Annotated in this window: 54 protein-coding genes (2 of these 54 cut by a window edge); 32 read left to right on the forward strand and 22 right to left on the reverse strand. The window is 73.4% G+C overall.

All coding sequences use genetic code 11. The features are described from left to right. The 4 genes from ACGH7X_RS36085 to ACGH7X_RS36100 all read right to left on the reverse strand — a co-directional run. Nucleotides 1–399: the start of an NHLP bacteriocin export ABC transporter permease/ATPase subunit gene (locus ACGH7X_RS36085; RefSeq protein ID WP_399893783.1), read on the reverse strand. It extends 2424 nt beyond the left edge of the window; the window shows 399 of its 2823 coding nt (coding positions 1–399); the start codon lies at nucleotides 397–399; the stop codon falls past the left edge of the window. Between the two features lies 1 nt (nucleotide 400). After that, complete coding sequence (locus ACGH7X_RS36090; RefSeq protein WP_399893786.1) at nucleotides 401–2623, reverse strand: NHLP family bacteriocin export ABC transporter peptidase/permease/ATPase subunit; 2223 nt, start codon at nucleotides 2621–2623, stop codon at nucleotides 401–403. Further along, nucleotides 2620–3426 carry an HlyD family efflux transporter periplasmic adaptor subunit gene (locus tag ACGH7X_RS36095; RefSeq protein ID WP_399893789.1) on the reverse strand — a complete coding sequence of 269 codons (807 nt, stop codon included), beginning with the start codon at nucleotides 3424–3426 and terminating at the stop codon, nucleotides 2620–2622. Before ACGH7X_RS36095 ends, ACGH7X_RS36090 begins: the two co-directional genes overlap by 4 nt. Nucleotides 3427–3511: 85 nt before the next feature. After that, on the reverse strand, nucleotides 3512–3727 hold the full coding sequence (locus ACGH7X_RS36100) for a hypothetical protein (RefSeq protein WP_003978108.1): 216 nt from the start codon (nucleotides 3725–3727) through the stop codon (nucleotides 3512–3514). Between the two features lie 581 nt (nucleotides 3728–4308). On the opposite strand from ACGH7X_RS36100, the gene ACGH7X_RS36105 reads away from it, so the two are divergent. From ACGH7X_RS36105 to rfbB, 4 genes are all read left to right on the forward strand, one after another. Then, nucleotides 4309–5643: a S1 family peptidase gene (locus tag ACGH7X_RS36105; protein WP_399893792.1), complete on the forward strand. Its 1335-nt coding sequence runs from the start codon at nucleotides 4309–4311 to the stop codon at nucleotides 5641–5643. Nucleotides 5644–6056: 413 nt separating this feature from the next. Then, a complete protein-coding gene (locus ACGH7X_RS36110; RefSeq protein ID WP_399893794.1) occupies nucleotides 6057–8555 on the forward strand; it encodes a SpoIIE family protein phosphatase in 2499 nt (832 codons plus the stop codon). A gap of 105 nt (nucleotides 8556–8660) precedes the next feature. Continuing rightward, a complete protein-coding gene (locus ACGH7X_RS36115) occupies nucleotides 8661–8840 on the forward strand; it encodes a hypothetical protein (protein WP_399893797.1) in 180 nt (59 codons plus the stop codon). Nucleotides 8841–8995: 155 nt separating this feature from the next. Beyond that, nucleotides 8996–9970: a dTDP-glucose 4,6-dehydratase gene (rfbB, locus tag ACGH7X_RS36120; RefSeq protein ID WP_399893800.1), complete on the forward strand. Its 975-nt coding sequence runs from the start codon at nucleotides 8996–8998 to the stop codon at nucleotides 9968–9970. Nucleotides 9971–9994: 24 nt separating this feature from the next. On the opposite strand, the gene ACGH7X_RS36125 is transcribed toward rfbB, so the two are convergent. Further along, nucleotides 9995–10579: a hydrolase gene (locus ACGH7X_RS36125; protein WP_399893803.1), complete on the reverse strand. Its 585-nt coding sequence runs from the start codon at nucleotides 10577–10579 to the stop codon at nucleotides 9995–9997. Nucleotides 10580–10747: 168 nt separating this feature from the next. Between ACGH7X_RS36125 and ACGH7X_RS36130 the strand changes: the two genes are divergently transcribed. Further along, nucleotides 10748–11248: a metallophosphoesterase family protein gene (locus tag ACGH7X_RS36130; RefSeq protein ID WP_399893806.1), complete on the forward strand. Its 501-nt coding sequence runs from the start codon at nucleotides 10748–10750 to the stop codon at nucleotides 11246–11248. 411 nt (nucleotides 11249–11659) lie between these two features. On the opposite strand, the gene ACGH7X_RS36135 is transcribed toward ACGH7X_RS36130, so the two are convergent. Continuing rightward, a complete protein-coding gene (locus ACGH7X_RS36135) occupies nucleotides 11660–12025 on the reverse strand; it encodes a nuclear transport factor 2 family protein (protein WP_399893809.1) in 366 nt (121 codons plus the stop codon). A 174-nt stretch (nucleotides 12026–12199) separates the two neighbouring features. Here ACGH7X_RS36135 and ACGH7X_RS36140 point away from each other — a divergent pair, with 174 nt between their 5' ends. After that, nucleotides 12200–12484, forward strand: coding sequence for a hypothetical protein (locus ACGH7X_RS36140; protein ID WP_399893812.1), 285 nt, complete (start codon nucleotides 12200–12202; stop codon nucleotides 12482–12484). Nucleotides 12485–12492: 8 nt separating this feature from the next. On the opposite strand, the gene ACGH7X_RS36145 is transcribed toward ACGH7X_RS36140, so the two are convergent. Next, nucleotides 12493–14247 (reverse strand): ABC transporter ATP-binding protein, encoded by a 1755-nt coding sequence (locus tag ACGH7X_RS36145; RefSeq protein WP_399893815.1) that lies wholly within the window; start codon nucleotides 14245–14247, stop codon nucleotides 12493–12495. A 188-nt stretch (nucleotides 14248–14435) separates the two neighbouring features. Between ACGH7X_RS36145 and ACGH7X_RS36150 the strand changes: the two genes are divergently transcribed. The 3 genes from ACGH7X_RS36150 to ACGH7X_RS36160 all read left to right on the forward strand — a co-directional run bounded on the left by ACGH7X_RS36150 (nucleotide 14436) and on the right by ACGH7X_RS36160 (nucleotide 17209). Further along, nucleotides 14436–15524, forward strand: a complete 1089-nt coding sequence (locus ACGH7X_RS36150; RefSeq protein WP_399893818.1) for an S-(hydroxymethyl)mycothiol dehydrogenase — start codon at nucleotides 14436–14438, stop codon at nucleotides 15522–15524. Beyond that, nucleotides 15524–16153, forward strand: a complete 630-nt coding sequence (locus ACGH7X_RS36155) for an MBL fold metallo-hydrolase (protein ID WP_399893821.1) — start codon at nucleotides 15524–15526, stop codon at nucleotides 16151–16153. Before ACGH7X_RS36150 ends, ACGH7X_RS36155 begins: the two co-directional genes overlap by 1 nt. Before the next feature lie 129 nt (nucleotides 16154–16282). Beyond that, nucleotides 16283–17209 (forward strand): SDR family oxidoreductase, encoded by a 927-nt coding sequence (locus tag ACGH7X_RS36160; protein WP_399893824.1) that lies wholly within the window; start codon nucleotides 16283–16285, stop codon nucleotides 17207–17209. Here ACGH7X_RS36160 and ACGH7X_RS36165 read toward each other — a convergent pair. Continuing rightward, complete coding sequence (locus ACGH7X_RS36165) at nucleotides 17193–17732, reverse strand: hypothetical protein (RefSeq protein ID WP_399893827.1); 540 nt, start codon at nucleotides 17730–17732, stop codon at nucleotides 17193–17195. The two genes, ACGH7X_RS36160 and ACGH7X_RS36165, sit on opposite strands and share 17 nt — an antisense overlap. A gap of 51 nt (nucleotides 17733–17783) precedes the next feature. Here ACGH7X_RS36165 and ACGH7X_RS36170 point away from each other — a divergent pair, with 51 nt between their 5' ends. After that, nucleotides 17784–18584, forward strand: coding sequence for an SDR family NAD(P)-dependent oxidoreductase (locus ACGH7X_RS36170; RefSeq protein WP_399893829.1), 801 nt, complete (start codon nucleotides 17784–17786; stop codon nucleotides 18582–18584). A gap of 156 nt (nucleotides 18585–18740) precedes the next feature. Next, entirely contained in the window at nucleotides 18741–19436 is a 696-nt protein-coding gene (locus ACGH7X_RS36175; RefSeq protein WP_399893832.1) for a L,D-transpeptidase family protein, read from the forward strand. Nucleotides 19437–19467: 31 nt separating this feature from the next. On the opposite strand, the gene ACGH7X_RS36180 is transcribed toward ACGH7X_RS36175, so the two are convergent. Genes ACGH7X_RS36180 through ACGH7X_RS36195 form a run of 4 tightly spaced genes read right to left on the reverse strand, consistent with a single transcriptional unit; the run spans nucleotide 19468 to nucleotide 23947 of the window. Beyond that, nucleotides 19468–20670, reverse strand: coding sequence for a Gfo/Idh/MocA family protein (locus tag ACGH7X_RS36180; protein WP_399893835.1), 1203 nt, complete (start codon nucleotides 20668–20670; stop codon nucleotides 19468–19470). Between the two features lie 50 nt (nucleotides 20671–20720). Next, a complete protein-coding gene (locus ACGH7X_RS36185; RefSeq protein ID WP_399893838.1) occupies nucleotides 20721–22061 on the reverse strand; it encodes an ABC transporter substrate-binding protein in 1341 nt (446 codons plus the stop codon). Between the two features lie 10 nt (nucleotides 22062–22071). Beyond that, nucleotides 22072–23034: a carbohydrate ABC transporter permease gene (locus tag ACGH7X_RS36190; protein ID WP_399893841.1), complete on the reverse strand. Its 963-nt coding sequence runs from the start codon at nucleotides 23032–23034 to the stop codon at nucleotides 22072–22074. Between the two features lie 16 nt (nucleotides 23035–23050). Beyond that, entirely contained in the window at nucleotides 23051–23947 is an 897-nt protein-coding gene (locus ACGH7X_RS36195) for a carbohydrate ABC transporter permease (protein WP_399893844.1), read from the reverse strand. Between the two features lie 170 nt (nucleotides 23948–24117). Here ACGH7X_RS36195 and ACGH7X_RS36200 point away from each other — a divergent pair, with 170 nt between their 5' ends. The 3 genes from ACGH7X_RS36200 to ACGH7X_RS36210 all read left to right on the forward strand — a co-directional run bounded on the left by ACGH7X_RS36200 (nucleotide 24118) and on the right by ACGH7X_RS36210 (nucleotide 26528). Continuing rightward, entirely contained in the window at nucleotides 24118–25281 is a 1164-nt protein-coding gene (locus tag ACGH7X_RS36200; RefSeq protein ID WP_399893846.1) for an ROK family protein, read from the forward strand. Between the two features lie 180 nt (nucleotides 25282–25461). After that, nucleotides 25462–25647, forward strand: coding sequence for a hypothetical protein (locus ACGH7X_RS36205; protein ID WP_399893849.1), 186 nt, complete (start codon nucleotides 25462–25464; stop codon nucleotides 25645–25647). A 56-nt stretch (nucleotides 25648–25703) separates the two neighbouring features. Then, complete coding sequence (locus ACGH7X_RS36210) at nucleotides 25704–26528, forward strand: EamA family transporter (protein ID WP_399893852.1); 825 nt, start codon at nucleotides 25704–25706, stop codon at nucleotides 26526–26528. A 39-nt stretch (nucleotides 26529–26567) separates the two neighbouring features. On the opposite strand, the gene ACGH7X_RS36215 is transcribed toward ACGH7X_RS36210, so the two are convergent. Beyond that, nucleotides 26568–27941: a S1 family peptidase gene (locus tag ACGH7X_RS36215; protein ID WP_399893855.1), complete on the reverse strand. Its 1374-nt coding sequence runs from the start codon at nucleotides 27939–27941 to the stop codon at nucleotides 26568–26570. 151 nt (nucleotides 27942–28092) lie between these two features. Here ACGH7X_RS36215 and ACGH7X_RS36220 point away from each other — a divergent pair, with 151 nt between their 5' ends. Beyond that, nucleotides 28093–29271 carry a MalY/PatB family protein gene (locus tag ACGH7X_RS36220; protein WP_399893858.1) on the forward strand — a complete coding sequence of 393 codons (1179 nt, stop codon included), beginning with the start codon at nucleotides 28093–28095 and terminating at the stop codon, nucleotides 29269–29271. A 50-nt stretch (nucleotides 29272–29321) separates the two neighbouring features. Then, entirely contained in the window at nucleotides 29322–29726 is a 405-nt protein-coding gene (locus ACGH7X_RS36225; protein ID WP_399893861.1) for a PPOX class F420-dependent oxidoreductase, read from the forward strand. Between the two features lie 7 nt (nucleotides 29727–29733). On the opposite strand, the gene ACGH7X_RS36230 is transcribed toward ACGH7X_RS36225, so the two are convergent. Together ACGH7X_RS36230 and ACGH7X_RS36235 are read right to left on the reverse strand one after the other, a co-directional pair. Further along, entirely contained in the window at nucleotides 29734–30156 is a 423-nt protein-coding gene (locus ACGH7X_RS36230; protein ID WP_399893864.1) for a Zn-ribbon domain-containing OB-fold protein, read from the reverse strand. Nucleotides 30157–30330: 174 nt separating this feature from the next. Then, the gene (locus ACGH7X_RS36235; protein ID WP_399893867.1) at nucleotides 30331–31065 is read right to left on the reverse strand and encodes a TetR family transcriptional regulator; all 735 of its coding nucleotides are present in this window, start codon (nucleotides 31063–31065) and stop codon (nucleotides 30331–30333) included. Between the two features lie 130 nt (nucleotides 31066–31195). Between ACGH7X_RS36235 and ACGH7X_RS36240 the strand changes: the two genes are divergently transcribed. Continuing rightward, entirely contained in the window at nucleotides 31196–32029 is an 834-nt protein-coding gene (locus ACGH7X_RS36240) for a hypothetical protein (RefSeq protein WP_399893870.1), read from the forward strand. A 30-nt stretch (nucleotides 32030–32059) separates the two neighbouring features. Continuing rightward, nucleotides 32060–32548 (forward strand): flavin reductase family protein, encoded by a 489-nt coding sequence (locus ACGH7X_RS36245; RefSeq protein WP_399893873.1) that lies wholly within the window; start codon nucleotides 32060–32062, stop codon nucleotides 32546–32548. A gap of 40 nt (nucleotides 32549–32588) precedes the next feature. Here ACGH7X_RS36245 and ACGH7X_RS36250 read toward each other — a convergent pair whose 3' ends face one another. Beyond that, nucleotides 32589–32972, reverse strand: a complete 384-nt coding sequence (locus ACGH7X_RS36250; RefSeq protein WP_399893876.1) for a hypothetical protein — start codon at nucleotides 32970–32972, stop codon at nucleotides 32589–32591. Nucleotides 32973–33292: 320 nt separating this feature from the next. Beyond that, entirely contained in the window at nucleotides 33293–34210 is a 918-nt protein-coding gene (locus ACGH7X_RS36255) for a MurR/RpiR family transcriptional regulator (protein ID WP_399893879.1), read from the reverse strand. A gap of 218 nt (nucleotides 34211–34428) precedes the next feature. On the opposite strand from ACGH7X_RS36255, the gene ACGH7X_RS36260 reads away from it, so the two are divergent. Beyond that, nucleotides 34429–34590, forward strand: a complete 162-nt coding sequence (locus tag ACGH7X_RS36260; protein ID WP_399893882.1) for a hypothetical protein — start codon at nucleotides 34429–34431, stop codon at nucleotides 34588–34590. On the opposite strand, the gene ACGH7X_RS36265 is transcribed toward ACGH7X_RS36260, so the two are convergent. Continuing rightward, nucleotides 34575–35246 (reverse strand): nucleoside/nucleotide kinase family protein, encoded by a 672-nt coding sequence (locus ACGH7X_RS36265; protein ID WP_399893885.1) that lies wholly within the window; start codon nucleotides 35244–35246, stop codon nucleotides 34575–34577. The genes ACGH7X_RS36260 and ACGH7X_RS36265 overlap by 16 nt on opposite strands. Before the next feature lie 53 nt (nucleotides 35247–35299). Between ACGH7X_RS36265 and ACGH7X_RS36270 the strand changes: the two genes are divergently transcribed. The 4 genes from ACGH7X_RS36270 to ACGH7X_RS36285 all read left to right on the forward strand — a co-directional run bounded on the left by ACGH7X_RS36270 (nucleotide 35300) and on the right by ACGH7X_RS36285 (nucleotide 40635). Then, complete coding sequence (locus tag ACGH7X_RS36270) at nucleotides 35300–36040, forward strand: beta-phosphoglucomutase family hydrolase (RefSeq protein ID WP_399893887.1); 741 nt, start codon at nucleotides 35300–35302, stop codon at nucleotides 36038–36040. Continuing rightward, on the forward strand, nucleotides 36037–38412 hold the full coding sequence (locus ACGH7X_RS36275) for a glycoside hydrolase family 65 protein (RefSeq protein ID WP_399893890.1): 2376 nt from the start codon (nucleotides 36037–36039) through the stop codon (nucleotides 38410–38412). Before ACGH7X_RS36270 ends, ACGH7X_RS36275 begins: the two co-directional genes overlap by 4 nt. A 153-nt stretch (nucleotides 38413–38565) precedes the next feature. Further along, entirely contained in the window at nucleotides 38566–40044 is a 1479-nt protein-coding gene (locus tag ACGH7X_RS36280) for a hypothetical protein (RefSeq protein ID WP_399893893.1), read from the forward strand. Nucleotides 40045–40116: 72 nt separating this feature from the next. Further along, nucleotides 40117–40635, forward strand: a complete 519-nt coding sequence (locus tag ACGH7X_RS36285) for a DUF5709 domain-containing protein (RefSeq protein WP_399893896.1) — start codon at nucleotides 40117–40119, stop codon at nucleotides 40633–40635. A gap of 36 nt (nucleotides 40636–40671) precedes the next feature. Here the strand turns inward: ACGH7X_RS36285 and ACGH7X_RS36290 are convergent, their stop codons facing one another. The 3 genes from ACGH7X_RS36290 to ACGH7X_RS36300 form a co-directional block, all read right to left on the reverse strand. Then, entirely contained in the window at nucleotides 40672–40893 is a 222-nt protein-coding gene (locus ACGH7X_RS36290) for a hypothetical protein (RefSeq protein WP_399893899.1), read from the reverse strand. Between the two features lie 127 nt (nucleotides 40894–41020). Continuing rightward, complete coding sequence (locus tag ACGH7X_RS36295) at nucleotides 41021–42130, reverse strand: PP2C family protein-serine/threonine phosphatase (RefSeq protein WP_399893902.1); 1110 nt, start codon at nucleotides 42128–42130, stop codon at nucleotides 41021–41023. A 79-nt stretch (nucleotides 42131–42209) separates the two neighbouring features. Beyond that, nucleotides 42210–43424, reverse strand: coding sequence for a beta-1,3-glucanase family protein (locus tag ACGH7X_RS36300; protein ID WP_399893905.1), 1215 nt, complete (start codon nucleotides 43422–43424; stop codon nucleotides 42210–42212). A 220-nt stretch (nucleotides 43425–43644) separates the two neighbouring features. Here ACGH7X_RS36300 and ACGH7X_RS36305 point away from each other — a divergent pair, with 220 nt between their 5' ends. After that, the gene (locus ACGH7X_RS36305; RefSeq protein ID WP_399893908.1) at nucleotides 43645–44004 is read left to right on the forward strand and encodes a hypothetical protein; all 360 of its coding nucleotides are present in this window, start codon (nucleotides 43645–43647) and stop codon (nucleotides 44002–44004) included. A gap of 6 nt (nucleotides 44005–44010) precedes the next feature. On the opposite strand, the gene ACGH7X_RS36310 is transcribed toward ACGH7X_RS36305, so the two are convergent. After that, the gene (locus ACGH7X_RS36310; RefSeq protein ID WP_399893910.1) at nucleotides 44011–44898 is read right to left on the reverse strand and encodes a Gfo/Idh/MocA family protein; all 888 of its coding nucleotides are present in this window, start codon (nucleotides 44896–44898) and stop codon (nucleotides 44011–44013) included. 325 nt (nucleotides 44899–45223) lie between these two features. Here ACGH7X_RS36310 and ACGH7X_RS36315 point away from each other — a divergent pair, with 325 nt between their 5' ends. The 8 genes from ACGH7X_RS36315 to ACGH7X_RS36350 all read left to right on the forward strand — a co-directional run. Then, on the forward strand, nucleotides 45224–46156 hold the full coding sequence (locus tag ACGH7X_RS36315) for an alpha/beta hydrolase family protein (RefSeq protein ID WP_399893913.1): 933 nt from the start codon (nucleotides 45224–45226) through the stop codon (nucleotides 46154–46156). 219 nt (nucleotides 46157–46375) lie between these two features. Then, on the forward strand, nucleotides 46376–49699 hold the full coding sequence (locus tag ACGH7X_RS36320) for a LuxR C-terminal-related transcriptional regulator (RefSeq protein ID WP_399893916.1): 3324 nt from the start codon (nucleotides 46376–46378) through the stop codon (nucleotides 49697–49699). Between the two features lie 121 nt (nucleotides 49700–49820). After that, entirely contained in the window at nucleotides 49821–51104 is a 1284-nt protein-coding gene (locus ACGH7X_RS36325) for a PucR family transcriptional regulator (protein WP_399893919.1), read from the forward strand. Between the two features lie 912 nt (nucleotides 51105–52016). Beyond that, a complete protein-coding gene (locus ACGH7X_RS36330; protein ID WP_399893922.1) occupies nucleotides 52017–52808 on the forward strand; it encodes an ABC transporter ATP-binding protein in 792 nt (263 codons plus the stop codon). Beyond that, nucleotides 52805–53623, forward strand: a complete 819-nt coding sequence (locus ACGH7X_RS36335; protein WP_399893924.1) for an ABC transporter ATP-binding protein — start codon at nucleotides 52805–52807, stop codon at nucleotides 53621–53623. Before ACGH7X_RS36330 ends, ACGH7X_RS36335 begins: the two co-directional genes overlap by 4 nt. Beyond that, nucleotides 53620–54516 (forward strand): branched-chain amino acid ABC transporter permease, encoded by an 897-nt coding sequence (locus tag ACGH7X_RS36340; protein WP_399893927.1) that lies wholly within the window; start codon nucleotides 53620–53622, stop codon nucleotides 54514–54516. Before ACGH7X_RS36335 ends, ACGH7X_RS36340 begins: the two co-directional genes overlap by 4 nt. Then, nucleotides 54509–55666 carry a branched-chain amino acid ABC transporter permease gene (locus tag ACGH7X_RS36345; RefSeq protein WP_399893930.1) on the forward strand — a complete coding sequence of 386 codons (1158 nt, stop codon included), beginning with the start codon at nucleotides 54509–54511 and terminating at the stop codon, nucleotides 55664–55666. Before ACGH7X_RS36340 ends, ACGH7X_RS36345 begins: the two co-directional genes overlap by 8 nt. Beyond that, on the forward strand, nucleotides 55663–55706 hold the 5' portion of the coding sequence (locus ACGH7X_RS36350; protein WP_399893933.1) for an ABC transporter substrate-binding protein. It continues 1246 nt past the right edge of the window; 44 of the gene's 1290 nt are visible here — the first part of the coding sequence; the start codon lies at nucleotides 55663–55665; its stop codon lies off the right edge, out of view. Before ACGH7X_RS36345 ends, ACGH7X_RS36350 begins: the two co-directional genes overlap by 4 nt.

Here is a 55706-nt window from a genome sequence, read left to right on the forward strand (position 1 = left end):
GGCCAGGGCGTACTCCAGCGGGCTCGTCGTCGGCGGCACGTACTGCGGGTTGCCGTACGCGTCGTACGACCACGTCTGGGTGCTCGCCGGCTGGTACAGCTCGCGCAGGGCGATGCGGTGCACCACGCAGTCCCTGAGCGGGCGCGCGACCAGCGTGTGCCGGGGCCCGGAGACCGGCCCGAGCAGCACCGAGCCCGCCTCGAGGCGGCCCAGGTGATGCCAGTGGCCCTGCTCCCCGGCGTCGACGGCGAACAGGTCCACCGCGCCGGACGCCACCAGCCACAGCACCTGCGGCCCCTCCAGGTCGAGCCGGCCGAACCCGGCGCAGTCGACGCGGGTGCCCAGCGAGCCGAGCGCCCCGAGGACGAGGTCGCCCTGTCCTTCGTGCACTGCCGTCATCTCACCGCTCCCTGACCAGAGCCGCGTACGCGCCACCGCGTGCCACCAGCTCCCCGTGCCGTCCGCGCTCCACGACCGTGCCGTGCTCCAGGACGACGATCTCGTCGCTGTCCCGCACGGTGCTGAGCCGGTGCGCGATCACCACGCAGGCGCAGCCGCGCCGGCGCAGGTTGTCCATCACCACCTGCTCGGTCTCCGCGTCCAGGGCGCTGGTCACCTCGTCCAGGACGAGGATGCTGGGCCGGCGCACCAGGGCCCGTGCGATCTCCAGCCGCTGGCGCTGCCCGCCGGAGAAGTTGCGGCCGTCCTGCTCGACCGGGCTGTGGATGCCGCCGGGCCTGCGCGTCACCACGTCGTACAGCGCGGCGTCCTTGAGTGCGTCCACCACGGCGTCGTCGGGAATCGACGGGTCCCACAGCGCCACGTTGTCGCGCACGGAGCCCTCGAAGAGGAACACGTCCTGGTCGACGAAGGAGACGGAGGACGCCAGCGCCCCGCGCGGGATGTCGTCCAGCCGCTGCCCGTCGATGCGGATCACACCGTCCCAGGGGGCGTACAGACCGGAGATCAGCCTGGACACCGTGGACTTGCCGCTGCCCGAGCCGCCCACCAGGGCCACCTGCTGCCCCGGCCCGACCGTGAGGTCGAAACCGGTGAGCAGCGGCTTGTCCAGCGGGTTGTAGCCGAAGGAGATGTTCTGCAGCTCGACGTGGCCGCGCAGCCGGCGGGTCGAGTCGGTGCCGCCCGGACGGTCGTAGAGCGGGTCCGCCCGGAAGTTCTCCACGTCCTTGAGGCGGGCCACGTCGGCAGCGAAGTCCTGGATGCGGCCCGCGACGCCGTTCAGCCGGGTCAGCGGAGCCGTGAAGCGGACCACCAGCGCCTGGAAGGCGACCAGCAGGCCGACCGAGATGTGCCCCTCCACCGCGCGCATACCGCCGATCCACAGGATCAGCCCGCTGTTGAGCGTCGCGAGGGTCGGCGCGACCACGCCCAGCCAGGCGCTCGGCACCCCGAGCCGCTGCTGCTCCTCCAGCGTGGTGGCGTGCTGGCCGGCCCACTTGCGGAAGTAGCCGTCCTCGCCGCCGGTCGCCTTCATCGTCTCGATCAGCTGGAGACCGGTGTACGCGGTGTTGGTCAGCCGGGCCGTGTCCGCCCGCAGCTTCGCCGTACGGGTCGCGCGCAGTCGGATGACGACCCGCATCGCGAGGATGTTGAGCAGCGCCACGCCGACGCCGACGAAGGTGAGCTGGGGGTCGTACGTGTACAGCAGCACGGCGTACAGGACGACGACGATCGCGTCCACGCCCGCGGCGGAGAGGTCGCGGGCCAGCGTCTCGGCGACGGCGTCGTTGGACTGCAGCCGCTGCACCAGGTCGGCCGGGCTGCGCTGGGAGAAGAAGGTCACCGGCAGCCGCAGCAGGTGCCGCAGGAAGCGGGCGCTGGAGAGGGTGGAGGAGATGATGCGGCCGTGCAGGAGGTTGGCCTGCTGGAGCCAGGTCAGCACCACCGTCAGCAGCACACAGGCTCCCATCGACGCGAAGAGCACGCCGAGCAGCGAGGTCTGTCCGCCGATCAGGAACATGTCGATGTAGGTGCGGCTGAGCGCGGGCACCGCCGCGCCGACCGCCACCAGCAGCAGGCTCGCCAGCACGGCGGCGGGCAGCGTCCCGGCGGTGCCGCGCAGCCGGGCCGGCATCGCGCCCAGCACGCCCGGTTTGCGGCCGCCCCGGGTGAAGTCCTCACCGGGCTCCATGGTCAGCACGACCCCGGTGAAGGACCCGTCGAAGTCCTCGAGGGACACGAAACGCCGGCCCTTGCCGGGGTCGTTGATGAACACCCCGCGCCGTCCGAACCGGCGCCCGATGCCGTCGTAGACGACGTAGTGGTTGAACTCCCAGAACAGGATGGCCGGTGCCGTCACCTCGGCGAGCGCGGCCAGGTCCATCTGCATGCCCTTGGCGGTGAACCCGTAGCTGCGCGCCGCCTTGAGCAGATTGCTGGCGCGCGACCCGTCGCGGGAGACGCCGCAGGCGATGCGCAGCTCCTCCAGCGGGACATGGCGGCCGTAGTGACCGAGGACCATCGCGAGGGAGGCTGCCCCGCACTCCACCGCCTCCATCTGGAGCACGGTGGGCGTACGGACCGTCTTCGCGCGGCTCTTGGGCACGCTGCGCTTCGGCGGGGCGGCGCGGCGTCTGCCCCGGGTCTCCTGTGCGGTGCTCACGGCAGCAGCCAATCGACGGGACGCTCGTCGGCCAGCCGGATCGAGCCCGAGGCCAGGGTCATGGAGGTCAGTTCGAACGGCGGTCCGTCCGCGGAGGACCACTCGTAGCCGCTCTCGGTCGACTTCGAGGTGTCCAGCCGGACCGTCACGGCCACCGGCCTGCCCTCCTTGGTGAACTGCTCGCCGAGCTGGCTGTCCCCGAGGAACGCGCCGATCGTCTGCGCCGACTGCGCCGAGCGGTCCACGGACTTCACCTGCCCGTGCAGGACGCCGTACTGCTGCGTCGGCACCGACTGGACACTCAGGTCGACCGAGGCGTGCGCGGGGATGGCGGCGGCCTTCTCGGCGGGAACGTAGACGGTGGCGTAGAGCGGGTCGTCGGCGTGGGCGACCTTCTCGACCGAGGCGACGTTCGCGCCGGTCTGGATGATCTGCCCGACGGTGGCCGCGAGTGCGCTGACCCGTCCGGCGTCGACCGTGCGGACCACGGTCTCGCCCTCGGCGGTGCGGACCTTCAGTACGGGGGCGTCGGCCGCCAGCCGCTGTCCCGGGCGCGCGAGGACCGCGGTCACCTGGCCCGAGACGGGACTCTGCAGCAGGTAACTGCCCTGCCCGTGGGTGAGGATGGCGGGCGCGCCGACCGTGGAGGTCACCGAACCGCCCACCGCCCACACGGACGCGGCGGCCATCGCGACCACGGTCACGGACAGCACCAGCCAGCCCTGCGGGCGGGCGAAACGCACCGGAAGGTCTAGTTCCTCCGGTGACTGGAGTTTTGCGAGGGCCTGTTGGCGGAACTGCACGGCTGACGTATCCCGGGCTTGAGGAGAACGGCCGAAAAGTCCCGGAGCCTGGTTGGCTCCGGGACTCAGCGGTACAAGGGCGCGATCAGAGACCGGCGACCAGGCCCGTGACCGGGGCCGTGTTCAGGCCGGTGACACCCTCGACGGTGCCGACGGCCGTGTTGAGCAGGCCGGAGACCGGGGCAATGCCGTCCACCAGGCCGGTGACGGTGCCGACGGCGTTCACGTTCAGGCCGCCGGAGACGTTGTCGAGGTCGGCGTCGGAGATCTCGACGGTCTCAACCTGGGGGGTGGAGTTCATGATGGAACTTCCCTTCGTATAGCTATTTCACAAGGGGGGAGCGGCCCCCTCTGGGGACAGATGACGGCCGCGACCGCGGGCGCCGGGCGCCCGTTTCCGGAGCCGACCGCGGCCCCCGCGGTGCGATGGATCAAAGCACGCGGCCGGTCCGGGCTTCCAATCAAACATCCCTCCCACCAGGGCACTTGCGACGCCGGGGCGCCCAAGCGTGCAGGACCGCGCACGCCTTCGCGGCCACTTCTTCACACCGTGCGCGACATCGGCTCGTGCCACCCCTTGCACGCACGCGGGCGATTGGGACACTCCCGCCCCAAAGACGTGCGGGGTACCGCGGGGTTGTGCAGATCCCCCAACGAGGGTGACCGGGTTGGGCATTCGATGTGCAGATTTGCTGAAGCAGGGATTCCGCTCCGTGATCGCAACCGTACGTCCCCGGCCGGATGCGGAGGGTGTCGATCCGGCGCGGTCCGACGGCCCGTCTGAACACCCGGCCCGGCCCGTGCGTACCAACAGCCGTCCAGGCGCCCCCAACAGCTGCCGGACCGGCGGGCACGGACCCCGGTCCCAGGAGGTCGAGTAGGTTGAGTCACAAGCGAATCCCGAAGCGCAAGGCCGCGATGGCGGCGGGCGGTGTGGTGGCGCTCGGCGCGGCCGCCATCCTGCTGCCGAACGCCAACGCCTCGCAGGACGGCGGATCCTCGGACGACGCCGCGGCGGCGCCGAGGACCCTCAAGGCGGCGGACGCGTCGGACCTCGCCTCGCGGCTCGCCGGCATGCTCGGCGACGCCTTCGCCGGCTCGTACTACGACTCCGGCGCGCAGCAGCTCGTCGTCAACGTGGTCCCCGGGGACAACAACCAGGTCGTCGTGCAGGCCAAGCAGGCCGGCGCGGAGGTCCGCGAGGTCGACAACAGCATGGCCGAGCTGAGGAGCGGCGCCCAAACCCTGAAGTCCGAGGCGACCATCCCGGGCACCTCGTGGGCGATCGACCCGCGCACCAACAAGATCCTGGTGACCGCCGACAGCACCGTCACCGGCGACCGGTGGGAGCAGCTCGAGTCCACCGTCGAGGGCCTCGGCTCCGGCATGGCGACCGTCAACAAGTCCGCCGGCACCTTCAAGACCTTCGTGTCCGGCGGCGACGCCATCTTCGGCGGCGGCGCGCGCTGCTCACTCGGCTTCAACGTCACCGCGGGCGACGGCTCGCCCGCCTTCCTGACGGCCGGTCACTGCGGAGTCGCGGCCGACCAGTGGTCCGACGCGCAGGACGGGCAGCCGATCGGGACCGTGGACCAGGCGGTCTTCCCCGGCGAGGGTGACTTCGCACTCGTGAAGTACGACGACCCGGCGACCGAGGCCCCGAGCGAGGTCAACCTCGGCGACCAGACCCTCCCGATCGGCCAGGCAGCCGAGGCGACGGTCGGTCAGCAGGTCTTCCGCATGGGCAGTACGACCGGGCTGGCCGACGGTCAGGTCCTCGGCCTGGACGCCACGGTCAACTACCCCGAGGGCACGGTCACGGGCCTCATACAGACCGACGTCTGTGCCGAGCCGGGCGACAGCGGCGGCTCCCTGTTCACGCAGGACGGCCTCGCCATCGGCCTGACCTCCGGCGGCAGCGGGGACTGCACCGTCGGCGGCGAGACGTTCTTCCAGCCGGTCACCACCGCCCTGGAGGCGGTCGGCGCCACCCTCGGCGGCGACGCGGCCGGCGGAGCGGGCGACCAGGCCGGCGGGGACGAGGCCGGCGGGGACGAGGCCGGGGGCGGCGACGCCGTCGGCGGTGGCGACGAGGCGGGCGGTGAGCAGGCCGGCGGCGGGGACGCGGGCGCGGGTGCCGGTGAGGCGGGTGACGCCGGTGACGCGGGCGACGGCACGGGCGCCGGCAGCGGGGACGGCTCAGGACTGACGGGCTGACGGGCTGACGGGCAGAGGGGATGACGGGCCGGCACTGACGCCCCGCACCACTCGCACAGCGCTCTCCGGCAAAAGGAGCTCCGGACCGCCGATCGGCCCCGACGGGACCGGTCGGCGGCCCGGCGGTGTGTGCGGCCGGTCCGGCCCTTCGGCGGGAGGCCCGGACCACCGGACCACCGGACCACCGAAGGCCTCGACCACCGAAGGACCCGACCGCAGCGCGCTCCGGCCGGCCCGCGCGTCGCCGGCCGTGAGGCGCGACCGGCCCCGCCTCCCACCCGCACGTGCCGGCGGCCGGGGAGCTCACGGGCGTACGGCTCGTCGGCACGCGACCACGCGTGTGCGCGGCGCCCCGTCCGCGAGCCCCCTGCGGGCCCTCGAGCGCCGGTACCCCGTCCCTAGGGGCTGCGCGGGTGTCGCATAAGCGCTGTAATGGCGACGTGGTCGGACAGGGCGCTGCGGAACGCGGATCGAGGACGCTGCGTGCCGAGGGTGCCCTGAAAGCGATCGCGGCGGGCCCGGAGCCCGAGGAGCGGCCGCGCCGGATCCTCGAACAGGCGCTGGTCTTCGCGGGCGCCTCCCTCGCCGCCCTGTACACGCCCGGCGACGACCGCGAGCTGCTCTGCCTGGCCGAGTCGGCCGGCGCGCCGCGAACCCTGTACGGAGTACGCGACAGCTACCCGGCGGCGGGCGGCTCCCCGGTGGCCGACGCCCACCGCGCGGGCGAGGCGGTGTGGGTCGGGCCCGAGGAGTTCGCCGGATCGGCCGAGTCGCGGCACGTGCCTTCCAGCGGCTTCTCGCTCGCCACGCTGCCCGTGCGCGGGGACGGCGGCGGCTGCCTCCTCGCTCTGACCGAGCGCCCGGAGGGGTTCGACGCCGAGGACCGCCGGTGCCTGGAACTGATCGCCGAGGCCATGACCTGCCCCGCCCCGGCACAGGCAGTGGCAGCGGCCGCGGCCTCGGCGGAGGCCGGGGAGCTGCAGCCGGGTGCCTTCACCCTGGCCATGGACACCGGCCGGGTGGAGGTGGGCGACGACATCCTGCGCCTGTTCGGCCTCGCCCCCGACGAGTTCGACGGCAAGGTCGAGACACTGCTCGGCCTCGCCGTGCCGGAGGACCTGCCCTCGCTGATGTCGGTGACCGAATCCGACCACATGTCCATCGGCGACCGTGAGCTGGAGTTCCGGGTGGAGCAGCCCACCGGCCCGCCGAGGTGGCTGCGGCTGAGCGGGCGCCTGCTGCCCGGCGGCGACGGCCGGCCGACGCGTCTGGTCGGCACCGTCGCAGACGCCTCCACCCTGCGCCCGGACGTCACCGACGTGGCCCGCGTCCAGCGGCTCGCCGCCGCGCTGGCCACCGCCGGCACCGTCCGGGACGTCAGCCAGGCCGTCGTCGCCGCCCTGCGCAGGCCGCTGCGCGCCGACCGGATCGCGCTCGCCGAGCTGGAGAACGACCGGCTCGTCGTCACCGTCCTCGACCCGCCCGAACCGGAGTCCTGGCCGGAGCTGTGGCGGCTGGAGTGGCGCACCGAGTGGCCGGACGCGCCGGTACGGGCCATGCCCACCCTCGCCGCCGCCCTGCGCGAGGGGCGCGCCCGGATCTGGCCCGCCGGCACCGGCGACCTGGAACCGGCCCTCGCCGACGTCGGCCCGGGCGGCCTGGCCGTGCTGCCGCTGCCCGCCGGGGGCCGCATGGCCGGCGCCTGTCTGATCGGCTGGGACACCCCGCACGACTTCGGACCCGACGAACGCGCCCTGCTCACCGCCTCCGCGGGTCTCGCCGGGCAGGCCCTGATGCGGGCCCACGCCTTCGACGCCGAGCACGAACTGGTCGGCATGCTCCAGCGTCAGCTGCTGCCGCGCCGGCTGCCGAAGCTGCCCGGCGCGGTCGCCGTCGCCCGCTATCTGCCCAGCACGGCCGGCCTCGAGCTGGGCGGCGACTGGTACGACGTGATCCCGCTGCCCGACCACCACGTGGCCCTCGTCATCGGCGACGTCCAGGGCCACAGCGCCGGCGCCGCCACCCTGATGGGCCAGATGCGCACGGCCCTGCGCGCCTACGCCGTCGAGGGCCACCCGCCCGACGTCGTGGTCTCCCACGCCAACCGGCTGCTGACGGGCATGGAGACCGACCTCTTCGCCACCTGCGTCTACGTCGAGCTGGACATGGAGGAGGGCTCCGCCTGGTGCGTGCGGGCCGGGCACCTGCCTCCGGTGCTGCGCCACCCCGACGGCAGTACGGAGATCGCGGAGGTGGAGGGCGGCCCGCCGCTCGGCGTGGTGACGCAGGCGGACTTCCCGATGAGCCCGCTGCGGCTGCGGCCCGGCACGCTGATCGCCCTGACCACCGACGGCCTGGTGGAGACGCCCGACGCCGACATCGACGAGGGCATGGACCGGTTCGCACACGCCTTGGCCGTCTCCGACCCCTCCCACCTCGGGCTCGTCGCCGACGCCCTGCTCGGCAACGCCCGCCGCAACGACGACGTCGCCCTGCTGCTGGTGCGCTACGACGGCATGTCCCTGCGCCCGCTGCGGGAGAGCTGGTCGGTGTGGCGGCTGCCGGAGGCCGTGCGGCACGCCCGCCGCTTCACCCGGCGCACCCTGCGCTCCTGGGGCGTACCGGACGACGACGTCGACGGCGTCCTGCTGATCGTCTCCGAACTGGTCACCAACGCCCTGGTGCACACCGACGGCAAGGTGCGCCTCGACCTCACCCTGATCAGCGGCCGGCTGCGCGTCGCGGTCGCCGACGCCTCACCCCGTACGCCCGTCAAGCCGACCAGTATCGGCTGGGAGGCCACGGGCGGACGCGGCATCCTCCTCGTCGAGGCGATGTCGGCGACCTGGGGGACGCTGCCGGTCAGCGGAGGCAAGCAGGTCTGGAGCGAGGTCCCGGTGGGCGGCCGGTGAGCGCCGCCGCCCGCCTCAGGTGACCGGCGTTTCACGGTGGCCCGACCGGGGACCCGGAGGGGCGACCGCACCGGACGCGGAAAAGAAGAAGGAAGATGATGCCTCGTGACCACGGACACCAGCGGGAAACCCGCTGTCCGTCGGCTGGAGACAGGATGGTCGAAGGCCCGCCGCCTGCGGAGCAGGGGCCTGATGCGCACCTGCGTACCCGCCGTCGAGGACGGCAGCGCTCCCCGCGCACCGCAACCGGGCCAGGAGTCGAACATCGTCCGGGGCGAGGACTGACCGAGCCCCGAGGGTGGTGACACCGCCCAGCGCGCCGGCCTCGCTGCCGGCGCGGTGCGGGTTCCGGGCCGGTCACGGACGACGCGGGGCACGCGGGTAGCGTCAGGGGCGTCCCCCGGCCCCGTCCCCGAGCGCAGCAAGGCACTGAACCGTTCATGAACATCCTGGTCACCGGCGCCGCCGGGTTCATCGGCTCCCGGTACGTCGAAACGCTCCTCGCTTCCGACGTGCCCGGGGCACCGCGCATCACGGTGCTGGACGCGCTCACCTACGCCGGAACCACCGCCAACCTCGAACTCGGCCATCCCCGGCTCGAGTTCGTGCACGGCGACATCCGCGACGCCCCGCTCGTCGACAGGCTGATGGCCGGGGCCGACCAGGTGGTGCACTTCGCCGCCGAGTCCCATGTGGACCGCTCGATCCACGCCGCGGCCGACTTCGTCCTCACCAACGTCGTAGGTACCCAGAACCTGCTGGACGCCGCCCTGCGGCACGGCGTGGGGCCCTTCGTGCACGTTTCCACCGACGAGGTCTACGGCTCCGTCGAGTCCGGCTCGGCGACCGAGGAGCACCCGCTGCGGCCCACTTCCCCGTACTCCGCCTCGAAGGCGTCGGGCGACCTGCTGGCCCTCTCGTACCACCGCACCCACGGCCTGGACGTACGGGTGACCCGGTGCTCCAACAACTACGGCCCGCGCCAGTTCCCCGAGAAGCTCGTGCCGCTGTTCGTCACCCGCCTCCTGGACGGCCGCCGGGTGCCGCTGTACGGGGACGGGCGCAACGTCCGCGACTGGCTGCACGTCGACGACCACTGCCGGGGCGTCGACCTCGTGCGGACCGGGGGCCGGGCCGGCGAGGTGTACAACATCGGCGGCGGCACCGAGTGGAGCAACCGCGACCTCACCGGCCTGCTCCTGGACGCCTGTGGCGCCGACTGGGACCGGGTCGTGCACGTCGAGGACCGCAAGGGCCACGACCTGCGCTACTCGGTCGACTGGAGCAGGGCCCGCGAGGAGCTGGGCTACCGGCCGGGCCGCGACTTCACGGCCGGGCTGGCCGAGACCGTCGCCTGGTACCGGGACAACCGGGCCTGGTGGGAGCCGTTCAAGCAGGACACCGTCGTGGACTGACGCCCCGCGGCGTCCGGCCGCCGGTCAGCAGCGCGTCTTGGCCAGCAGCTCCAGGATCTCTTGCGTCGTGCCCGTCTCGCCGAGACGCGGGAAGATCCGCTCGACGCTGCCCCGGTGCGCCTCGGCGCTCATGTCGCTCATGGCGTCGGTGGCGAGCGTGACGTGGTAGCCGTGCTCGTGGGCGGCGCGGGCCGTGGACTCCACGCCGATGCTGGTGGCTATGCCGCACAGCACGATCTGGGTGACGCCGCGGCGGCGCAACCGGACGTCGAGGCCGGTGCCGTGGAACGCGCCCCAGTTGCGCTTGGTGACGGTGATGTCGTCGGGGTGGCCCGCCAGTTCGTCGACGACGACGTCCCAGCCCTCGGGCAGGGACCGGCCGGCCCCGCCGACCTCCGTGCGACCCGGCACCGCGTCCGCCCCGTCGGCGGCGAAGGAGACCCGGACCAGCACAACGGGCAGGTCGCGGGCCCGGAAGGCATCGGCCAGTTCGGCACTGCGGGCGACGACCTCGGCGCCGCTGTACGGCTGGGTGGGCGCGCCGACGATACCGGCCTGGAGGTCGATCACGACGAGAGCGGTGCGGGGGTCGAGGGCGGTGACTGCCATGAGGGGGTGCCTTTCAGGCGGATTTCTCCGGAGAGGTCGGGACCCGAAGCGTTCGCGTCCATGACGCCACGGTAATTTCGACAGGTAAAACTGTCCAGTGAGACTGAACAGTTTTACCTGCTGATTGCGCGGTGCCGGTGCGCCGCCCCCCGCCATTAGGCTGGCTCCGTGCGTCTGCTGCTCATGTCCGACACCCACCTGCCGAAGCGGGCGAAGGGACTGCCGGCTCCACTGCTGGCGGAGATCCCGCGCGCCGACGTGGTCCTGCACGCGGGGGACTGGGTCGACACGGCCACCCTGGACCTGCTGGAGAGCCGCAGCCGCCGACTCCTCGGGGTGTACGGCAACAACGACGGACCCGCACTGCGCGCCCGGCTGCCCGAGGTGGCGTACGCCGATCTCGGCGGCCTGCGCTTCGGCGTGGTCCACGAGACGGGCGCCGCCCAGGGACGCGAGAGACGCTGCGCCACCCGCTTCCCCGACCTCGACGTCCTCGTCTTCGGGCACAGCCACATCCCGTGGGACACCACCGCGTCCACCGGACTGCGGCTGCTCAATCCCGGATCGCCCACGGACCGTCGCCGTCAGCCGTACCGCACCTACCTGACCGTCATGGTCGCCGACGGCAGGCTGGGGGAGGTCGAACTGCACCGGCTGCCGCCACGGTGAAGGGGCCGGAGGAAGACGAGCCGGACGAGAGACGGGCAGCGCCCGTCAGGACGCCGCCCGGTGCGGACCGGGCCGCTCCGTGTCGCAGGAAGCGGCCCGGACGCTTCTTCTTGAGTGCGCTGTCACGGACCTCCTTCCGGGGGAGTGGTGCCGAGGACATGCATGCCTCATCCGTTGCCGGGCGACTACCCCTGTCGGGCCGCCTCACACATCGGTGCGGCGAAGGCCGGCAGCGCCACGGTCCACGTGCCGTCTCAGCGCTGCCTACCGCGAGTACCACTGGGCGGTCAGCCGCTGTGTGGCGCGACGGCTGGACGGGCGCTCCGGCGAGGTCGAGAAAGTGGTGGCGGGGGTGTTCACGCCCCGGCCTGGAGACCACGTTCACCGAGGACCGTCCGGACCACGCGTCGGCTATTCGTCCCAGACCTGGACGACGGTCTGCTCGGCGATCCTCCCGTCCCGCAGCGACAGCATCGACTCGGCGAGGACCCGCACGCCGTCCGGGTAGGTGCACTCCTCGGTGAACGCGGCCTGGTCGCCCTGGACGACGCAGCGCTCCATGCGGTGGGTCATGTCGCGGCTGTAGACGTCGTCGAGCATCTCGGCGATCTCGTCCCGGCCGTGCAGCACCTTGGGACGGCTGGGCTGGTCGTACCGGTCGACGACGCGGACCTCCGCGTCCCGCGCGTACAGCGACAACAGAGGTGCCGCCGTCTCTCCTTCGATGCCCCGGCGCAGTGCTTCGGTGTCGAAGCCGGGGCCTGCCGTGGTGCTCATGACGACCTCCTTCGAAGGCCGCGGCCCGAAGGGGGGAACGGGCCGCAGTGGCCCTCTCCTTCGAGCTTCCTCCGTCCCCGGGCCCACGGCAACGGCGGCCGTGACACTCGTCCTCACGGGTGAGCCGCACCGCCGGCCCGTGTCCGCCCCCGGCCCACCGGCGTTGCTCAGCACATGATCTCAACACGACGTATCGTCGCCGTTGTCGGGCTCGCCGCCGGTGTCACCGGCCTCGCCGCCCCGATGGCGAGCGCGTCCGGCGGGGGCCCGCTGGGCACGGAGAAGCTCAGCGTGACGAACACCCTCGACTCGCTCGCGGTCAGTGACATGCCCGCCGAGGACCGGGCCCAGCTGCCCCTGCCGTCGCAGCAGCTGAACCGGCTCAACGACCTCGACCAGCTCCAGCAGGTCACCGGCCTGGTCTCGCCCCTCTTCGGCGCCGTCCCCGCCCTGGGCTGACGTCCGCGTCAGCCGCCGGTCGCCAGGAACTGGGTGGCCGCCAGCTCCGCGTACAGCGGATCGGCGGTCACCAGCTCCCGGTGCGTGCCGACCGCGCGGACCCGCCCCGCGTCCATCACCACGATCCGGTCGGCCGTCGTCACCGTGGACAGCCGGTGGGCGACGACCAGCACCGTGGTCGTCCGGGCCACGTCGGCCACGGTGTCGCGCAGCGCCGCCTCGTTGACCGCGTCCAGCTGCGAGGTGGCCTCGTCGAGCAGCAGCAGCCGGGGACGGCGCAGCAGCGCGCGGGCGATGGCGACCCGCTGGCGCTCGCCGCCGGACAGCTTGGTGCCGCGATGACCGACCAGCGTCTCCAGGCCGTTCGGCAACCGCCCGACCAGACCGTCGAGACGGGTCGTCTTCAGCACGCCGGCGACGGTGCCCTCGTCCGCCTCGGGGTTGCCCAGCAGCAGGTTGTCCCGCAGGGAGCCGGACAGCACCGGGGCATCCTGCTCCACGTAGCCGATCGCGGCCCGCAGCGAGGCCAGCTCCCAGTCCGCGAGGCTTTGGCCGTCCAGCGTGATCTCCCCGGAGCCCGGGTCGTAGAACCGCTCGATCAGCGAGAAGACGGTGGTCTTGCCCGCGCCGGACGGGCCGACGAACGCCGTCATCCCCCGGGCCGGCACCTCGAAGCTCACCCCGTGGTGGATGTACGGCAGATCGTCGGCGTAGCGGAAGCGGACGTCGTGGAAGGCCACCGACGCGGGCTGCGCGCCGGGCGAGGGCAGCGGGACCGGCCGGGCGTGCGGCTCCGCGGGCAGCCGCAGCGCGTCCTGGATGCGGCCCAGCGCCGCCCGGCCCGTCTGGTACTGCGTGATCGCGCCGACCACCTGCTGGATCGGCGACATCAGATAGAAGACGAACAGCAGGAACGCGACCAGCGTGCCCACGTCGATCGCCCCCGTCGCCACCCGCCCGCCGCCCACCGCGAGCACCGTGATGAAGGCGATCTGCATCGCGAGCCCGGCCGTGTTGCCCGCGGCGGCCGACCACTTGGCGGCGCGCACGCTCTGCCGCCACGACTCCTCGGCGGCCTCGTGCAGCGCCCGCTCCTCCCGGGGCTCGGCGCCCGACGCCTTCACCGTGCGCAGCGCGCCGAGTATCCGCTCCAGCGCGGCACCCATCACGCCCACCGCGTCCTGCGCCTGCCGGCTCGCGCGGTTGATGCGCGGCACGATCAGCCCGAGCACGGTCCCGGCCCCCAGCACCACCGCCAGCGTGACCCCGAGGAGTACCGGGTCGACCACGCCCATCATCACCAGCGTCGCCACCAGCGTGAGCCCGCCGGTGCCGAGGCCGATGAGGGAGTCGGTGGTGACCTCGCGCAGCAGGGTCGTGTCGGAGGTGATCCGCGCCATCAGGTCGCCGGGCTCGGTGCGGTCCACCGCCGTGATCCGCAGCCGCAGCAGATACGACGACAGGGTGCGCCGCGCCCCGAGCACCACCGACTCCGCGGTGCGCCGCAACACGTACGAACCCAGCGCCCCCAGCGCCGTGTTGGCGACCACGAGCCCCGACATGGCCAGCAGGGCACCGGTGATGGTCCGGTCGTGGGACAGGTCGTCGATCAGCTCCCGCGCCACCAGCGGCAGCAACAGCCCCGTGGCGCCGGTGACCAGGGAGAGCAGCGCGCCCGCGAACAGGGCCCCGCGGTGCGGCCGTACGTAGGACAGGAGCAGCCGCCAGGCTGGCTGAACGGTCTCCGGCTCTGCGGTGGTCACGTTGCTCCTTCGGCACGGTACGGCACGCGGACGAGGCCCTCAGGCTACGTCGGCGCCCGGCGGCACGAACCGCCGGTGCGCGGGCGGCCTCCCGCACCCCGCGAACCGCCCTGTCACCTGCCCCTTCCCGATCACTTGCGCGTAGGGTCTGGGGGGAACACAGAACGGCCGAGGAAGGGGTCAGGACCATGGCGCAGGAAGTACGCGGCGTGATCGCACCGGGCAAGGACGAGCCGGTGCGGATCGAGACGATCGTCGTGCCCGACCCCGGCCCGGGCGAGGCCGTGGTCAAGATCCAGGCCTGCGGGGTGTGCCACACCGACCTGCACTACAAGCAGGGCGGCATCAGTGACGACTACCCCTTCCTGCTCGGCCACGAGGCCGCCGGTGTCGTGGAGTCCGTCGGCGCCGGCGTCACCGACGTCGCCCCCGGGGACTTCGTGATCCTCAACTGGCGCGCCGTGTGCGGCACGTGCCGGGCCTGTCTGCGCGGGCGGCCCTGGTACTGCTTCGACACCCACAACGCCGAGCAGAAGATGACCCTCGCCGCCACCGGCCAGGAGCTCTCCCCGGCCCTCGGCATCGGCGCCTTCGCCGAGAAGACGCTGGTAGCCGCCGGACAGTGCACCAAGGTCGACCCCGCCGTCTCCGCACAGGTGGCCGGCCTGCTGGGCTGCGGGGTGATGGCCGGCATCGGCGCCGCCATCAACACCGGCAACGTCGGCCGCGGCGACACCGTCGCCGTCATCGGCTGCGGCGGCGTCGGCGACGCGGCGATCGCCGGGTCGTACCTGGCGGGCGCCTCGAAGGTCATCGCCGTGGACATCGACGACCGCAAACTGGAGACCGCCCGTTCCATGGGCGCCACCCACACCGTCAACTCCCGCGAGAACGACCCCGTCGAGGCGATCCGCGAACTCACCGGCGGCTTCGGAGCCGACGTCGTCATCGAGGCGGTCGGCCGTCCCGAGACCTACCGGCAGGCCTTCTACGCCCGCGACCTGGCCGGCACCGTCGTCCTCGTCGGCGTACCGACCCCCGAGATGAAGCTGGAACTGCCGCTGCTGGACGTCTTCGGGCGCGGTGGGTCCCTCAAGTCGTCCTGGTACGGCGACTGCCTGCCCTCCCGCGACTTCCCGATGCTCATCGACCTCCACCTCCAGGGCCGCCTGGACCTCGGCAAGTTCGTCACCGAGACCATCCAACTGGACGAGGTGGAGCAGGCCTTCGACCGGATGCACGCCGGCGACGTGCTGCGTTCGGTGGTGGTGCTGTGATGGCCGCCCGCATCGAACGCCTCGTCACCTCCGGACAGTTCAGCCTCGACGGCGGCACCTGGGACGTCGACAACAACGTCTGGCTCGTCGGCGACGACCACGAGGTCGTCGTCATCGACGCCGCCCACGACGCCGACGCGATCGCCGAGGCCGTCGGGGACCGGCGCCTCACCGCCATCGTGTGCACCCACGCCCACAACGACCACGTGGGCGCCGCGCCCGCGCTCGCCGAGCGCACCGGCGCCACCATCTGGCTGCACCGCGACGACCTGCCCCTGTGGCGGCAGACCCACCCCGACCGGGACCCCGACGCCTGGCTGACCGACGACCTCGTCATCGAGGCCGCCGGCGCCGACCTGACCGTCCTGCACACCCCGGGTCACGCACCCGGCGCGGTCTGCCTCTACGACCCGGGCCTGGGCACCGTCTTCACCGGCGACACCCTCTTCCATGGCGGACCCGGCGCCACCGGCCGCTCCTACTCCGACTTCCCGACCATCATCGACTCGATCCGCGACAAGCTGCTCGTCCTGCCGCCGGAGACGGAGGTCCGCACCGGTCACGGCGACTCCACGACCATCGGCGCCGAGGCCCCGCACCTGGAGGAGTGGATCAAGCGCGGGCACTGACCCCGGCCGGGCGCGTTCAGGATCGCCGCGGGACACGCGGTATAGGTGACAGAAGATGTCCGGCTTCCCGGGCACCCTCGAACACGACATCGCTCGTGCGGGACGTGAGGGAGAGGACGGGAGCCGGACATGGCAGGGTCACCGAGAGGTCCGCTGGCAGGCAGGGTCGCACTGGTCGCCGGGGCGACCCGGGGCGCCGGACGGGGCATCGCCGTCGAACTGGGCGCGGCCGGCGCCACCGTCTACGTCACCGGCCGCAGCACCCGCGCCCGGCGCTCGGAGTACGACCGCCCCGAGACCATCGAGGACACCGCCGACCTGGTCACCGAGGCCGGCGGCCACGGCATCGCGGTACCCGCCGACCACCTCGATGCGGCGCAGGTCGCCACGCTCGTCGACCGCGTCGCCCGCGAACAGGCCCGCCTCGACATCCTGGTCAACGACATCTGGGGCGGCGAGACCCTCTACGAGTGGGACAGCCCCGTCTGGGAGCACGACCTCGACAACGGGCTCAGGCTCCTGCGGCTCGCGGTCGAGACCCACGCCATCACCAGCCACCACGCGCTGCCGCTGCTGCTGCGCCGCCCCGGCGGACTGGTCGTCGAGGTCACCGACGGCACCGACGCCTACAACCGCGACCACTACCGCAACTCGTTCTTCTACGACCTCGCCAAGGCGTCCGTCCTGCGCATGGCCTTCTCCCTCGGGCACGAGGTGGGGCCGCGCGGCGCCACGGCCCTCGCGCTGACCCCGGGCTGGCTGCGCTCGGAGATCATGCTCGACCACTTCGGCGTGCGCGAGGACAACTGGCGCGACGCCCTCGACCGCGTCCCGCACTTCGCCATCTCCGAGACGCCCCGCTACATCGGCCGCGCCGTCACCGCCCTCGCCGCCGACCCGGGCGTGGCGCGCTTCAACGGACAGTCCCTCTCCAGCGGCGGACTCGCCCAGGAATACGGCTTCACCGACCTCGACGGCAGCCGTCCGGACGCCTGGCGCTATCTCGTCGAGGTCCAGGACCCGGACAAGCCGGCCGACGTCACCGGCTACCGCTGACGGGCGGCAGCGGCCACCGGGCACCGTGTCCCGGCGGCAGGGCCAGGTCCTGCCGTACGGCCGTGTAGTAGCCCTCGCGGGCGGCGCGCTGCCGTTCCAGCAGGGCCCGCCACGCCTGCGGATCGCGCGTCTGTTCGCGCAGGAAGCGCTCCATCTCCATCACCGCCACCACCCAGATCCGCGCCTTCTCCACCACCTCCCTGCTGCCCAGCAGGATCAGCGCCTCGCCGGCCGGGTCCCTGGCGAGGGCGGCCTCGGCCTGCGGGCGGGCGGCCTCCCGGGGCGTGAGCGGATGCGGGTGGGGGTCGTTGCCGAGGTGGGCGGCGACCCGGTACGTCAGCGTGACGGAGGCCTTCAGCGTGCGCGCGTAGTCGGCGTACACCGCGAGTCGGCGCTCCTCCCAGCGGGCCGCCGTCTCACGCCGGAACCGGGCCCGGTCGCTGCGGACCACGGCGAGATAGGAACCGAGCGCACCGATGACGACGCCTATGAGCGCGGGGAGTTGCTGGAGGAACTCGGACATGGCCGCACGGTATCCGCCCGGGGTGATCGGCGCGGCAGTACGGTCGGGCGCATGACGGACACCAGGCGGTTCACCGATTACGCGGTACTCGTGACGGGCGCGGCCCGGGGCATCGGCGCGGCCACCGCGCGCCGGCTCGCCACGGAGGGGGCGAGGGTGCTGCTGACCGACGTGGACCTCGCCGCGGCGCGGCGGACGGCTGGAGGCATGGCCGAACAGGGCCTCGCCGTCGAGGCGTTCGCCTGCGACGTGGCCGACCGGGCGTCCGTCGAGGCGGCCGTCGCCCACGCCGTGGACACGTTCGGCACCCTCGACGTGCTGGTCAACAACGCCTACGCCTGCGCGCCCGACGCCCCGCTCTTCGAGGACGAGCCGGACGAGGTCTGGGCCCGCGACCTCGACGTCACCCTCACCGGCGCCTACCGCTGCTGCCGGGCCGCCCTGCCCCACCTGGCGGCCTCGGGGCGCGGCGCGATCGTGAGCATCGGCTCGGTCAACGCGGTCCAGGACTTCGGCAACCACGCCTACAGCGCGGCCAAGGCGGGCCTCGCCTCGCTGACCCGCACCCTCGCAGGTCACGCGGCCCCGCGCGGTGTCCGGGTGAACCTCGTGACGCCGGGCACGGTGCGCACCACGGCCTGGGAGGGCCGGGACGAGGAACTGGCGGCGATACGGGGGCTGTACCCGCTGGGCCGGGTCGGCGAGCCCGAGGACGTCGCGGCGGCCGTCGCCTTCCTCGCCTCGCGCGACGCCTCCTGGATCACCGGGACCACGCTGGCGGTCGACGGCGGCCTGACCGCGGTCAACACGGGCTTCCGGCGGGCTCTGCAGGAGCCGGACGGTACGGCCTGAGCGGGCGGGTCCGGGCCGGTGGTGTTTGTCACTGTTTCGTCGCGGCGGCGGGCGGGGCGCAACCAAAGCCCGCACCCGACGGTCTAGCAGGCGGGGATCGCACGAAGGCGACCTTCCGCCCAGCGCACCGCCTCGACGCGAAAGGCATGACCGGCCATGGGGGACATACGCAGACGGGGAGCCGTCGCACTCGGGGTCACCGCACTGGTGGCACCGCTCACACTCGCGCTCACGGCCGCGCCGGCCCAGGCCGCGAGCTGCAACCCGACAGCGGGCCCGTACCAGAAGAAGGTGGAGAAGTTCCTCGGCCGCAAGGCCGACGGCAAGCAGTCCACCGCCGACTGCAAGGCGATCCGCGCCTTCCAGACCAAGCACGGCATCCAGCCCAACGCCGGCTACGCGGGCCCCATCACCTGGGGCGTGATGGACCTGATGACGAAGCAGAAGGCCGTCGGCAAGAACCCGAACAAATCCGGCAAGTGCCCCACCAACAAGGGCCGTATCGCCTGTGTGAACCTGACCCTCCAGCTGAGCTGGATCCAGGACGGCAAGAAGCTCGTGTACGGCCCGGTGCCGGTCCGCACCGGCCGCAACGGCTACGAGACCCGCACCGGCCTGAAGAAGGTCTACTGGCGCAACATCGACCACGTCTCGACCATCTACGACGTGCCGATGCCCTACAGCCAGTTCTTCGACGGCGGCCAGGCCTTCCACTCGGTCGGCGTCAGCATGTGGAGCCCGCCGGGCTCGCACGGCTGCGTCAACATGACGAAGACCGCCGCCAAGAAGTACTGGTCGCTGCTGAAGAAGAACGACGACGTCTACGTGTACGGCCGCAAGCCGGGCACCTGACGCACGGGGGCGCCCGGCTCGCGTGCGGGCGTCACAGCTCGGGCGCGTCCCCGAAGTCCGGGATCTCCAGCCTGACACCGCCCTGCCGCGCGGACTCGTGCGCGACGATGCCCGGCAGGGTGTAGCGGGCCGCCACCCACGCGTTCACGGACGGCAGGGTCCGGGAGTCGACCGCCCGCACGAAGTCGTCCGCGAGGAAGTGGTGGCTGCCCTCGTGCCCGTTGTGCATGTGGTCGAACGCCCGCGGCAGTCGCGCCCGGTCGTGCACCGGCGCCGAACCCGAGGTGAAGGCGGCCCGCAGCTCCGGTGCGACATGCTGGAGCGAGGGGTCGTCGGGGGACGTGGTGGGCTTGGGCTCCAGCAGCTCGCTGATGTCCTGAACCCCGGTCTTGTCCTGCCACATCGCCACCGTGGCCAGCTGCTCCATGCTCGCCTCGGTGCCGAAGAACCGGAAACGGGACTCCCGGATGTGCGAGGGATAACCGACCCGGCGGAACTCGTTCGTACGGAACGACCCGCCGCCCGCCACCTCGAACAGCGCGGTCGCGTTGGAGACGTCGTTGTCGAACTGGCTGACCGACCGGTCGAAGACCCCGTCCCCGCGCCCGTCCACCACCCCGATCGCCGAGACGCTGACCGCGTGCGTCCGCCACGCGCCCAGCACCCCGCCCACCGAGTGGGTCGGGTACAGCAGGGGCGGATAGCTCGCGGTGGCCTTCCACCCCTCGCCGCCGCTGTACCGGTACGCCTCGTAGAAGCCCAGGTCCATGTCGTGGACGTAGTCGCCCTCGGCGTAGAAGAGCCGCCCGAAGGCACCCTCGGCGATCTTGTTGCGGGCGTGCACGGTCGCCGGGTTGTACTGGCTGGTCTCACCCATCATGTACGTCAGCCCGGTCGCCTTGACCGCGTCGATGATGTCCGCGATCTCCTGCGTGCTGATCGCCATGGGGACCGCCGAGTACACGTGCTTGCCGGCGCCCAGCCCCTGGAGCACGAGCGGGCCGTGGGTCCAGCGCTGGGTGAAGATCGCGACGGCGTCGACCGCCTCGGACTCCAGCATCGCCTCGTAGCTGGGGAAGGTGCCGGAGAGGCCTTCGGCGGCGGCGAGTCGCTCGGCCCGCTCCGGCAGCAGGTCGGTGACGAATACGTCGCTCACTCCCGGGTGGGCCAGGAACAGCCTGGCGAACTGCCCGGAGAACTGGCCGGCACCGACGATGCCGAGGGAGAACGTCATGAATGGCGTGCCCTTCACTTGTCGCGTCACTGGTCGTGTCACTCGTCGTGTCACTGGTCGAGGATGAGATTGATCTGTTCGTTGGTCTCGTCGAGGCCGCCGACCGGCTTGCCGCCGCCGTAGATGTCCTGCATGGCGGGGTGCATGAGCGCCAGCACGTCGGCGGCGTAGTCGGTGATCGGGTACGTGAAGGTCGCGAAGGCCTTCTTGTCGTCGACCGGCCGGGTGAAGGCCGAGACGTCGACGCCCTTCTTCTCGTACGCCGCCACGGCCGCCTCGGTGCCGTCGGGGGTTGCCGGGAAGACGATGCCGTAGCCGCCCACCGTGCGCTGGCACTCCTCGGAGGCCAGGTACTTCACCCACTTCAGGGCGCCCGGCTTGTTGTCGGCGTTCTTGGTGACGGAGTCCGCGAGGCCGTTCATCATGGTGGCCCGCTTGCCGGTCGGGCCCGCCGGATTGACGGCGGTGGCGACGTCGAGGCCCTTGAAACCGGCGTACGTCGAGATCATCCACGCCCCGTCGAAGGCGGTGGCCGCCTTGCCCGCGGCCACCTGGGCGTTGGCCTGGTTGGACGGGGAGTAGTCGGTGAACGGGGCCATGAAGCCCTTGTCCGCCAGCCCGAAGTACCACTTGATCACCGACTGGAAGGTGTCGTCGTCGTACCGGTACTCGGTGCCCCACCGCTTCTTGTCGGTGTAGGTCCAGCCCGCCGACGCGGCGAAGTGGCTCCAGGTGGTCTGCCCGTCGCCGTCGCCACCGCCGCCCGTGGCCAGGCCGTAGACCTTGACGTCGTCCTTGTCGAAGCCCGGTTCGTCGCCCCGCCTGCCCTTGGCGTCCACGGTCAGGTGGGCGACCGCCTTCTCGAAGGTGCCGCCGTCCTCGGGGTTCCAGGCGAGCCCGTTCAGCTCCTCGGCGCTCAGCCCGGCGTCCTTGGCCATCTTCGCGTTGTAGAACAGGGCGACGGTGTCCCAGTCCTTGGGGGCGCCGTAGCGGTGACCGTCCTCGCCGAGCCAGCTGGCGGCCAGGCCGGGCTGGTAGGCGGCGTCCTCGATGCCGAGGTCGTCCAGCGGTTCCAGCACCTTGAGGTCGGCGAACTGGCCGAACTTCTGGATGTGGTCGGTGAACACGTCAGGCTCGGTGCCCGCGATGAAGCTCGCGGTGAGCTTGGTCCAGTAGTCGTCCCAGCCCATCTGGGAGATCTTCACGTCCAGCCCCGGGTTGCGCTTCTCGAAGCCCTTCGCGCACGCCTCGTACGCGGGCAGCTGGTTGGCGTCCCAGAGCCAGTACGACACCGTGTTCCGCGACGACCCCGAGCCGTCGCCCTGCGCGCAGCCGCTCACCAGGGACAGTGCCAGCGCCCCGGTCAGTGCCGTGACCGTACGAAATCGCATGCCCGTCCCCTCACTTGATGCCGGTGAAGCTGATGGTGCTGACGATGCGGCGCGCGAAGAGGCCGAAGAGCAGCAGCATGGGCAGTGCCGCGATGAGCGTGGCCGCCATCAGGCCCGACCAGTCCGTGCCGGTCTGCGGGGTCTGCGCGCGGAAGACGGCCAACGCCACGGTCAGCACGCGCGAACTGTCGCTGTAGGAGACCATCAGCGGCCAGAAGTAGTCGTTCCAGGACGTGATGTACGTCAGCACGGCCAGCGTCAGCACGGGCGTCGACGCCATCGGCAGCAGCACCCGGAAGAAGACCCGCACCTTGCCGGCGCCGTCCAGGAGGGCCGCCTCCTCCACCTCCAGCGGGATGTTCATGAAGAACTGCCGCAGGAAGAACACCGCGAACGGGGTCATGAACATCGTCGGCAGGGCGATGCCCAGCAGGGAGTCCACCAGGCCGAGTTCCTTGATGAGCACGAAGTTGGGCAGCAGGGTGAAGATGGCGGGCACCATCAGCCCGGCCAGGAACAGGGTGAAGACCGTGTCCCGGCCCCGCCAGCGCAGCCGGGCGAAGGCGTACGCGGCCATCGCGGAGAAGAGGATCTGGCACACCGTGACCAGGGTCGAGAGGAGCACGGAGTTGAGCAGGTACCGCCAGAATCTGAGCCCGCCGCCGGCACCGCCCTGCGCGATCGCCTCCTCGGCGGACTGCAGGCCCAGTGCCCGCTCGAAGCCGCCCGCGGTGGGGTCCACCGGCAGCGGGTCGGCCGGGTGGCCGGCCAGCCCGGTGTTGGTGGACAGCGCGGTGCGCAGGATCCAGTAGAAGGGCAGCAGCGTGATGAGCACGATCGCGGCCATCACCGCCCAGGCCGCGATCCGCCCGGGGGAGAGGCGGCGTCCGCCGCGCCGTGCCGTCGTCGCGGGGGGCACGCGGTCCGCCACGGTCACGGGCGTGGTGCCGGGCACGGACGTGATGTCGGTCATCCCGTTCTCCTCTCCGTCATCCGAGGTCGGTCCGGCCGGCCCGGGTGAGCCGGTACTGGACGAAGGTGATGGCGCTCAGCACGACGAGCAGCGCGACGGACATCGCCGAGGCGTAGCCGAACTGGAAGCGGCCGAAGGCGGCGCCGTAGATGTAGTACTGGAGCACGTTGGTGGCGTTGGCCGGTCCGCCCGCGGTGGTCACGGCGACGGTGTCGAACACCTGGAAGGACCCGATCACCGTCATGATCAGGACGACCGCGAGGACCGGCCGCAGCAGCGGCATGGTGATCCGCCAGAACATCCGCCACTCGCTCGCGCCGTCCACCTTCGCGGCCTCGTACATGTCGCCCGGGATCGCCTGGAGCCCTGCGAACAGCAGCAGCGCGGTGTAGCCGACGTGCCGCCACACGTTGATGAGCGCGATGGTCGGGACCGCCCAGGTCTCGTCGGCGAGGAACGGGATGCGCTCGAGCCCCAGGCCCGCGACGATCTCGTTGCCGATGCCGAGCTGGGTGTCCAGGATCCACAGCCAGACGATGCCGGCCACGACGTTGGACATCAGGTACGGCGTGAGCACGATGCCGCGCAGTACCGAGGACTGCGTCAGCCGCTGGAGCAGCACGGCGACGGCCAGCGCCGACACCGTCTGCACGCCGATGTTGATGACCACGTAGACGACCGTGACCCGCAGCGAGTCCCAGAAGATGGGGTCGTGGACCATCCGCACGTAGTTGTCCAGGCCCACCCACTTCGCCGGGGTCAGCAGGTTGAAACGGGTGAAACTCAGGTAGACGCCCCGCAGTGTCGGCCAGAGCAGGAAGACCACGAAGCCCAGGAACGCCGGTGCGACGAACAGCGCGGCGAGACGTCCGTCACCCCGGTTCCCGGCTCGGCTGCTGGAGGCGATGGCCATCGGGAGACTCCCCTCGCATGCGGCGGCTTGGACTTCATTTACTTTTGGTGCGGAACAATCATCGCGTCAAGGGGTCGTGCGAACATCGTTCCCAGCCTTTGCCGACGGTCGTGGGGGACATAAAGTGACTTCGTTGTTTCCGGTATGGAAGAAAGTGGAGCGCGATGGTGATGCCCACCAGTGCCGAAAGCTGGCCTCCCCTGAGCCCCGGTGAGCGCTCCGTGGCGATCGAGGTGCTCGTGCACGGCCCGCTGTCCCGCAGCGAGATCGCCCGGCGGCTGGGCCTCTCGCCCGGCAGCCTCACCCGGCTGACCAAGCCGCTGATCGAGTCACGGCTGCTGGTGGAGGTCCCGGAGACGGGCGGGCCCGCCGGGGCGCGGCAGGGCCGCCCGTCCCAGCCGCTCGACGTGGTCGCCGACTCCCGGTACTTCCTCGGTTTCAAGATCACTCAGGACATGGTGTACGGCGTCGTCACCACCCTCAGGAGCGAGATCGTCGCCCGGCACGACCGCGCGCTCGCCACCCACGACCCCGCCGAGGTCGCCGGACTGCTGGCCGAGATGACCGGCGAACTGTCCCGCGGCCGGCCCGGCGTCACCGGGATCGGCGTCGGCGTCGGCGGACTCGTCGAGGACCGGGCCGTGGTCGGCGAGTCCCCTTTCCTCGGCTGGCGGGGGGTGCCGCTGGCCGCGCTCGTCGAGGAGCGCACCGGACTGCCGGTCGTCGTCGAGAACGACACCGCCGCCTTCGTGGAGGCCGAGACCTGGTTCGGGGCGGGGCGCGGCCTGGACCGCTTCGTCGTCCTCACCATCGGCGCCGGCCTCGGGTACGGACTCGTGCTCGGCGGCAGGCGGGTGCCGTACGCGGGGGACGAGGACCGCGGGTTCGGGCGCCACTGGATTCTCGACCCCCACGGTCCGCTCACCCCCGACGGCCGGCGCGGCAGCGCCGTCTCCCTGCTGACCATCCCCAACATCCGCTACCAGGTACGGGCCGCCACCGGCCGGGACCGGAGCTACGAGGAGATCCTCGCTTCCGCCGCCGCCGGGGAGCCCATGCCCGCGCGGGTCGTCACGGAGGCCGGGCGCGCGCTGGGGACCCTGGTGGCGCAGATCGCCAACTTCGTGATGCCGCAGAAGATCCTGCTCGCCGGGGAGGGGGTCGGGCTGATGGACGTGGCCGGCGAGGTGGTGGCGCAGGCCGTCCGCGACAACCGGCATCCGCGGGCCGCACCGGTCGGCCTGGAGACCAGGGTGTCCGACTTCCACGACTGGGCGCGCGGCGCCGCCGTGCTGGCGATCCAGGTGCTGGTGCTGGGAGCCGCGCAGGCGTGAACGGGCGTGAACAGGCGTGAACAGGCGTGAACAGGCGTGCCGTGTGCGGCAGGACACATGTGCGGCGAACGAACTCGCCGGTAGGTCTTGACAGATGGGAAACTCGACGTGATCAGTAACACGGTCTGATATGTCCGTTTAGCTCGCGATTACTCACATCGTCTTCACGCCGGGCGCCGTATGCTTCACAGCATGTCCACCACTGTTGAACCCTCCTCCGAGCGATCGGCTGCCGAGGTCAACGAGGAGATCCGGGCCCTGTGGCTCCGGTCGGGCGGGACACTGAGCGTCGAGCAGCGCGCGGAGTACCAGCGGCTCGTCACGGAGTGGGCCGGCGCGGCCCCCGAGTCCGTGCGGGCGGCCTGACCGGCGCCTGAGACTCCTCGGCGCATCGGAGCCCCCGCCCCGGGCACCCCTGCTGGATGGGTGCTCTGCTCGCACTGGCCTCGGCCGTCTGCTACGGCGTCGTCGACTTCGCCGGCGGCCTGCTCTCCCGACGCGTTCACTTCGCCGCCGTCACCTTTCTCGGACAGGCCGGCGGACTCGCCCTCGCCTGCCTGGCCGCCCTCCTCGTGACCGCGGACGGCGTGCGCCCGACGGACCTGCTCTGGGGCGCCCTGTCCGGTGTCGGCAGCGGCGCCGCCATGCACTTCCTCAACCGGGGCCTGAGCCGCGGCGCGATGAGCGTCGTGGTGCCGGTGAGCGCCGTCACAGGAGTCGCGCTCTCCGTCCTGTGCGGTGTGCTGCTCCTCGGCGACCGTCCCGGCCCGGTCGCCTGGCTGGGGATCGTCGTCACCGTGCCCGCCCTCTGGCTCGTCTCCGGCGGCGGCACGGGTCCGGGCCACGCCGTCACCGACGGCCTGCTGGCCAGCGCGGGCGTCGCGGTCCAGTACCTCGCCCTGGGGCAGGCCGGTCCCGAGAGCGGGCTGTGGCCCGTGGCGGCCGGCCGTGTCGCCGCCGTCCTCCTGCTGCTCCCCGGTGTCGTACGGCACTCCGGGCGCCTGCGGCTGCCGCCGCGCCGGTGTGCCGAGGCGCTGCTGATCGGTGCCGGTGCCGCCCTGGGTCTGATCCTCTATCTCCTCGCCGCCCAACGGCAGTTGCTCTCGGTCGCCGTGGTCCTGGCCTCGCTCTATCCGGCGCTGCCCGTGATCCTGGGCGTCGCGCTTCTCCACGAACGCGTGGATCGCGGACAGGCCGTGGGCCTGATCGGCGCGGCAGCGGCGACGGTGCTGCTGACACTGGGCTGAAGCCCGCCACGGGCCATGGGCCCCGCAGGTGCCCACGGCTCACCCCCACGTCGCCGAGTAGTGCCTCCGGTATGCCTTGCGATCCTGCTCCGCCCGGATCCACCGGGTGGCCACCAGCGCCACCAGACTGCCCGCGACGACCAGCAGACCGGGGCCGACGTTGCGACGGTCCGTGAGTCGGGCGAGCAGGGTCGAACCCTCGACCCCCGTCACGGGCGCCGACGCCCCCGGGGCCGCGGCGCCCGGCGCACCACCGGAGGCCGGCGCCGAAGGCGCGGCCCCCTGCTGCGCCCCCTGCCGCCCGGCCCCGTCGGGGCCGGAGACGATGAGCCGGACGCCGAGTGACTTCATGGCCTCCGGCAGCGGCTGGAAGAACGTCGTACCGCCCTTCGCGCAGTCGCCGCTGCCGCCCGACGTCACGCCCAGCGCGACGCCCTCGGAGAACATCGGCCCACCACTGTCCCCGGGTTCGGCGCACACGTCGGTCTCGATGAGGCCGGTGACCGTGCCCTCCGGGTAGTTGACCGTGGCGTCCAGCGCCGTCACCCGGCCGTCGCGCAGCCCGCTGGTGCTCCCGCTGCGGAACACCCGCTGCCCGACGGCCGGTTCACCCGTGCCCGTGATCCGCACCCCCTTGCCGCCGCCGACCGCCACCACGTCCGCGCCCTCGCCCGCCTTGCCGCCCGCGTACTCCACCAGCGAGAAGTCGTCCCCGGGGAAGCTCCCGGCGACCGTCTTGCCGACCTGCCGGTCGCCCTGGCCGTCACCGAACCAGACGGACCCCGTCGGCCCGCAGTGGCCCGCGGTCAGGATGAAGTCGTTCGCTCCGTCGGTCACGTTGAACCCCGCCGAGCAGCGCCCGGCCGTGGACAGGATCGGCTCCGCCCCGTTCAGACGTGTGGTGAACGTGCCCTCGGTGCGCTCCATGCGCACGAACCCGCCGATGCCCTCGGCCACACCGGTCAGCCGGGACCAGTCGGACCCGGAGACCGTGCGGTCGCCGCGCACCACCACCTCGTTCGACCGGTAGTCGAGCGCCCACGCCGTACCGGGCACACGGGGTGCCGCACGCAGCGTCGAGGTCGCCGACCTCAGCTCGGACATGCTGTGCCGCACCATCTTCGCGTCGGCACCGGCCCGCCGCACCGCCTCGGCCGTGCTCTCGTCGGTGACCGCCACGACCGGCCGCCCGTCGGCGCCGACCCAGTGGCCCGCCGTACGGTCGCCGCCCAGCCGGGACACGAGGTCGGCGCCGGAGCCGGAAGCGGTCTGCGCGAGCGTGTGCGGCGCCGCGGAGGTGTCGGGGGGTTCGCTCGCCACGGCCCTGGTGACCATCGTCCCCCCGAGCACCAGCCCGCCGACGGCCGCCAGCCGTGCCACTCGCCGGACCATGCGTCGTCGTGCGTGCCTCATGCGTGCGCTCCCGAACCCGAACACACGGCGTCGCCGCCGCGGGGACCTCCGGACGTCGAGCGCCCTCCTCCCATACGGCGGCGGACCCGGCGGTGTTCACCGGACGGCGCCGTTGTTCCCCCGTCCCACCGCGGCGACCTATCTTGTGCCCATGACCAGCATCCCGCGGGACCGGCCCGGCGAACCGAACCCCCTGCACGCACTCACCCTGGACCAGCTGCGCCGCCGTACGAGCATGAAGTGGCGCACCCACCCCGCGGACGTGCTGCCGCTGTGGGTGGCCGAGATGGACGTGCCGCTCGCCGGATCCGTCGTGCGTGCCGTCACCGACGCGATGGAACTCGGCGACACCGGCTATCCCGTGGGCACCGCCTACGCCGAGGCCCTCGCGGCCTTCGCCGGCAAGCGGTGGGGCTGGGACGGCCTGGCAGTGGAACGCACGGCGATCGTGCCCGACGTGATGCTCGGCGTCGTCGAGATGCTCAAACTGGTCACCGGACCCGGCGACCCGGTGATCGTCACTCCGCCGGTGTACCCGCCGTTCTACCAGTTCGTGACCCACCTGGACCGCAACGTCGTCGAGGCACCGCTCGACCCCGGCCTGCGGATCGACCTCGGCGTGCTGGAGGAGACGTTCCGGAGTGCCGTCGCCGGAGGCGGGCGGGCGGCGTTCCTGCTGTGCAGCCCGCACAACCCGACCGGCACCGTGCACACTGCCGACGAGCTGACCGCCGTCGCCGCCCTCGCGGAGCGCTACGGCGTCCGGGTCGTCGCCGACGAGATCCACGCCCCGGTCGTCACCGGCGACGCACGGTTCGTGCCCTACCTGAGCGTGCCCGGCGCCGAGCGCGGCCTGTCCCTGATGTCGGCGTCCAAGGGCTGGAACCTCGCCGGGCTCAAGGCGGCCCTGGCGATCGCGGGCCCCGGCGCCGCCGCCGACCTGGCGCGGATGCCCGAGGAGGTCGGCCACGGACCGAGCCACGTCGGCGTCCTCGCCCACACCGCCGCCCTGCGCGACGGCACGGCCTGGCTGGACGCCGTGCTCGCCGGGCTCGACGAGAACCGGCGGCTGCTCACCGACCTGCTCGCCGAGCACCTGCCCGGCGTCGTCCACCGCCCCGGGGAGGCGACCTACCTCGCCTGGCTGGACTGCCGCGTACTCGGCCTCGGCGACGATCCGGCGGAGGCCTTCCTCGACCGGGGCCGGGTGGCCCTCAGCTCCGGCATCCCCTTCGGCACCGGCGGGGCGGGACACGTACGGCTCAACCTGGCGACCTCGCCGGAGGTGATCACGGAGGCGGTGCGCAGGATGGCGGCGGTCCTGGAGTGAGACACGGGCGCCGCGGCCCCACGGGAGTCCTGGCCGTAGACTTCCGCAGCATGGACGACGAAGCGTCACTGGCCCAACTAGCCACCGGCAAGTACCTGCTGGTCACCACCTACCGGAAGAACGGCACCCCGGTGGCCACCCCGGTCTGGGTCGTACGGGACGGGGACGCGCTGGGCGTCTGGACGGTCGCCGACTCCTGGAAGGTCAAGCGCGTCCGCAACCGCGCCGACGTCCTGGTCGGCCCCTGCGACGTGCGCGGCAGGCCGACGGGCGACCAGGTCCCGGGGACGGCGGAGATCTGCGACCCGGCCACCACGGCCCGCTACCGGCGGCTGCTCGCCCGCAAGTACGGCATCGTCGGCCGGCTCACCCTCCTCGGCAGCAGACTGCGCCGGGGACCGTCCGGCACCGTGGGCATCCGCGTCACGCTCACGCCCGGGGCCGACGGGAACTGACCGCCCCTCAGGTCCAGGCCCGGTACGGCTCGTCGACCAACTGGAAGACCGGCTCGCCCCGCACCGGGTCCTTGGCCGTGGACAGCCGCACCCGGGCGCCGCTGTGGATGCCGATGAGCGGGCCCATGACCCGGCCGCGCAGCACGAATCCCTCGGCCATCTCGATCAGGGACACGTTGCGCGCGGCGGGGGTGTTGCGGTGCACCACCGTGGCGTGCCGCACCGTCCCCGTGCCCTGGCTGCGTTCCGTCCGCAGCTCGCTTCCGCGACAGACCGGGCACAGCACCCGGTGGTACATGGCGGTGCCGCACCAGGTGCAGTGCTGGTAGAAGACGGCCTCGGCGTCCGGGGCCTGGGCCTGGGCCTTGGGGTCGAGCAGGCCCGTCACGGAGCCGGCTCCCTGCTGAGCGACGTTTCCTGAGTGGTACACGCTGGTCAACTCCCTGCACTCGAGCCGGAATCCCGCGTGCGCCGTCGCCGGGCACGCGTGTGCGCGGCTCACCGTGCCACCGTGCACGGGCCACAGCGTATGGCACTGAGTGTCACCCGTAAAGGCACTCGGTACCCTTGATTCGGGTCCAGCGGGGTGTGGAGAGCCGGCCGGTCAGTCCCGCCTCAACGCGCTCTCGATCTCGCGCACCACCTGCCACAAGGGTGTCCCGCGGCGCGCGGCCACGACCACCACGTCCTCGGGCGACTCGCCGCGGGGCGGCACGGGCACACCGCCGAACGCGGACTGCGCGTACCCCAGCGCGTGGTCCACCGCCGCCCCCGCGTCGTCCCGGCCGTCCGAACGAAGCCAGGACCGCAGGGCGTTGTTGTGCGCCGCGACCACCGCGGCCGCGATCACGTCGGCGCGCAGGATGCCGTCCGGCCGTCCGCCCAGGCGACCGCGCAGATACTCGGCGAGGGCGCGCTCGTAGCGCCACACCACCGACAACTCGTAGGCGCGCAGCCCGGGGACCTTCTTGGTGAGGTGGTAACGCTGCACCGAGAACGCGGGGTTCTCGGCGTACATGCGCAGTACCAGCCGGGCCGCGTCGCAGACCCGCCGCACCGGGTCGGCGTCCTCGGGGAAGGCCGCCAGGAAGGCGGTCATGTCGGCCAGGCACCGTTCGTGGTCGGGGAAGACCACGTCCTCCTTGGAGGGGAAGTACCGGAAGAACGACCGCCGTCCGACACCGGCGAGGGCGACGATGTCGTCCACGGTCGTCTGTTCGTATCCCCGCTCCAGGAACAGCCGGAACGCCGCCGCGACCAGCGCCTCGCGCATCGGCGGCCGGGCACCCGCCGCGTCCGTCCCGTCCCCGCGGCGGGGCGCCGCACTGCTGGTGCTCATGAAGGGGAACGTAGCAGCCCGCCAACGGTCTTGGCACTCAGTGCAGTGACCGGAGGGAACCGAGTGCGCTTGCCGCCTCGCCGGACCGGTCGCATACGATCACTTCCGGTCAGCCCCCGAGGAGTCCCGCATGCCGTTCGCCCGACCCCGCATCCTGTACGTCACCGACCTGGCCTACGAGGCGCGCGGGCGGCGCTACTGCGACGAGGACGTGTTCCTCACCTCCCGGCTGCGCGAGGAGTTCGACCTGGCCCTGTGCCATCCCCGGGACGCCGCCGCCCTGCTGGACGCCTTCGACGCGGTCGTCGTCCGCAACAGCGGTCCCGTGCAGGGGTACAAGGCCGCGTACGACGCCTTCCGCGAGCGCGCGGCCCGGCGCGGTACGCGCGTCTACAACCAGCTCACCGGCCGGGCTGACATGGTCGGCAAGCAGTACCTGCTCGACCTGACCGCCGCGGGCTTCCCGGTCATCCCCACCGTCGACCGCGCGGAAGACCTGCACCGGCTGCCCACCGCCGACGAATACGTCGTCAAGCCCAAGCTCGGCGCGGACTCGGCGGGCCTGCGGATCGTACCCGCCGGCCGCGTGCACGAGGCGCTGCGCGGCGCCGGGGACCTCCTCGTCCAGCCGCGCGTCGACTTCACCTACGAGGTCTCCTTCTACTTCGTCGACCACGACTACCAGTACGCCCTGCACGCGCCCCACCCCGACCGCCGCTGGCAGCTGGAGCCGTACGACGCCACCGTGGCGGACCTCGTCTTCGCGCGGCGGTTCATCGAGTGGAACGGTGTCGACCACGGCATCCAGCGCGTCGACGCCTGCCGCGCGCCCGGCGGCGAGCTGCTCCTGGTGGAGTTGGAGGACCTCAACCCCTACCTGTCCCTCGACGCCCTCGACGAGGCGGCCCGCGACTCCTTCGTCACCGCCCTGCGCACGGCCCTGCGCCGCCTGCTCGCGGCCTGAGAGCCCGAGCGACGGCGGCGGCGGCCTAGCATGGCCGCCATGGACGTGTTCCTGGACCGGCTCGACCCGGACATGTGCGTCGTCACGGCCGTCGCGGACGGGGAACGGGCCGGCTGCCTGGTCGGCTTCTCCTCGCAGTGCTCCCTGCGGCCCGTGCGGTACGCCGTGTGGATCTCCGACGTCAACCGGACCTACCGCGTCGCACGGTCCGCCGACGTCCTGGCGGTCCACCTGCTCGCCCGCGACCAGCGCGCGACGGCCGAGCTGTTCGGCGGGCGCACCGGTGACGACGTCGACAAGTTCCAGCGGGTGCGCTGGCGGGAGGCGTACGGCGGAGCCGTGGTGCTGGAGGACGCCGAGGCGTGGTTCGTCGGGCGGGTCGTGGAGCGGGCCGCGGGGGGCGACCACGTCGGTTTCGTCCTCGAGCCGGTCGAGTGGGGCGGACGGGAGAAGGCCGCCGGACCGCTGCTGCGGCTCGCCGACGCCCGCACCATCCGGCCCGGGCACCCGGTGGACTGACGCGCGCCCGACGGTCGGCCCCTCTGGTCGGCCCCGTCGGTCAGCGCCCGGCGGTGCCCCGCTCGACCAGTGCCTCGGTGACCGCGCGCACGCTGCGTGCGATGTGCTGCAACTGGAGGACCTCGGCCGCGTACAGCTTGATGGTGTGCTCGATGACCGCCTCGTGCAGGCCGAGCCGCGGCAGGTCCGCCCGGGCGGTCTGCAGAGCGGTGCGGGCCACCCGGATCTCGTGCTGGACCTGGATCTGCGCATGGCGGGCGAGCAGTACGGGGTGCCGGATCAGGGCGGGGTATCCGGCGTAGCGGGCCGGGACCAGCTCGCGCAGCCACCTGGTGGCCGAGCGTTCCCAGTCGTAGCTGCCGGGCGTCTTGACCTGGCAGGGCCAGTCCGGGCTGGTGCGCGTGGTCGTCAGGGGCATGATCATCGCTTCCGGGTGTGCGGCGTCGACGGGGTGGGCGACGGGTGGGGGGCGGTCCCGGTCCAGGGGACGACCGGGACCGCCGCGGGCGCTCGCGCTGGCGATGCCCGACCGGAACACCCGGTGCGCCGGAGCGGGTAGGAGTCGGCGGCCCGAGGTGTTCGCGGCAGGTGTGGACGCGTTCCGTACGGCCGGGTCGCGATCCGTGAGCAGTATTTATATATGCCATCTGCTTTGCAAGACGTATGAAAACATTCATGCCTGCTTTGACGGGGATGGCCCCCTCTGCGCCGACCAATCGCAGGTCCCCGCCCTCGCGGGGCCGCTCAGTCCCGCAGGAAGAACTGGTGCTGGTCCGCGACCTGCTCGTATTCCTCCAGCCGCGCCTGCGTCCGCCCCGGATCGGCGTCGGTCATGGCCTGGAGCAGCGCCGCGCACATCACGCCCGGCGCGGCGTACGAGTCGAAGACCAGCCGCGATCCCGTGCCGGTGGCGAACGTGACGTCGGCCTCGTCCACGAGCGGGCCGAGCGCCAGGTCGGTGATCAGCGCCACCTTCAGACCGGCACCGCGTGCCACCCGGACGGCGCCCAGGGTCTCGTGGGCGTGCCGGGGCATGGAGAAGGCCAGCACCCAGGTGCCGCCCGCCTCCCGGGACTGGAGCAGCGCGTCGTAGGCGACGGTGCCGCCCCGGGTCACCAGGCGTACGTCGGGATGGACACGGCGGGCCGCGTAGGCGAAGTACTCGGCGAGCGAGACGGAGATGCGCAGCCCGAGGACGGTCAGCGGCGCCGATGAGGCCAGCTTGCGGCCGACGTCGATGACCCGGTCCGCGTCGGCGAAGTCGCGCCGCAGGTTCTCCAGGTTCTCGATCTCCGCGTCGACCGCCGCCTGGAGTTCGTTGCCCCGGTTCTCCTCGGCCGCACTCCCGCCTCGGCCGCCCAGCGCGATCGCCTGGAGTTGCTCCCGCAACGCCGGGTAACCGCTGAAGCCGACCGCCGAGGCGAACCGCGTCACCGACGGCTGACTCACCCCGACCCGGTCGGCGAGGTCGGTGATCGACAGGAACGCCGCCTCGGTGAGGTGCTCGATGAGGTACTGCGCGATGCGCCGCTGTCCCGGGGACAGGCGGGGCCGGTCGAACAGCGTCCTGAGGCGGGACGTGGGGGAGGCCTCCGACTCCGGGGCCGCGCGTCCCGAGGTGATCGCCGATGCCTGCGCACGTGCCTGCTGCGGCGATGGCACGGGCGCGCCTCCCTTGTCTCCCACGGAGGTCAACATAGCTCACCCCTCGTGGCCGGCAGGGCGCTGCGCCCGGACGGGGACAGCACCGCGCGGCCCCAAACGGAGATGGCACCGCGCGGCCCCGGACGGGGATAGCACCGCGCCGTACGGGAACCCGCCGCCACGGAAGAACCCACGGGCACGCCAGAGCCCACGGACACGCACGAGGAGCCGACGTCATGACCGTCCCGGAAGAGAACCGGCCGAAGACCGACACCACCGACGACGTTCTGGATCAGCGCCGGCCGGACGCGCCCCGCCCCCCGGGCGGCACCGGCCGTACCCTGCGCGAGGCCCTCGAGGAGGCACACGTCCGCCCCGACGACTACGACGAGGAGTGACCGCCTCGCAAGGCATCGCCCCACACCGGCGGCACCACCAGGTCGGCCCGGTGCCGGGTCGCCGCGACGAGGTCGGCGTTGCGCTGGTCGGGGCCGAGCGCCCAGGCGGCCGCGTCCGCCGGTGACTTGCCGTAACGCTCGTGCCGCGCCGTGAGCCGACGGACCCGCTCCGCCTCATCGAGGCCGCAGAACCACACCTCGTCGAGGTGGGACCGCACCCGCGCCCAGGCTCCGGTCTCCAGCAGCAGGTAGTTGCCCTCCGTCACGACCAGCCGGGCGGAGGGCGGCACCGGTACGGCTCCGGCGATGGGCTGCTCCAGAACCCGTTCGAAGCCGGGCGCGTACACGATGTCGCCGTCGCCCTCCTCGCGCAGCCTCAGCAGCAGCGCCGCGTACCCGGCCGCGTCGAAGGTGTCCGGCGCCCCCTTGCGGTCCCGGCGGCCGAGCCGGTCCAGTTCGGCGTCGGCGAGGTGGAAGCCGTCCATCGGCACGTGCGCCGCCCACGGCTCGCCGGTGCCGTTCAGCTCCCGCACCAGACGGGCGGCGAGCGTCGACTTGCCCGCGCCGGGGCTGCCCGCGACGCCCAGGATCGCGCGCCGCCCGCCCCGGGGGAGAGCGCGGGCCCGGGCGAGCAGGTCGTCGAAAGTCAGCGGCACACCGCACAGTGTGTCACCCGATGGGACGCGCACTCGCGGGGAACTGTGGGGGTATGACGACGCAGCTGGGACTTCCCGACGACATCCAGGCCTGTCTCTTCGACCTCGACGGGGTCGTCACGAAGACGGCCGTGGTGCACGCCGCCGCCTGGAAGGAGACGTTCGACGCCTTCCTGCGCGAGCGGGACGGCGCGGACTTCCGCCCCTTCACCGACTCCGACTACGACCAGTACGTCGACGGCCGCCCCCGCGCCGACGGCGTCCGCTCCTTCCTCGCCTCCCGCGGCATCGAGCTGCCCGAGGGCGGCCCCGACGACCCCCCGGACGCGGGCACCGTCAACGGCGTCGGCAACCGCAAGAACGAGCTGCTCCTGGCGAAGATCCGCACCGACGGCGTGGAGCCGTACCAGGGCACCCTGCGCTACATCGACGCGGTCCGCGCCGCCGGCCTCGCCACCGCGATCGTCTCCTCCAGCGCCAACACCCGGGACGTGCTGCGCTCCATCGACGCCGAGCGGCTGTTCGACGTACGGATCGACGGAGTGGTGGCCCGGGAACGGAAACTGCCGGGCAAGCCGCACCCGGACACCTTCCTCGCCGCCGCCCGCGACCTAGGCGTCGAGGCGTCCCGCGCCGCCGTCTTCGAGGACGCGCTGGCCGGCATGGACGCCGGCCGCTCCGGGCGCTTCGGGTACGTCGTCGGAGTCGACCGCGTCGGCCAGACCGACGCCCTCTACGCCCACGGCGCCGACCGCGTCGTCAAGGACCTCGCCGAACTGGAAGGCCGCGCGTGATCACCAACCGGACGTACACCGTGGAGCCCTGGCGCGTGCGCGAGACGGCCCTCAACCTCGACCTCCTGGCGCAGAGCGAGTCCGTCTTCGCCCTCTCCAACGGGCACGTCGGCTGGCGCGGCAACCTCGACGAGGGCGAACCGCACGGCCTGCCCGGCAGCTACCTCAACGGCGTGTACGAACTGCACCCGCTCCCGTACGCCGAGGCGGGCTACGGCTACCCGGAGTCGGGCCAGACCGTCATCAACGTCACCAACGGCAAGCTGCTGCGGCTGCTGGTCGACGACGAGCCCTTCGACCTGCGCTACGGACGGCTCGGCAAGCACGAACGCACCCTGGACCTCAGGCGCGGCGTGCTCGAGCGGTCCTGCGAGTGGACCTCACCGGCCGGCACGACCGTCCGGGTGCGCTCCACCCGGCTGGTCTCCCTCACCCAGCGCGCCATCGCCGCCGTGGAGTACGAGGTCGAGCCCGTCGACAGCCGGACCCGGGTGGTCATCCAGTCGGAACTGGTCACCAACGAGAGCCTGCCCACCCAGGACGGCGACCCGAGGGCGGCCAAGGCACTGCAGTCCCCGCTGGAACCGGAGGAAAACCTGGCGACGGGGTCGCGGCTGCGTCTGGTCCACCGCACCCGGCACAGCGGTCTCAGGGTCGCCGTGGCCGCCGACCACGTCGTCGACGCCCCCGGGGAGATCACCACCAGCAGCGAGAGCAACACCGACGTGGCCCGCCTGACCCTCACCTCCGTCCTGGAGCCGGGGCAGCGGCTGCGGGTGCAGAAGACCGTCGCCCACGGCTGGTCCGGCGCCCGCTCCCGGCCCGCGATGAGCGACCAGGTCGAGGCGGCGCTGGCCGCCGCCGCCCACGGCGGCTGGGACGGCCTGGTGGCCGAACAGCGCGCCTACCTCGACGACTTCTGGGCCCGCGCGGACGTCGAGGTGCACGGCGACGAGGAGATCCAGCAGGCCGTCCGCTTCGCCCTGTTCCACGTGCTGCAGGCCGGGGCCCGCGCCGAGCAGCGAGCGATTCCGGCCAAGGGACTGACCGGGTCCGGATACGACGGACACGCTTTCTGGGACACCGAGATGTTCGTCCTGCCCCTGCTCACCTACACCGCGCCCAAGGCCGTCGCCGAGGCACTGCGCTGGCGGCAGGGCACCCTGCCCGCCGCCCGGGACCGCGCCACCCAGCTCGGGCTGCGCGGCGCCGCCTTCCCGTGGCGGACCATCGACGGCTCGGAGGGCTCCGCGTACTGGCCGGCCGGCACCGCCGCCTTCCACGTGGCCGCCGACATCGCGCACGCCGCGGTGCGCTACACGGCGGCGACCGGCGACACCGACTTCGAACGCGAGACCGCGGTGGAACTCCTGGTGGAGACGGCCCGGCTGTGGCGTTCCCTGGGCCACCACGACTCCCACGGCGTGTTCCACATCGACGGCGTCACAGGACCGGACGAGTACAGCGCCGTGGTCGACGACAACACGTACACCAACCTGATGGCGCGCTCCAACCTGCTCGCCGCGGCCGACGTGTGCGAACGCCACCCCGAGGAGGCGACCCGGCTCGGCGTCGACGAGGAGGAGAGCGCCGCCTGGCGGGACGCCGCCGAGGCCGTGCACATCCCCTACAACGACGAGATCGGCGTCCACGAGCAGCACGCCGGCTTCACCCGCCACCAGCGCTGGGACTTCGCCGGCACCGGCGCCGACCAGTACCCGCTGATGCTGCACTTCCCCTACTTCGACATCTACCGCAAGCAGGTCGTCAAGCAGTCCGACCTCGTGCTGGCCATGTACACCTGCGGCAGCTGGTTCGACGCCCACTGCGACGAGGACCAGATCGCCGCCAACTTCGCCTACTACGAGGGGCTGACCGTACGGGACTCCTCCCTGTCCGCGTGCTGCCAGGCCGTCGTCGCCGCCCAGACGGGGCACCTGCGGCTGGCCTACGACTACGCTACCGAGGCCGCCCTCATGGATCTGGCGGACCTGGAGCACAACACCCGCGACGGCCTGCACATCGCCTCGCTGGCCGGTACGTGGATGGCGCTGGTCGCCGGATTCGGCGGCACCCGCCGCTACCGCGACGGCCTGCGCTTCACCCCCCGCCTGCCGGAGAAGTTCAGCCGGCTCGCCTTCCGGCTCCAGTTCCGCGGCCGGTGCCTCCAGGTGGAGATCGACGGCGGCAAGGCGACGTACTCGCTGCTGACCGGGCCGCCCCTGACGATTCATCACCACGGTACCGAGGTGCACGTGAACGGGGACGGGCCCGTCACCCTCGCCATCTCCGCCCCGAAACAGCGGCCCACACCCGAACAGCCCCCGCACCGCCGCCCCGTGCCCGCCGACCGACCGGGCCCCGGGGGGTGACGTATGAGACAGCGGACTGGCCGAGTTCCGCCCTGCGGATCAGGGGGACGCGGGTTAGTTTGACCTTGTTTTCCGGGTTTCCGGGCTCCCGCCACGGGCGGCAGGAGGTGAGGACCGAGCGGCCCCGCGACAAGCGGGGGTGAGGGGTGCACGATGGCCGACGGCGCCAACGCCATTCTCGTCGGCAGACGGCGGGGCGAGACGGCAAGGACGCCGGACACCCCCAGGCGGCTGCGCGGTGACGCACCGGTCGTGGCGGTGGCCGCCGCCTTCACCCTGGCCCAGCTGGTCCTCGTCCACCCGACGATGGGCCTCGGCTGGGACGAGACGGTGTACATCAGCCAGGTCACCACCCACCATCCCGCCGCCTTCTTCAGCGCGCCCCGCTCCCGGGGCGTCTCCCTGCTGGTGGCGCCCGTGGCCTCCTGGTCGGCCTCCACGGAACTGCTGCGGGTCTACCTCTCCGTCCTGTCGGGCCTCGGCCTGTACCTCGCCCTGCGCGCCTGGAAGGGCCTGTTCCCGACCCGGGTCCTCGCCACCGCGGGCGCGTTCCTCGCCACCCTGTGGGTGACCCTCTTCTACGGCCCCCAGGCCATGCCCAACTACTGGGTCGCGATCGGCGCCCTGGTCACCGTGGGCTGCTTCCTGCGGGCCCGGCGTGGGCACCCGGGCCGGGGCCTGCTGTGGGGTGTGGCGGCCGGGGCCGTCCTGATGGCCCTGATGCGGCCCACCGACGCGGTCTGGGTGACCGTACCCCTGCTCGTCCTCGTCCTCGTGCGCCGCCACTGGCCGCTGCTGCTCGCCCTCGTGGGAGGCCTGGCGGCCGGAGGCGTGGAGTGGATGATCGAGGCGTACGCCTGGTACGGCGGCGTGGGGGAGCGGCTGTCCCGCGCCTCCGAGATCCAGGGCGGCCTCGGCTGGAACCTTGCCGTCGACGACCAGATGCGCAGCCTCGGCGGACGGGGCCTGTGCCGCCCGTGCACCGGAGCGATGCCCCACCCGGTGGTCACCCTGTGGTGGCTGCTGCTCCCCGCCGTCGCGGTCCTCGGCGTGGTCGTCGCGGTGCGGGCCCGCCGCGCCACCGCGACGCTGATCCCCTTCGCCTGCGCCCTGACGGCAGCGGTGCCGTACCTGTTCATGATCGGCTACGCCGCGCCCCGCTTCCTCCAGCCCGCCTACGCCCTGCTCGCCCTCCCGGTGGCCGACGCGCTGTGGCACCTGGCCAGGACCGGCCGCGACCGGTGGCGGCCGGTGGCCGCGACCCTCGTCGCGCTCGCGCTGGCCGGGCACCTGGCGGTCCAGTTCGCGGTCCTCGTGGGCACCGTGAACCGCAACGTCGACAGCCGCGAGGACTGGGCCCGGGTCGCCGACGAACTGCACCGGCTCGGGGTCCGCCCGCCGTGTCTGCTCACCGAGCACGAGTCCATCCCGATCGGCTACTACACCGGCTGCTCCTCCGGCGCGACCGGCGGCAACAACGAGAACACCACCGCCGCCGAGATCGAGGAAACCGCCCGGCGGATCCCGGTCGCCGCCGTCACCGGACCGGGCGGCACCCCGCCCGGCTACGCCCGCGACTGGACCCCGCACCGCATCACCGACCTGGAGATCCGCGTCGCACCCACGGGTTAGAGATCGCGGATCGGGAAACGCGAAGCGGACAGCGGGACGACCGAGCCGACGCAGCGCGAGAGGGAGGCAACGATGGGCACGGACCCGATGGCCGACGACGCCTACCAGCCCACCGGTACCAACGAGGAGCAGGCGGACGCCGCACCCCTCGACCTCGAGGACGCCGTCGACGAACGGAGCTACGACGACACGCTCGACGAGGGCTACTCCCCGCCCGAGAAACCACTCGGCGTCACCAAGCACGGCACCACGGCCGCCGAGCAGCACGACGGCGAGAGCCTCGACGAACGGCTGGCCGAGGAGGAGCCCGAGGTGTCGGCGCCCGACGGGGACGGCGTGGGCGACGAGCCCGGGGGCGAGGGCGAACCGGTCGACCAGGAGGTGGGCACCGACCGCTCCGGCCGCCTCGTCGCCCCCGACGAGGGCGTACGCACCGACACGACCAAGGAGACGGTCGCCGAGGACGTCGGCATCGACGGCGGAGCCGCGGGCGCCGAGGAGGCCGCCATGCACGTCGTGGACGACGAGCCGGCGCCGCCGGACGCCGAGGGCGCCGAGGACGAGGGGGCGGGCCCCGGCCGGACCGGCTGAGCCGGCGGCCGGAGCCCCGAGGAGGTCCCGGAGAGGTCAGGGAAGCAGCTTGTCGAGGGCCGCCGGGCCCTCCTCGGACAGCTTGCGCCTGGCCCATTCCAGGTTCTGCGGGGTGACGTCCCGGCCGGCCGCCAGGACGAGGTCCTCCGGGGACACGTCCGTGCCGGTGCGGGCGTGGAGCAGGTCGTCCGGGGTGGCGCGGTCGTCGTCCGCGCGGGCCTGGGACGGTCGCGGGTCGTCGGGCTGTGACGTCGACATGATCAGTGCTCCTCGGATCCGGATTCGCTGCTTCGGTGCCGTGCTGTTGTCGGTCCCGAATATCCCGATAACACCATTCAATGCGGAAACGGCCGGCGCATCCTGAAGCGCCGCGGGGCCGGCGGTGTCAGTCCCCGGCCGGCGGCGAAGGAGTGAGGACGAGCATCGTGACGTCGTCCTGCACGTCCGGACAGAAGCGCACGAGATCCGCCCACACCCGCCGGGGGAGCGCGGCGGAGTCCTCACCCGCGAAGGTGCCGAGCCGCTCGGCCAGCGGATAGAACGCGCCGCTGTCGTCCCTGGCCTCGACCACGCCGTCGGAGGCGAGGAAGAGCCGGTCGCCGGGGCGCAGCGACACCGTGCACGCCTCGATCGCCCCGGCGTCCGCGAGCCCGAGCCCCAGCGGTGTCCACGGCGAGACCTCCAGCTCCGTGGCGTCCGCGCCCCGCAGCAGCAGGGGCGGCGGGTTGCCGCAGACGACGACGCGCACCTGAAGGGCGTCGGCGGAGAACTCCAGCAGCGCGGCCGTCGCGAACAGCTCGGCGTGCCGCGCGTCCGCCGAGTCCACCAGCAGCCTGCGGTCCAGCCGCCCGGCCACCGACGCGAGGTCCGGCTGGTCGAGCACCGCCTCCCGGAACGCCCCCAGCAGCGAGGCGACCGTCGACACCGCCGACAGCCCGTGCCCCTGCACGTCCCCCGTCACCACCCGTACGCCGAAGGGGCCGTCCCGCACGTCGAAGAAGTCGCCCCCGACGAGGGTCCCGCGCTGCGCCGCCCGGTACAGACCCGCACAGCGCACCGCCCCGACCCGCTCGGGCAAAGGGGGTACGACGGCGTTCTGCGCGGCCTCGGCGACCGTGCGCTCCAGACCCAGCTGGGCGTCCCGGCGACTGCGCACGAAGGACACGAAGACGCTGAGCACGGCCACGAAGACGATGGTCAGCAGGTCGGCGTCGCCCGGCCGGTCCAGCTGGAGGGCCGGGACGTGCAGCAGCGCGACCACCACCCCGCCCAGCAGGGCGGTCGCCAGCGGGCCGTACGACAGGACGGCCAGCGGCGGGATGGCACCCAGCAGGAACCCGATCTCCAGGGGTTCGTGACTGAGGAGGGTCGCCGCGCAGATCGCCAGGACGAGGGCCGGCGGGAGCACCCGCACCCAGCGGGGCGGCGGCGCCCCGCTCAGCCAGCTCCGCCGGTCCTCGCCCCGGCCCGGCGGCGGGCCGGACACCTTTCGCACACCACCACGCTCCTACGCCGGGGCGCCGCCCGCACGCGCAGAGCCGTTCGGACGGGTGGCGATCCGTCGTCGGCCGGGCTCAGAAGGCGCCGAGCGTCAGCCGGAAGCCGGTGGGCGCGTTGTCCTGGATGTAGGAGGCGAAGTCGGCCACGTCGTCGAAGGCGAAGCCGTACGCTCTGCCGTCCTCGGTGGCCGCGTGCACCGCCTTCGCGTAGTGGTTGGTCAGACCGGTCCCGTAGAACGTCGCCGGGTCGGTGGTGGGCTGCTCGGCCGAGGAGACCAGCGTGGAGCGGTTGAAGCCGGCGCCGAGGACCGCGGCGACGGGACCGGTCGTGCCGTCGTTGGGCGCGGCCAGGGCGCCGTCGCAGAACAGGACATCCCGGGTGGACGGCTTGGCGAAGGACACCTGGGCGGGCCCGTCGAAGGTCAGCCGGTCCCCGCGCACCCGGCCGGTGAAGGTCCCGGCGTTGGTGGTGATCCTGAGGTCCTTGCCGGTGTAGGTGCTCCAGACCTCGTCGACGTACGGGGCGAGGTAGTCCTTGGGGAACAGGCCGGCGTCCAGCCCGTGGCCGGGGGCGATCACCCGGGTGTCGTCCACGACCAGCGGTGCGAACTCCTCCACCTGCCGCAGCGCGGCGAACACGTCCGCACGTCCGCCCGCACGCACGGTGCCCGTGGTCTGGTCCTTGGCGCCGGTCAGCCGGATGGCGAGCGGCACGCTGAACATGTCGACCATGGTGGTGTTGCAGAACATCCCGGAGGAGTTGTAGGTGAACTCCGCGCAGTCGTGCAGCACCCCGTAGTTCGGGTCGGACTCGACCCAGCCCGCCGGGTACTGGAGCGCGGCGTTGCCCGCGCCGTCGGCGACCACCTTGAACTTCAGCTTCTCGCCGAGGGACACGTAGATCCGGCCGGAGAGGTACGGCAGGTTCAGCTTGGTCTCGCCGCCGCCGGACAGGCTGATCGCGTAGTCCGTGAAGCCGTCGGCGCCGTTGTCGGAGAGCGCCACGGGCGCGACGGTGCCGTCAGGGGTGACGCGCACCTGCCGGCCGTCCACGTTGCCGACGATGTAGACGTGCACGTCGGCGTTGCCGAAGGAGCCGGTGCCGTTGACGATCGTCAGCGGCAGGGCGCCGGCGGCCTTGGTGCCGGGGGCGGCCGCGGAGTCGTCCGAGCCGACGCCCGCGAGCGCGTGCGGGGCGACGGCGGCGGCGACGGGTGCGGCCACGACCATGCCGCCGAGGGCGACGAGGAGCTTGCGGCGGGCGAGCGGGCGCTGGTGACGGGCAGTCATGTGGGGGGTCTCCAGAGTGATCGGGGCGGGCGGCGCGAGAGCGGGAACCCGGAGGCCTGAGAGCGCTCTCACGCGGTGCGCCGATGGTACGCAGAGTGGATGTCCCGTCCAACCGTCTCTCCGTGCCCCCAAGCCCGTTGTACCTGCTGGGACTTGGGATGCCCGGGACGGCGCAGGAACGCTTAACCGGTGTTTAAGGGCCGCTTAATCCGGAGGCGATGTGGGATTCGAAGGTGAGACCTGGCACGTGCGTCAGGTGCGGGGCGTGGGGGAGGCCGGCGCGGAGATCGGGGAGATCCTGATCGAGGACGCCGACTTCCCCTGGCTGTCGGGCCGGTTCCGCGCGGGCCCGGCGTACGGCGCGGTGCACGACCTGTTCGTCCGCGAACTCGCCCTCGCGGAGCGGGACGACGCGGGGCACTGGACGCAGTGGGAGGCGGTCTACGCAGAGATCGAACGGCGCGTGCGGCTGGTGTCGCCCGACGGCCCGGTCGCCGAGTTCCTGCTGCACATCAAGGGCGAGAGGGCCTGGTTCCGGTGGAGCGACGAACCGCTCCGGCGGAAGCGGGCCGACGGCTGACCGGCCTCACGCCCGGTCGGACAGGAGGGTCTCGGCCTCGGCGAGGATCTCGGTGACCCGCAGCCCGAACGCGGCGTCGCACGGATGCGGGCGCCCGCCGCCCGCTGCGGCGAGCAGCGCGTCCGCGGCCCGCCGCAGCGCGGGCACCGGTCCCTGCGTGGACTCCGGAAGGAGCGTCACCCCGGCCCGGCCGCGCAGCTCCACCGTGGCACCCGCCGCCGCGGGCGGCGCCGTCAGGCTGAGCGTGAGCGTGCTCGACGCACCCCCGGTGTGGTCCAGCATCAGATGGACGGTGTCCCCGGGGCCCGGCGCGGCCGCCGTCACGCGCCGGGCGTCACCGAGGACCGGCAGCAGCACCGACAGGGCGTGCGGCCCCACGTCCCACAGGGCGCCCTTCTCCCGCCGCCAGGGCGAGTCGGCGAACGGGCTGTCACCGCCGCCGAACACGGCACCGAGCCACTGAGCCCGCGCGGTGAACCAGCCGCCCGCGGCGGCCTGTTCGGTGATCCACGCCTCGGTCTCGGGCTGGAACCCGGTGGTGAAGAAGACCACCGAGGCGACGCCCGCCGACCGCACCGCCTCCACCACCGCCCGCCCCTGCGCCGCCGTCGTCGCGAGCGGCTTGTCGAGCAGCAGGTGGCACCCCGCCCGCGCCGCGCGCACCGCCAGGTCGGCCTGGACGGCCGGGGGCAGCGCGACGGCGACGGCGTCCACGTCGGCCAGCAGGGCGTCGACGTCGTCGTAGGCCCGCGTGCCGTGCCGCCGCGCCAGCTCCTTGGCGGCGTCCGGGCGGCGGCCCCACACCCCCGCGAAGTCCAGGTCCTCGTGGGCCGCCAGGGCGGGGGCGTGCGCCATGTCCGCCCAGGGGCCGGTGCCGAGCAGTCCGATGCGCATTGCGTCGCCTCTCCACGTTTTCTGCCGGGTCCGGCCACGGACCCGGCGGCGTTCCTCCCTGACGACCGGCGTGCGACAGCCCGGCCGACGCCGAGCGTGTCACACCGACCGGGTGTCCGGACAGGGCGCTCGGAATGCCGGCCCCGCGTCGCACGAGACCGGTGATTCTGCCGATCCCCCCGGCCGCCCCGCCCGTCGACAGTGGCACCGCCAGCTCATCGGCGACGCCCGTCAGGCGGATGTCCCGGGACGCGACCCCACGTGTTCCCGGGCCGTGTGCGATCACCGGCCGGGCCGCTCGCCACGACAGAGAGGACGACCCCTCGTGCAGCAGAACCCCCACACCCACGCCGCCCACCGGGCGCCACGCCCCACGTTCCGGGGCGCGCGGCGGCGGCTCTCCGGCCTGACGGCCGCCGTGGCCGCGGCCGTCGTGCTCGGCACCCTCACCGGCCCGGGAGCCCAGGCCGCCGACAACCCCTACGAGCGCGGCCCGGCGCCCACCGAGTCGAGCATCGAGGCGTCGCGCGGCTCCTACTCCGTGGCCGACACCAGCGTCTCCTCGCTCGCGGTCACCGGCTTCGGCGGCGGCACCATCTACTACCCGACCAGCACCGGCGACGGCACGTTCGGCGCCGTGGCGATCGCGCCCGGCTTCACCGCGTACCAGTCCTCCATGGCCTGGCTCGGACCGCGGCTGGCCTCCCAGGGCTTCGTCGTGTTCACCATCGACACCAACACCACGCTGGACCAGCCCGACTCCCGCGGCCGGCAACTGCTGGCAGCCCTGGACTACCTCACCGAGCGCAGCTCCGTCCGGAGCCGGATCGACAGCAGCCGGCTCGGCGTCATGGGCCACTCGATGGGCGGCGGCGGCACCCTGGAGGCCGCCAAGTCCCGGCCGTCGCTCCAGGCCGCGATCCCCCTCACCCCCTGGAACCTGGACAAGAGCTGGCCCGAGGTGAGCACCCCGACGCTGGTAGTGGGGGCCGACGGCGACACGATCGCCCCCGTGGCCTCCCACGCCGAGCCGTTCTACACCGGCCTGCCGTCCGCCACGGACCGCGCCTACCTGGAGCTGAACAACGCGACCCACTTCTCGCCGAACACGTCGAACACGACGATCGCGAAGTACAGCATTTCCTGGCTCAAGCGGTTCATCGACAACGACACCCGCTACGAGCAGTTCCTGTGCCCGCTGCCCAGGCCGGGCCTGACCATCGAGGAGTACCGGGGCAACTGCCCGCACGGTTCCTGACCCTCAGTACGGCACCGTCCGGCGGCGGTCGCGGGCACCTCGCGGCCGCCGCCGGTCCGCTGTGCCGCCGCACGGCCCCGGCCGCGCCCGGTTGGGCGCCGGCACAGTGCCCGGGCCGCTCGCACGGCACACATCCGCAGGTGACAGGGCCGAAGCGCCGGTGGACGCGGGTGGATCGATGCCTTCCGCCTCGGGTTACGCGCGCGTAACCTCCCGAAAATGACCGGAGAGACGACCGTACGTACGGCCGTGCGGATCCACGGCCGTGGCGCGCAACGGGAGGCCTTGCGCGCCCTGTTGGAGGAGCTGCCCACCCGCGGCGGCCAACTCCTCGTGACCGGCGAACCCGGACTCGGCCGGACCACTCTGCTCCAGTGGGCCGCCCGCTCCTTCCGGGCCGGTCCCGTACTCCGCCCCCGCCCCGGCCCGGACCCGGGCGCGCACGTCACCCCCGAGCGACTGCTGGGCAGTCTGCGGGCGGCGGCCGGGGCGGCGCCCGTACTCGTGTGCGTGGACGACGCCCACCTGTGGGACGCGGCGTCACGCACCGCCCTCGGCCGGGCGGCACAGGGCCGCCCGCACTCCGCGGGCCCGGTCGGACTGCTCCTCTCCGTCGCCGCGGACCGCGCCGTCGACCCGGAATTCGCCCACCTGCCCGTTCTCCGCCTGGACCCGCTGGCACCGCCGCGGGCCGCCGCCCTGCTCGACGACGTGACCGACGGTGCCGTCGCCCCGGCCGTCCGCGAGCGGCTCCTGGCCGAGGCGGAGGGCAATCCCGCGCTCCTGCTCGCCCTCGTCCGCCGGCTGTCACCCGGCGAGCTGCGCGGACACCGGCCCCTGCCCCAGCCGCTGGCCGACGCCGCGACCCTCGCCGAGGTGGCGGGCGGTGCGCCGGCCGGCCCATCCGCTTACGCGCGGGACCTGCTGCTGACGGTGGCGGCGGCCGTGCGGGGCTCGGACGGGCCGGACGTCGACGCCGGCCCGGTCCTCGACGCGGTGCGGCGCCTGCGTCCGGCGCCGGGGTCCGGCCCCCGTGCCGAAGCGCTGCCCGTACAGCTGCTCCTGGCGGGCGACCGGTTCCGCTTCCACAGCCCGCTGGTCCGCCGCACGGTGCACGCCACCGCCGCGCCCGACCGACGGCGCGCCGCGCACCGCGCGCTGGCCGACGTGCTGGAGTCCGGCGGCCACCGGCTCCCGGGGCTGCTGCACCGCTCCTGGTCCCTGAGCGGCCCGGCGCCCGCGTCTTCGGCGGACCGGCTCGCGTCGGTGGCGGCCGACGGCACGGTACGGGCCTCGTACCGGCTGCGTGCGACGGCGTACGCCCGTGCCGCCGAGCTGACGTCCGACGGCGCGGGGCGGGCGGAGCGGTACACCGCCGCGGCCGAGCAGGCCCTGCTCGCCGGGCGCCCCGAACGGGCCCGCCCGCTGCTCGCCGCGGCCCGCGGCTGCGCCGCCCCGGCCGCCGTACGGGGGCGGGCCGAGCTGGTGCGCGGCCTGGTGGAACTCAGGGACGGTCCGGTCGGCGACGCCCACCAGTCCCTGCTGCTGGCCGCCTCCCTGCTCGCCGCGGACGCCCCCGCCGACGCCGCGACCGCCGCACTGGCCGCCGCCGACGCGGCCTGGGCCGCGGGCGACCTGCCGGCCTGCCTGGCCACCCTCGCCCCTGGCCCACCGACCCGGTCCGGGACCGCGGTCTGCGAGGGGCCCGGCGGGGCCGTGGTCTGCGAGGGGCCTGCTGGGACCCTGGTCCGCGAGGGCCCTGCTGGGGCTGTGGTTTGTGAGGGGGCTGCGGGGAGCTGGGGCTGTGAGGGCCTTGCCGGGGCTGTGGCCTGTGAGGGCCTCGCCGGGAGCCGGGGCTGCGAGGGCTCTGCCGGGGCTGTGGTCTGCGAGGGGGCTGCGGGGAGCTGGGGCTGTGAGGGCCTTGCCGGGGCTGTGGCCTGTGAGGGCCTCGCCGGGAGCCGGGGCTGCGAGGGCTCTGCCGGGGCTGTGGTCTGCGAGGGGGCTGCGGGGAGCTGGGGCTGTGAGGGCCTTGCCGGGGCTGTGGCCTGTGAGGGCCTCGCCGGGAGCCGGGGCTGCGAGGGCTCTGCCGGGGCTGTGGTCTGCGAGGGGGCTGCCGGGAGCCGGGGCTGCGAGGGCCCTGCTGGGGCGGTGGTCCGTGACGGGGGTGCCGGGAGCCGGGGCTGCGAGGGCCTTGCCGGGGCGGTGGTCCGCGACGGGGCTGCTTGGATCCCGGTCCACGAGAGTCCCGCCGGGGTCCCGGTCCACGGCCACACCGTCGGCCACCGCCCCGCGGTACCCCTGGCCACCGTCGTACGTGACCATCGCGTCGGCATGCGCGCGCTGCTCGAAGGGCGGCTCGACCGGGCCGGGGGACCGCTCGGGCAGGTGGTGGAGCGGGGCAGGACCGAGGAGCGGCCCGAGGCGCTGCTGCGGTCGGCGGCGGCCGCGTTGCTGCTCGGGGACGTGGACGCGGCCCGCAGGGGCGGGGCCCGGGCCCTGGCCGCCGCCCGGCAGCTCGGCTCGGACGCGCTGGTGCCGCAGGCACTGGAGTACCTCGCCTACGCCGAACTGCGCGCCGGCCGGCACGCGCAGGCCCGCACCCACGCGGAGGAGGGGCTGCGCACCGCGCTGTCGGCCGGGCAGCGCAACACGGCGGCCAACCACCGTGCGGTACTGGCCCTCGCGGCGTCGATCGAGGAGGAGCCGGACGTCGTCGCCCGGCACGTCGCGGCCGCGCTGGCCACCGCCCGTCAGCACGGGCTGGCCCAGGCGGCCACCCTCGCGGAGTGGGCGGCAGCCCGCGCCGACCTCGGCCGGGGACGCCCCTTCGACGCCGCGGACCGGCTCGGGCTCCTGGTCCTCCCCGGGCCCGGGCGCGGCCACTTCGCGGTCTGGCGGCTCGCCGTACCGTGCTTCGTGGAGGCCGCGGTCCTCGCCGGACGCCACGACGACACCCGGGAGGTCCTCACCGACTTCGCCGGCTGGGCCGCGTTCGGCGCCGACCCGCAGGCCGCCGCCCAACTGGCCCGCTGCCACGCCCTCCTCGCCCCGCCGGACCGCGCCGACGACCTCTACCGCCGCGCGCTCGCCCGGCACGACGAGGCGGGCGGCGACTTCGAACGGGCCCGCACCGCCCTGCTGTACGGCAAGTGGCTGCGCCGGCGCCGCAGACCGCGCGAGGCCCGCGGCCGCCTCGGCACCGCGCTGGCCGGGTTCGAGCGCTGCGGCGCCGGCGTCTGGGCCGCACAGGCACGCGACGAACTGCGTGCCCTCGGGGCGGCGGCACCGTACGGCACCGGCGCCGGGACACTGACCCGCCTCACCCGCCTGACCCCGCAGCAACTGCGCATCGCACGGCACGTCGCCGAGGGTGCCACCAACCGCGAGGTCGCGCTGAGGCTCGCGGTGAGCACCCGCACCGTCGACTACCACCTCCGCAAGGTCTTCGCCGCGCTCGGCGTGCGGTCCCGCCTGGAGCTGGCCCGCCTGGTCGGGCAGGCGGAACAGGCCGAACACGTCGAAAAGACCGGTGCACAACCCTAGGGACCGACCGGACGGTATGCCATCCTTCGGGGCAGGACGAGTCAGGAGGCAGACCCGGCGCGGGCGGAACGGCCCGTCGCGGGGCGGCGCCTTCGCAAGCCCTGACCCGGGGAGGACCGCGATGCAGCACGCCGTACGGTCACGAGCAGCGATCCGCACCGGGCTGACGCCCGTTCCACGCCCGCGGACACCGGGTGTCACGTCGTTGATCGACGCCGACGCCCTGCGTGTCCTGCACCGGGCCGCGCGCGCCCTGCTCGACGACCTGCCCGACCTGACCGACCGGCTGGTGGCCCTGCTGCAGGAGCAGGAGCCCGCCTACCGCGCGGCCGTCACGAAGGACCCCACCGCCACCTGGCAGGAGGCCCACCGCTCCCTGCGGCACAGCGTGGCCTCGCTGCTCGACCCCCGCGGCGCCCGGGACGCGGCCCGCCGCTGCTCCTGGCGGATCGGCGCCACCCGCGCCGAGCAGGGACTCCCGCTGGACGCCCTGCTGCACGCCTTCCGCCTGGGCGGCTCGCTGGTGTGGCAGCGGCTGGTCGAGGAGACGTCCAGGGCCGCGCCCGAGGACGTGCGGCTCCTCGTGCACGTGGCCGCCGACGTGTGGAACTTCGTCGACGAGCACTGCACCCTCGTCGCGGAGTCCTACCGGCAGACCGAGTGGCAGCTCGGCCGCCGCCGCGAGAACCGCGCCCGGCTGCTCGCGGCCGGCCTGCTCGACGGCACCAGCCGCATCGCCGACCTGCCCGAGGCCGCCCGCGCTCTCGACCTGCCCGAGCAGGGCCGCTACGTCGTCGTCGCCGTCACCGGCGGGCCTCCGGTCCGGTCCGACGCCGCCCGCGCCACCGCCGTACCGCCCGGCGTCCGCGTCCACTGGCACGCCGGGGCCCAGGTCGACTACGGCATCGTCCTGGTCGGTGCCGGCGAGGGGCTCGCGGACCCGCACGAGCCGGGTTCCGGGCCGCACCCCTCCTCCCCGGGCCTGCGGATCGGCGTCGGCAGCCCGGTCGAAGGACTCGCCGCCGTCGGCGACGCCCGCAGGCTCGCGGACACCGCACTGGACATCTGCCCCGAGGCGGGCGGCACGGTGAGACTGGCCGACCAGCTCCCCGCCGCGCTGGTCGTCTCCAGCCCCGAACTCGGCCGGGCCCTCGCCGAGAGGGTGCTCGGTCCCGTGCTCCGTCTGGAGCCCGCCGACCGCGAGGTGCTGCTGGACACGTTGACGACGTGGCTCGACTGCGACGGCTCGGCGCAGCGCGCAGGCGAACGCCTCTACTGCCACCGCAACACCGTCCTCAACCGTCTCCGCCGCTGCGAACAACTGACCGGCCGCTCCCTGGCACGCCCGGCCGACGTCGTCGAGTTCAGCCTGGCCCTGACCGCCCGGCGCGTCCTGCGCGACTGAAACGCGCGACGGGACGCCGCCCGGAGCCACCGACCCGCCGACGGCCGGCCGACCTCTCGCCCGCCGCCCGGGGCCCCTGACCGGAGCGCTTCGTCGCACCGCCGCCCATGGTGCCCGCTCCCCGGCGCCGTCCGCCCCCGCGTCGGCGGCGGCGCGGCGCCCGGAGCCCCGGCGTCATCGGCCGGTCGGCGGAGGGCCCCGGTGCGTCTCGCGGGCCGCCCGGGGCCCCTGACCGGGGTGCTTCGTCGCGCCGCCGCCCTGGTGCCCGCCCCCGGCGCCGTGCGCCCCCCGCTATCCGTCCCCCCGCTGGCACGGCGCCCGGAGCCTCGGTGTCATCGGCCGGTCGACGGAGGGCCCCGGTGCGTCTCGCACGCCGCCCGGGGCCCCTGACCGGGGTGCTTCGTCGCGCCGCCGCCCTGGTGCCCGCCCCCGGCGCCGTGCGCCCCCCGCTGTCCGTCCCCCCGCTGGCGCGACGCCCAGAGCCCCGGCGTCATCGTCCCGTCGGCGGAGGGCCCCGGGGCCGCTCGCGGGCCGGCCGAGACACCCGGCCGGGGTGCTTCGTCGTGCCGATGCCCCTGTGCCCGAGCCCCCGCAGGCCGCGACCCGCGCGAGCGGGTTTGGTGCAGGCAGCACGTGCGCCCGGTTGCCAAGACCGGGGCGGTCTCCGGCACACCGCGGGTACGGCGGCCGGTACCGGGGCGCCCGGGGTCCGGTATGCGTCGGCTGCCCGGGCCCCGGTCCGCTGCCCGCCACCGCCCCTCCTGGGCATCCGCACAGACTCACCGGCCCCGCACTGGGACGCCGCAGCGACCCTGCCCGCCACCCCTGTACGGCCGGCGGTGCCCGTGCTGTCGTGAGCTCCCCCCATTCACCCGTCACCGTGCCGTCCCGGCGCGGTCCCAAGGAGCCGCGATGCCCGCAGCACCACCGGACGGCGCACCCGCGCTGCACGTCGAGAGCCTCGACGTGACGTACGGGCGCGCACTGTCCGCCCTCCGCTCCGTGTCCCTGACCGTCCCGCACGGCGCGGTCGTCGCGCTGCTCGGCGCCAACGGCGCCGGCAAGACGACGCTGCTGAGGGCCGTCTCGGGCACCCTGCGCCTGCACCGCGGCGCGATCACGGCAGGCCGGGTCCGCTACGGGGACACGGCGCTCGACGGCCGGGACCCGGTCGCCGCCGTACGCGCCGGAGTCGTACAGGTGCCCGAGGGCAGGCGGGTGTTCGCCGGACTCACCGTCGACGAGAACCTGCGGGCCGGCGGGCTCGGCCTCAGCCGCCGCGCCCCGGCCCAGGTCCGTGAGGCCCGGGACCGCGTCTTCACACTCTTCCCGCGCCTGGCCGAACGCACCCGCCAAGCCGCGGGACTGCTGTCCGGCGGCGAGCAGCAGATGCTGGCCATCGGCCGTGCCCTGATGGCCGCGCCCCGCCTGCTCCTGCTCGACGAACCCTCCCTCGGCCTCGCCCCGATGATGGTGGACCGCATCGCCGAGGTCGTCCGCGAGATCAACACCCAGGGCACCGCCGTCCTCCTCGTCGAACAGAACGCCGGCATGGCGCTGTCCCTGGCCGAGCACGCCTACGTCCTGGAGGTCGGCGAGATCGGGCTGTCCGGCGACGCCGGGGAACTCGCCCGTACCGACGCCGTACGCCGCCTCTATCTGGGCGACACCCCCGAGGGCGCCGACGGCAAGGGGGCCGCGTGAGCACCCGTACCGCCGCACCCCCCGCGCTCGACGTGCGGGGCGTGACCGTGCGCTTCGCCGGTCTGCTCGCCCTCGACGACGTCTCCTTCACCGTCGCCCCCGGCACCGTGCACGCCGTCATCGGCCCCAACGGCGCCGGCAAGTCCACCTGCTTCAACGTCCTGTCGGGTCTGTACCGGCCCACCGCGGGCAGCGTACGGCTCGGCGACGCCGAGCTGACCCGGCTCGCCCCGCACCGGATCGCCGCGCTCAAAGTGGCCCGCACCTTCCAGAACATCGTCACCACCCAGGGCACCGTCGCCGACAACCTGATGCTCGGCCGGCACGCCCTGTCCCACGCCGGTTTCGCCGCCAGCGCCCTGCGACTGCCGCGCGCCGTGCGCGAACAGCGCGAACACCTCGCCAAAGCCCGCGAGATCGCCGAACTCACCGGCCTGGGCGCCCACTTCGACTCGCCCGTCGCCCTGCTGTCCTACGGCGACCGCAAGCGTGTCGAACTCGCCCGCGCCCTCTGTCTGGAGCCCCGTGTACTGCTGCTCGACGAACCCGTGGCCGGCATGAACGCCGCCGAACGCATCCGCACGGCCGAGGTCGTCCGGGAGATCCGCGCCGAACTCGGCCTGTCCGTCGTACTGGTCGAGCACGACATGGGCCTGGTCATGCGGCTCGCCGACGAGGTCACCGTCCTCGACTTCGGCAGGGCCATCGCCCACGGCACCCCCGACGAGGTCAGGCGCGACCCCGAGGTACTGCGCGCCTACCTCGGCACCACCGCCACAACCGGCACCGCCGGCACGGGGGAGGACGCGGCATGAGCGGCTTCCTCGACAACCTCCTCAACGGCCTCGCCCTCGGCTCGGTCTACGCCCTGATCGCCCTCGGCTTCGTCACCATCTTCAAGGCTTCCGGCGTACTGAGCTTCGCCCACGGCTCGCTCCTGCTGCTCGGCGGCTACCTCGTCGCCGTCCTGCACGACGACATCGGCTTCGCCGGTGCGCTGGCCGTCGCGGTCCTCGCCACGGCCGCCGTCGCCGGTGCGCTGGACCGGCTGGTGCTGCAACGCGTCGGGACCGACCCGCACTCCGCCCACGTCCAGACCATCGTCACCATCGGCATCGACATCGTCCTGGTCACCGACCTCGCCCGGCGCATCGGCGGCGACCTGCTGCCGCTCGGCGACCCCTGGGGCGCCGCCGTGACCGACCTGGGCCCGGTCACCGTCGCCGACAGCCGCATCGCCGCGATCCTGGTGTCCGCGGTCGCCATCGCCGGCGCCTTCGCCCTCTTCCGCTTCACGCCCTGGGGGCTGTCGCTGCGCGCCGCCGCCGAGGACGGCGAGGCCGCCGCCCTCATGGGCGTACGGCTCACCCGCGTGCGCACCGTCGCCTGGTGCCTGGCCGGCGGACTCGCCGCGCTCGCCGCGGTCTTCCTGGTCGCCTTCCCCGCGCCCGGACTTGAGCGCACCACCGGGCAGATCGCGCTGAAGGCGTTCCCCGCCGCCATCCTCGGCGGGATGACCTCCCCGGTCGGCGCCCTGGTCGGCAGCATGCTGATCGGCCTCACCGAGGCCTTCGTCGCCGGCTACCAGTCCGACCTGCACGTCCTCGGCGAGGGCTTCGGCGACGTCGCGCCTTACGCCGTGATGGTGCTCGTCCTCCTGGTGCGCCCCGCCGGACTCTTCGCGGCGAAGGGAGCGGCCCGTGTCTGACCGCCTCGCCACGCTGCTCAGGAGCGGCCGGGTCCTACTGCCCGCCCTCCTCCTGTGCGCCCTGCCGTTCTACCTGGACGCCTTCTGGCTGCGCATCGGCCTGTTCTCCATGGCCGCGGCCATCGGCGCCGTCGGGCTCGGCCTGCTCAGCGGCACCGCCGGACAGCTCTCCCTCGGGCACGCCTTCTTCCTCGCCGTCGGCGCCTACGGCTACGTCTGGCTCGCGGGCGAGCCCGGACCCGGCCTGCCGCCCGCCGTCGCCGCCGTCCTCGCCGTACTGCTCGCCGGAGCGGCGGGCGGCCTGTTCAGTCCCGTCGCGGGCCGGGTCAAGGGCATCTACCTGGGCGTGGCCACCCTCGCCCTGGTCTTCCTGGGCCACCACGTCCTGCTCACCGCGGACTCCGTCACCGGCGGCTTCAACGGACGCTCGGTGCCGCCGCTGGAGCTGGGCGGCTTCACCTTCGCCGAGACCGATCCCGAACTGACGGTCCTGGGCGTACCGTTCGGCGCCGAGGAACGGCTCTGGTACCTGGGCCTCGCCCTGTTCGCCCTCACCTGGTTCACCGCGCGCGGACTGCTGCGCGGCCGTCCCGGACGCGCCCTGGTGGCGCTGCGCGACAGCGAGACCGCGGCGTCCGTGATGGGCGTGCACGTGGCCCGGTACCGCTCGTCCGCGTTCGTCGTCTCGTCGATGTACGCGGGCCTCGCCGGCGTGCTCCTGGCGCTCTCCTTCCGCCGCGTGGTGCCCGACTACTTCTCCCTCGCCCTCTCCGTCGACTACCTCGCCATGATCGTCATCGGAGGCCTCGGCTCGGTGGCCGGCGCCGCCGCCGGAGCCGTCTTCGTCACCGCGCTGCCCCTGCTGATGACCCGCTACGCCGACCAGTTGCCGCTGGTGGCGACGCCGGGGTCCGGCGACGGCTCGATCGGCCCGACCGAGGCGTCCCGCTACCTCTACGGCGCGGCGATCGTCGTGATCCTGCTCTACGCCCCCGACGGCCTGCACGGACTGGCCCGCCGCACCCGTGCACGGCTGCACCGCGGCGCACCCGTCACCGGACCTCCCGGCACCGGACCCTCGCCCGGAGCGAACTCCGCGTCCTCCGCCACTCCCGCCACCACCGCACGAGCCAAGGAGCACACCCCGTGAACGTCACGCACCCCAGGCCCCGCACCGCCCGCACCGCCCG

The sequence above is a fragment of the Streptomyces sp. BBFR51 genome (genome assembly GCF_044591655.1).
In the GTDB taxonomy this organism is placed as follows: Bacteria; Actinomycetota; Actinomycetes; order Streptomycetales; family Streptomycetaceae; genus Streptomyces.

Excerpts from the sequence above, each read along its gene's own strand:
- ACGH7X_RS36100 (WP_003978108.1), bottom strand. The coding sequence starts at position 3,727 with ATGAACTCCACCCCCCAGGTTGAGACCGTCGAGATCTCCGACGCCGAC.
- rfbB (WP_399893800.1), top strand. The coding sequence starts at position 8,996 with ATGAACATCCTGGTCACCGGCGCCGCCGGGTTCATCGGCTCCCGGTAC.
- ACGH7X_RS36125 (WP_399893803.1), bottom strand. The coding sequence starts at position 10,579 with ATGGCAGTCACCGCCCTCGACCCCCGCACCGCTCTCGTCGTGATCGAC.
- ACGH7X_RS36135 (WP_399893809.1), bottom strand. The coding sequence starts at position 12,025 with ATGAGCACCACGGCAGGCCCCGGCTTCGACACCGAAGCACTGCGCCGG.
- ACGH7X_RS36140 (WP_399893812.1), top strand. The coding sequence starts at position 12,200 with ATGATCTCAACACGACGTATCGTCGCCGTTGTCGGGCTCGCCGCCGGT.
- ACGH7X_RS36150 (WP_399893818.1), top strand. The coding sequence starts at position 14,436 with ATGGCGCAGGAAGTACGCGGCGTGATCGCACCGGGCAAGGACGAGCCG.
- ACGH7X_RS36155 (WP_399893821.1), top strand. The coding sequence starts at position 15,524 with ATGGCCGCCCGCATCGAACGCCTCGTCACCTCCGGACAGTTCAGCCTC.
- ACGH7X_RS36160 (WP_399893824.1), top strand. The coding sequence starts at position 16,283 with ATGGCAGGGTCACCGAGAGGTCCGCTGGCAGGCAGGGTCGCACTGGTC.
- ACGH7X_RS36165 (WP_399893827.1), bottom strand. The coding sequence starts at position 17,732 with ATGTCCGAGTTCCTCCAGCAACTCCCCGCGCTCATAGGCGTCGTCATC.
- ACGH7X_RS36170 (WP_399893829.1), top strand. The coding sequence starts at position 17,784 with ATGACGGACACCAGGCGGTTCACCGATTACGCGGTACTCGTGACGGGC.
- ACGH7X_RS36175 (WP_399893832.1), top strand. The coding sequence starts at position 18,741 with ATGGGGGACATACGCAGACGGGGAGCCGTCGCACTCGGGGTCACCGCA.
- ACGH7X_RS36180 (WP_399893835.1), bottom strand. The coding sequence starts at position 20,670 with ATGACGTTCTCCCTCGGCATCGTCGGTGCCGGCCAGTTCTCCGGGCAG.
- ACGH7X_RS36185 (WP_399893838.1), bottom strand. The coding sequence starts at position 22,061 with ATGCGATTTCGTACGGTCACGGCACTGACCGGGGCGCTGGCACTGTCC.
- ACGH7X_RS36190 (WP_399893841.1), bottom strand. The coding sequence starts at position 23,034 with ATGACCGACATCACGTCCGTGCCCGGCACCACGCCCGTGACCGTGGCG.
- ACGH7X_RS36195 (WP_399893844.1), bottom strand. The coding sequence starts at position 23,947 with ATGGCCATCGCCTCCAGCAGCCGAGCCGGGAACCGGGGTGACGGACGT.
- ACGH7X_RS36200 (WP_399893846.1), top strand. The coding sequence starts at position 24,118 with ATGCCCACCAGTGCCGAAAGCTGGCCTCCCCTGAGCCCCGGTGAGCGC.
- ACGH7X_RS36205 (WP_399893849.1), top strand. The coding sequence starts at position 25,462 with ATGCTTCACAGCATGTCCACCACTGTTGAACCCTCCTCCGAGCGATCG.
- ACGH7X_RS36210 (WP_399893852.1), top strand. The coding sequence starts at position 25,704 with ATGGGTGCTCTGCTCGCACTGGCCTCGGCCGTCTGCTACGGCGTCGTC.
- ACGH7X_RS36215 (WP_399893855.1), bottom strand. The coding sequence starts at position 27,941 with ATGAGGCACGCACGACGACGCATGGTCCGGCGAGTGGCACGGCTGGCG.
- ACGH7X_RS36220 (WP_399893858.1), top strand. The coding sequence starts at position 28,093 with ATGACCAGCATCCCGCGGGACCGGCCCGGCGAACCGAACCCCCTGCAC.
- ACGH7X_RS36225 (WP_399893861.1), top strand. The coding sequence starts at position 29,322 with ATGGACGACGAAGCGTCACTGGCCCAACTAGCCACCGGCAAGTACCTG.
- ACGH7X_RS36235 (WP_399893867.1), bottom strand. The coding sequence starts at position 31,065 with ATGAGCACCAGCAGTGCGGCGCCCCGCCGCGGGGACGGGACGGACGCG.
- ACGH7X_RS36240 (WP_399893870.1), top strand. The coding sequence starts at position 31,196 with ATGCCGTTCGCCCGACCCCGCATCCTGTACGTCACCGACCTGGCCTAC.
- ACGH7X_RS36245 (WP_399893873.1), top strand. The coding sequence starts at position 32,060 with ATGGCCGCCATGGACGTGTTCCTGGACCGGCTCGACCCGGACATGTGC.
- ACGH7X_RS36250 (WP_399893876.1), bottom strand. The coding sequence starts at position 32,972 with ATGATCATGCCCCTGACGACCACGCGCACCAGCCCGGACTGGCCCTGC.
- ACGH7X_RS36260 (WP_399893882.1), top strand. The coding sequence starts at position 34,429 with ATGACCGTCCCGGAAGAGAACCGGCCGAAGACCGACACCACCGACGAC.
- ACGH7X_RS36270 (WP_399893887.1), top strand. The coding sequence starts at position 35,300 with ATGACGACGCAGCTGGGACTTCCCGACGACATCCAGGCCTGTCTCTTC.
- ACGH7X_RS36280 (WP_399893893.1), top strand. The coding sequence starts at position 38,566 with ATGGCCGACGGCGCCAACGCCATTCTCGTCGGCAGACGGCGGGGCGAG.
- ACGH7X_RS36285 (WP_399893896.1), top strand. The coding sequence starts at position 40,117 with ATGGGCACGGACCCGATGGCCGACGACGCCTACCAGCCCACCGGTACC.
- ACGH7X_RS36290 (WP_399893899.1), bottom strand. The coding sequence starts at position 40,893 with ATGTCGACGTCACAGCCCGACGACCCGCGACCGTCCCAGGCCCGCGCG.
- ACGH7X_RS36300 (WP_399893905.1), bottom strand. The coding sequence starts at position 43,424 with ATGACTGCCCGTCACCAGCGCCCGCTCGCCCGCCGCAAGCTCCTCGTC.
- ACGH7X_RS36310 (WP_399893910.1), bottom strand. The coding sequence starts at position 44,898 with ATGCGCATCGGACTGCTCGGCACCGGCCCCTGGGCGGACATGGCGCAC.
- ACGH7X_RS36320 (WP_399893916.1), top strand. The coding sequence starts at position 46,376 with ATGACCGGAGAGACGACCGTACGTACGGCCGTGCGGATCCACGGCCGT.
- ACGH7X_RS36325 (WP_399893919.1), top strand. The coding sequence starts at position 49,821 with ATGCAGCACGCCGTACGGTCACGAGCAGCGATCCGCACCGGGCTGACG.
- ACGH7X_RS36330 (WP_399893922.1), top strand. The coding sequence starts at position 52,017 with ATGCCCGCAGCACCACCGGACGGCGCACCCGCGCTGCACGTCGAGAGC.
- ACGH7X_RS36340 (WP_399893927.1), top strand. The coding sequence starts at position 53,620 with ATGAGCGGCTTCCTCGACAACCTCCTCAACGGCCTCGCCCTCGGCTCG.